50 protein-coding genes and 2 tRNA genes (2 of these 52 cut by a window edge) are annotated in these 57671 nt (G+C 67.9%); 29 read left to right on the top strand and 23 right to left on the bottom strand.

Annotated features, from left to right (window positions below):
• Positions 1-43, bottom strand: partial view of a guanitoxin biosynthesis heme-dependent pre-guanitoxin N-hydroxylase GntA gene (gntA, locus tag ACE5C1_RS03640; protein ID WP_374942701.1) — the beginning only. 644 nt of this gene lie to the left of the window's left edge; the window shows 43 of its 687 coding nt (coding positions 1-43); its start codon is at positions 41-43; its stop codon lies beyond the left edge, outside the window.
• Between the two features lie 139 nt (positions 44-182).
• On the opposite strand from gntA, the gene ACE5C1_RS03635 reads away from it, so the two are divergent.
• The 10 genes from ACE5C1_RS03635 (at position 183) to ACE5C1_RS03590 (ending at position 17387) form a co-directional block, all read left to right on the top strand.
• The gene (locus tag ACE5C1_RS03635) at positions 183-626 is read left to right on the top strand and encodes a MarR family winged helix-turn-helix transcriptional regulator (protein WP_374942700.1); all 444 of its coding nucleotides are present in this window, start codon (positions 183-185) and stop codon (positions 624-626) included.
• A 74-nt stretch (positions 627-700) separates the two neighbouring features.
• Positions 701-2755, top strand: a complete 2055-nt coding sequence (locus ACE5C1_RS03630) for a malate synthase G (RefSeq protein WP_374942699.1) — start codon at positions 701-703, stop codon at positions 2753-2755.
• Between the two features lie 174 nt (positions 2756-2929).
• Positions 2930-5014, top strand: a complete 2085-nt coding sequence (locus tag ACE5C1_RS03625; protein WP_374942727.1) for an autotransporter assembly complex family protein — start codon at positions 2930-2932, stop codon at positions 5012-5014.
• The gene (locus ACE5C1_RS03620) at positions 5014-9234 is read left to right on the top strand and encodes a translocation/assembly module TamB domain-containing protein (protein WP_374942698.1); all 4221 of its coding nucleotides are present in this window, start codon (positions 5014-5016) and stop codon (positions 9232-9234) included. Before ACE5C1_RS03625 ends, ACE5C1_RS03620 begins: the two co-directional genes overlap by 1 nt.
• A 70-nt stretch (positions 9235-9304) precedes the next feature.
• On the top strand, positions 9305-10768 hold the full coding sequence (locus ACE5C1_RS03615; protein ID WP_374942697.1) for a flavin-containing monooxygenase: 1464 nt from the start codon (positions 9305-9307) through the stop codon (positions 10766-10768).
• A gap of 52 nt (positions 10769-10820) precedes the next feature.
• On the top strand, positions 10821-11456 hold the full coding sequence (locus ACE5C1_RS03610; protein ID WP_374942696.1) for a CerR family C-terminal domain-containing protein: 636 nt from the start codon (positions 10821-10823) through the stop codon (positions 11454-11456).
• Positions 11453-12676 (top strand): HlyD family secretion protein, encoded by a 1224-nt coding sequence (locus ACE5C1_RS03605; RefSeq protein ID WP_374942695.1) that lies wholly within the window; start codon positions 11453-11455, stop codon positions 12674-12676. Before ACE5C1_RS03610 ends, ACE5C1_RS03605 begins: the two co-directional genes overlap by 4 nt.
• A gap of 2 nt (positions 12677-12678) precedes the next feature.
• Positions 12679-14289: a DHA2 family efflux MFS transporter permease subunit gene (locus tag ACE5C1_RS03600; protein WP_374942694.1), complete on the top strand. Its 1611-nt coding sequence runs from the start codon at positions 12679-12681 to the stop codon at positions 14287-14289.
• Between the two features lie 11 nt (positions 14290-14300).
• Entirely contained in the window at positions 14301-15785 is a 1485-nt protein-coding gene (locus tag ACE5C1_RS03595) for an efflux transporter outer membrane subunit (protein WP_374942693.1), read from the top strand.
• A gap of 297 nt (positions 15786-16082) precedes the next feature.
• Positions 16083-17387 carry an EAL domain-containing protein gene (locus tag ACE5C1_RS03590; RefSeq protein WP_374942692.1) on the top strand — a complete coding sequence of 435 codons (1305 nt, stop codon included), beginning with the start codon at positions 16083-16085 and terminating at the stop codon, positions 17385-17387.
• Between the two features lie 444 nt (positions 17388-17831).
• Here ACE5C1_RS03590 and ACE5C1_RS03585 read toward each other — a convergent pair whose 3' ends face one another.
• A complete protein-coding gene (locus tag ACE5C1_RS03585; protein WP_374942691.1) occupies positions 17832-18245 on the bottom strand; it encodes a hypothetical protein in 414 nt (137 codons plus the stop codon).
• 24 nt (positions 18246-18269) lie between these two features.
• On the opposite strand from ACE5C1_RS03585, the gene ACE5C1_RS03580 reads away from it, so the two are divergent.
• Positions 18270-19826 (top strand): sensor histidine kinase, encoded by a 1557-nt coding sequence (locus ACE5C1_RS03580; RefSeq protein ID WP_374942690.1) that lies wholly within the window; start codon positions 18270-18272, stop codon positions 19824-19826.
• 57 nt (positions 19827-19883) lie between these two features.
• Positions 19884-20276: a response regulator gene (locus tag ACE5C1_RS03575; protein ID WP_374942689.1), complete on the top strand. Its 393-nt coding sequence runs from the start codon at positions 19884-19886 to the stop codon at positions 20274-20276.
• Positions 20277-20279: 3 nt separating this feature from the next.
• On the opposite strand, the gene ACE5C1_RS03570 is transcribed toward ACE5C1_RS03575, so the two are convergent.
• The 7 genes from ACE5C1_RS03570 to ACE5C1_RS03540 form a co-directional block, all read right to left on the bottom strand.
• The gene (locus ACE5C1_RS03570; RefSeq protein WP_374942688.1) at positions 20280-22058 is read right to left on the bottom strand and encodes a glycogen debranching protein; all 1779 of its coding nucleotides are present in this window, start codon (positions 22056-22058) and stop codon (positions 20280-20282) included.
• Positions 22059-22186: 128 nt separating this feature from the next.
• The gene (locus ACE5C1_RS03565) at positions 22187-23800 is read right to left on the bottom strand and encodes an alpha-D-glucose phosphate-specific phosphoglucomutase (RefSeq protein ID WP_374942687.1); all 1614 of its coding nucleotides are present in this window, start codon (positions 23798-23800) and stop codon (positions 22187-22189) included.
• Entirely contained in the window at positions 23797-25245 is a 1449-nt protein-coding gene (gene glgA / locus ACE5C1_RS03560; RefSeq protein WP_374942686.1) for a glycogen synthase GlgA, read from the bottom strand. The genes ACE5C1_RS03565 and glgA overlap by 4 nt, the downstream gene beginning before the upstream one ends.
• A gap of 152 nt (positions 25246-25397) precedes the next feature.
• On the bottom strand, positions 25398-26654 hold the full coding sequence (gene glgC / locus ACE5C1_RS03555) for a glucose-1-phosphate adenylyltransferase (protein ID WP_374942685.1): 1257 nt from the start codon (positions 26652-26654) through the stop codon (positions 25398-25400).
• Between the two features lie 135 nt (positions 26655-26789).
• Positions 26790-28943, bottom strand: a complete 2154-nt coding sequence (gene glgB, locus ACE5C1_RS03550) for a 1,4-alpha-glucan branching protein GlgB (protein WP_374942684.1) — start codon at positions 28941-28943, stop codon at positions 26790-26792.
• Complete coding sequence (locus tag ACE5C1_RS03545) at positions 28940-31363, bottom strand: glycogen/starch/alpha-glucan phosphorylase (protein WP_374942683.1); 2424 nt, start codon at positions 31361-31363, stop codon at positions 28940-28942. Before ACE5C1_RS03545 ends, glgB begins: the two co-directional genes overlap by 4 nt.
• A 148-nt stretch (positions 31364-31511) precedes the next feature.
• Entirely contained in the window at positions 31512-32837 is a 1326-nt protein-coding gene (locus tag ACE5C1_RS03540; protein WP_374942682.1) for an Nramp family divalent metal transporter, read from the bottom strand.
• 101 nt (positions 32838-32938) lie between these two features.
• On the opposite strand from ACE5C1_RS03540, the gene ACE5C1_RS03535 reads away from it, so the two are divergent.
• Both ACE5C1_RS03535 and ACE5C1_RS03530 read left to right on the top strand, forming a co-directional pair.
• Positions 32939-33346: a DUF2147 domain-containing protein gene (locus tag ACE5C1_RS03535; RefSeq protein WP_374942681.1), complete on the top strand. Its 408-nt coding sequence runs from the start codon at positions 32939-32941 to the stop codon at positions 33344-33346.
• Positions 33347-33389: 43 nt separating this feature from the next.
• Positions 33390-34274, top strand: a complete 885-nt coding sequence (locus tag ACE5C1_RS03530) for a restriction endonuclease (RefSeq protein ID WP_374942680.1) — start codon at positions 33390-33392, stop codon at positions 34272-34274.
• Here ACE5C1_RS03530 and ACE5C1_RS03525 read toward each other — a convergent pair.
• Positions 34271-35023, bottom strand: a complete 753-nt coding sequence (locus ACE5C1_RS03525) for a TonB family protein (protein ID WP_374942679.1) — start codon at positions 35021-35023, stop codon at positions 34271-34273. The genes ACE5C1_RS03530 and ACE5C1_RS03525 overlap by 4 nt on opposite strands.
• A 39-nt stretch (positions 35024-35062) precedes the next feature.
• The gene (locus tag ACE5C1_RS03520) at positions 35063-35695 is read right to left on the bottom strand and encodes a DNA-3-methyladenine glycosylase family protein (protein WP_374942726.1); all 633 of its coding nucleotides are present in this window, start codon (positions 35693-35695) and stop codon (positions 35063-35065) included.
• Positions 35696-35767: 72 nt separating this feature from the next.
• Between ACE5C1_RS03520 and ACE5C1_RS03515 the strand changes: the two genes are divergently transcribed.
• Positions 35768-36085 (top strand): 2Fe-2S iron-sulfur cluster-binding protein, encoded by a 318-nt coding sequence (locus ACE5C1_RS03515; protein WP_374942678.1) that lies wholly within the window; start codon positions 35768-35770, stop codon positions 36083-36085.
• A gap of 442 nt (positions 36086-36527) precedes the next feature.
• Here ACE5C1_RS03515 and rlmB read toward each other — a convergent pair whose 3' ends face one another.
• The gene (gene rlmB / locus ACE5C1_RS03510) at positions 36528-37271 is read right to left on the bottom strand and encodes a 23S rRNA (guanosine(2251)-2'-O)-methyltransferase RlmB (protein ID WP_374942677.1); all 744 of its coding nucleotides are present in this window, start codon (positions 37269-37271) and stop codon (positions 36528-36530) included.
• 13 nt (positions 37272-37284) lie between these two features.
• Entirely contained in the window at positions 37285-38889 is a 1605-nt protein-coding gene (locus ACE5C1_RS03505; protein WP_374942676.1) for a M20/M25/M40 family metallo-hydrolase, read from the bottom strand.
• A 138-nt stretch (positions 38890-39027) separates the two neighbouring features.
• On the opposite strand from ACE5C1_RS03505, the gene ACE5C1_RS03500 reads away from it, so the two are divergent.
• Positions 39028-39113: transfer RNA gene (locus tag ACE5C1_RS03500), tRNA-Tyr, on the top strand.
• 39 nt (positions 39114-39152) lie between these two features.
• On the opposite strand, the gene ACE5C1_RS03495 is transcribed toward ACE5C1_RS03500, so the two are convergent.
• The 3 genes from ACE5C1_RS03495 to ACE5C1_RS03485 form a co-directional block, all read right to left on the bottom strand.
• Positions 39153-40169, bottom strand: a complete 1017-nt coding sequence (locus ACE5C1_RS03495; RefSeq protein WP_374942675.1) for an LLM class flavin-dependent oxidoreductase — start codon at positions 40167-40169, stop codon at positions 39153-39155.
• Entirely contained in the window at positions 40169-41074 is a 906-nt protein-coding gene (locus ACE5C1_RS03490) for a RimK family alpha-L-glutamate ligase (RefSeq protein ID WP_374942674.1), read from the bottom strand. Before ACE5C1_RS03490 ends, ACE5C1_RS03495 begins: the two co-directional genes overlap by 1 nt.
• Positions 41075-41199: 125 nt before the next feature.
• Positions 41200-41270: transfer RNA gene (locus tag ACE5C1_RS03485), tRNA-Gly, on the bottom strand.
• A gap of 94 nt (positions 41271-41364) precedes the next feature.
• Here ACE5C1_RS03485 and ACE5C1_RS03480 point away from each other — a divergent pair.
• The gene (locus ACE5C1_RS03480; RefSeq protein ID WP_374942673.1) at positions 41365-42633 is read left to right on the top strand and encodes a methyltransferase family protein; all 1269 of its coding nucleotides are present in this window, start codon (positions 41365-41367) and stop codon (positions 42631-42633) included.
• On the opposite strand, the gene ACE5C1_RS03475 is transcribed toward ACE5C1_RS03480, so the two are convergent.
• From ACE5C1_RS03475 to ACE5C1_RS03465, 3 genes are all read right to left on the bottom strand, one after another.
• Positions 42623-44008: a glutamate--cysteine ligase gene (locus ACE5C1_RS03475; protein WP_374942672.1), complete on the bottom strand. Its 1386-nt coding sequence runs from the start codon at positions 44006-44008 to the stop codon at positions 42623-42625. The genes ACE5C1_RS03480 and ACE5C1_RS03475 overlap by 11 nt on opposite strands.
• A gap of 226 nt (positions 44009-44234) precedes the next feature.
• Complete coding sequence (locus ACE5C1_RS03470; RefSeq protein WP_374942671.1) at positions 44235-44978, bottom strand: 16S rRNA (uracil(1498)-N(3))-methyltransferase; 744 nt, start codon at positions 44976-44978, stop codon at positions 44235-44237.
• Positions 44975-45136 (bottom strand): hypothetical protein, encoded by a 162-nt coding sequence (locus tag ACE5C1_RS03465; protein ID WP_374942670.1) that lies wholly within the window; start codon positions 45134-45136, stop codon positions 44975-44977. Before ACE5C1_RS03465 ends, ACE5C1_RS03470 begins: the two co-directional genes overlap by 4 nt.
• Positions 45137-45216: 80 nt before the next feature.
• On the opposite strand from ACE5C1_RS03465, the gene ubiA reads away from it, so the two are divergent.
• The 3 genes from ubiA to ACE5C1_RS03450 are packed head-to-tail and all read left to right on the top strand — an operon-like array spanning position 45217 to position 48319.
• The gene (ubiA, locus tag ACE5C1_RS03460) at positions 45217-46122 is read left to right on the top strand and encodes a 4-hydroxybenzoate octaprenyltransferase (RefSeq protein ID WP_374942669.1); all 906 of its coding nucleotides are present in this window, start codon (positions 45217-45219) and stop codon (positions 46120-46122) included.
• Positions 46123-46182: 60 nt separating this feature from the next.
• Positions 46183-47544, top strand: coding sequence for a TldD/PmbA family protein (locus tag ACE5C1_RS03455; RefSeq protein ID WP_374942668.1), 1362 nt, complete (start codon positions 46183-46185; stop codon positions 47542-47544).
• Positions 47537-48319 (top strand): 3'(2'),5'-bisphosphate nucleotidase CysQ, encoded by a 783-nt coding sequence (locus ACE5C1_RS03450; protein WP_374942667.1) that lies wholly within the window; start codon positions 47537-47539, stop codon positions 48317-48319. The genes ACE5C1_RS03455 and ACE5C1_RS03450 overlap by 8 nt, the downstream gene beginning before the upstream one ends.
• Before the next feature lie 188 nt (positions 48320-48507).
• Here the strand turns inward: ACE5C1_RS03450 and ACE5C1_RS03445 are convergent, their stop codons facing one another.
• From ACE5C1_RS03445 to ACE5C1_RS03435, 3 genes are all read right to left on the bottom strand, one after another.
• The gene (locus ACE5C1_RS03445) at positions 48508-48942 is read right to left on the bottom strand and encodes a PH domain-containing protein (protein ID WP_374942666.1); all 435 of its coding nucleotides are present in this window, start codon (positions 48940-48942) and stop codon (positions 48508-48510) included.
• Positions 48943-49035: 93 nt separating this feature from the next.
• Complete coding sequence (locus tag ACE5C1_RS03440) at positions 49036-49770, bottom strand: hypothetical protein (RefSeq protein ID WP_374942665.1); 735 nt, start codon at positions 49768-49770, stop codon at positions 49036-49038.
• Positions 49767-50993, bottom strand: coding sequence for a toxic anion resistance protein (locus tag ACE5C1_RS03435; RefSeq protein ID WP_374942664.1), 1227 nt, complete (start codon positions 50991-50993; stop codon positions 49767-49769). Before ACE5C1_RS03435 ends, ACE5C1_RS03440 begins: the two co-directional genes overlap by 4 nt.
• Positions 50994-51124: 131 nt before the next feature.
• On the opposite strand from ACE5C1_RS03435, the gene ACE5C1_RS03430 reads away from it, so the two are divergent.
• From ACE5C1_RS03430 to ACE5C1_RS03395, 8 genes are all read left to right on the top strand, one after another.
• Positions 51125-51400: an antitoxin gene (locus ACE5C1_RS03430; RefSeq protein WP_374942663.1), complete on the top strand. Its 276-nt coding sequence runs from the start codon at positions 51125-51127 to the stop codon at positions 51398-51400.
• On the top strand, positions 51382-51795 hold the full coding sequence (locus ACE5C1_RS03425) for a type II toxin-antitoxin system VapC family toxin (protein WP_374942662.1): 414 nt from the start codon (positions 51382-51384) through the stop codon (positions 51793-51795). Before ACE5C1_RS03430 ends, ACE5C1_RS03425 begins: the two co-directional genes overlap by 19 nt.
• A 77-nt stretch (positions 51796-51872) precedes the next feature.
• A complete protein-coding gene (gene typA / locus ACE5C1_RS03420) occupies positions 51873-53717 on the top strand; it encodes a translational GTPase TypA (protein WP_374942661.1) in 1845 nt (614 codons plus the stop codon).
• A 44-nt stretch (positions 53718-53761) separates the two neighbouring features.
• Positions 53762-54019: a type II toxin-antitoxin system Phd/YefM family antitoxin gene (locus tag ACE5C1_RS03415; protein WP_374942660.1), complete on the top strand. Its 258-nt coding sequence runs from the start codon at positions 53762-53764 to the stop codon at positions 54017-54019.
• Positions 54016-54402, top strand: a complete 387-nt coding sequence (locus ACE5C1_RS03410) for a type II toxin-antitoxin system VapC family toxin (protein ID WP_374942659.1) — start codon at positions 54016-54018, stop codon at positions 54400-54402. The genes ACE5C1_RS03415 and ACE5C1_RS03410 overlap by 4 nt, the downstream gene beginning before the upstream one ends.
• A 134-nt stretch (positions 54403-54536) precedes the next feature.
• On the top strand, positions 54537-54911 hold the full coding sequence (locus ACE5C1_RS03405) for a hypothetical protein (protein ID WP_374942658.1): 375 nt from the start codon (positions 54537-54539) through the stop codon (positions 54909-54911).
• A 79-nt stretch (positions 54912-54990) separates the two neighbouring features.
• Positions 54991-55287 (top strand): DUF3297 family protein, encoded by a 297-nt coding sequence (locus ACE5C1_RS03400; protein ID WP_374942657.1) that lies wholly within the window; start codon positions 54991-54993, stop codon positions 55285-55287.
• A gap of 47 nt (positions 55288-55334) precedes the next feature.
• Positions 55335-55658 carry a PilZ domain-containing protein gene (locus ACE5C1_RS03395; protein ID WP_374942656.1) on the top strand — a complete coding sequence of 108 codons (324 nt, stop codon included), beginning with the start codon at positions 55335-55337 and terminating at the stop codon, positions 55656-55658.
• Positions 55659-55668: 10 nt separating this feature from the next.
• Here the strand turns inward: ACE5C1_RS03395 and ACE5C1_RS03390 are convergent, their stop codons facing one another.
• Positions 55669-57516: an ABC-F family ATP-binding cassette domain-containing protein gene (locus ACE5C1_RS03390; RefSeq protein WP_374942655.1), complete on the bottom strand. Its 1848-nt coding sequence runs from the start codon at positions 57514-57516 to the stop codon at positions 55669-55671.
• A gap of 102 nt (positions 57517-57618) precedes the next feature.
• Between ACE5C1_RS03390 and ACE5C1_RS03385 the strand changes: the two genes are divergently transcribed.
• Positions 57619-57671, top strand: the beginning of a protein-coding gene (locus ACE5C1_RS03385) for a M1 family metallopeptidase (RefSeq protein WP_374942654.1). The gene runs 2584 nt beyond the window's last position; 53 of the gene's 2637 nt are visible here — the first part of the coding sequence; its start codon is at positions 57619-57621; its stop codon lies beyond the right edge, outside the window.

Here is a 57671-nt window from a genome sequence, read left to right as displayed (position 1 = left end):
TCGTCTGGAGTTCGGTCTGGGCGTCATGACGCCAGGGGAACATTGGCGTGATGGGGGGTGTGTGCGGTATCGTCATCGGCCAAGCGGTACGTTCGACTCGGGCCCTGCGTTCCCCGCGATCGTTGTAACCGGGATCAAGCGCCTGCTGGCGTCCCGGCGCGGTACGGGGCAGGATGCGCGCGATGACCCAGCTTTCGCTCGACGCCTTTCTGCCGTTCCGCCTGTCGGTGGTGTCCAACGTCGTGTCCGATGCCATCGCCTCGACCTACCAGGCGCTGTTCGGCCTGCGCATCCCCGAATGGCGTCTGGTCGCGGTGATCGCGGAGAGCGACGGGCTGTCGCAGCAGGCGCTGGGCGCCAGGACACGGATGGACAAGGTGACGGTCAGCCGCGCGGCGATCGCGCTGGCCGAACGCGGGCTGATCGAGCGGCGGGCGAACCCGGCGGACCAGCGGTCGCACCTGTTGTCGCTCACCCCGGACGGGCGCGCGCTGTACGAGCAGGTCGCGCCCAAGGCGCTGGAGATGGAGGCGCGCATCTTCGGCGGGATGGACGCCGGCGAACTGGCGCGGTTTCGTGAGGTGCTCGACCGGATCGATGCGGCGGCGGGGGGATTGGAGGGTTGATCCGCCGCGCCGCCATGGCCTAAGCCGACGCAGCCCTCCCCAGGCACCGTTCGATCACTGCTCAAGGAGGTTCCATGCATGACCGCGCCGGCCTGAAGGTCGCCCCCGAACTCGTTGATTTCCTTGAGAACCGCGTGCTCGTGCCGCTGGAGATCGACTCCGGTGCGTGGTGGGCGGGCGTGGCGAACATCTTCGCCCGGTTCGCGCCGGAGAACGCCGCACTGCTGGCGAAGCGCGAGGACCTGCAGGCGGCGATCGATGCGCGCTACCTCGCGGGGGATGCGGTGGACGAGGCATTTCTGCGCGAGATCGGCTATCTGGTGCCCGAGCCTGTGCCGTTCACGATCGGCACCGAGAACGTCGATGCGGAGATCGCAACGATGGCGGGGCCGCAGCTGGTGGTGCCGGTGCTCAACGCGCGCTTCGTCCTGAACGCGGCGAACGCGCGCTGGGGAAGCCTGTACGATGCGCTGTACGGCACCGATGCGCTGCCGGGGAAGGCTGCGCCGGGCGGGTATGACGACGCTCGAGGTGCGCAGGTGATCGCGCGGACGAAGGCGTTTCTCGACGAGGCGGTGCCGCTGGCGAGCGGCTCCTGGGCCGATGCGACCTGCGCGATCGAACTGGCGAACGCCGCACAGCTCGTCGGCCGCCAGGGAGAGTCGTTCCTCTTTGACCACAACGGCTTGCGCATCGAAGTGGTGATCGACCGCGAGCATCCGATCGGGCGCGCCGATCCGCTCGGCATCGCCGACGTGGTACTCGAGTCCGCGCTGACCGCGATCGTCGATCTGGAGGATTCGATCGCGGCGGTCGACGCCGAGGACAAGGTTGCGGCCTATGCCAATTGGCTGGGCTTGATGGATGGTTCCTTGGAAGACACCTTCGAAAAGGGCGGTAAGTCGCTGACAAGAAGGCTGAACCCCGACCGTCTCGTTGGCGACGTGACGCTGCCCGGCCGCAGCCTGCTCTTTGTGCGCAATGTCGGCCATCTGATGACGACGCCCGCGATCCTGCTGGCAGATGGCAGCGAGGCGCCAGAGGGTATCCTCGACGCGATCGTCACCTCGACGATCGCGCTGTTCGACCTGCGCGGGCTGGGCAAGATGCGCAACAGTCGCGCGGGATCGGTCTATATCGTCAAGCCCAAGATGCACGGGCCCGAGGAATGTGCCTTTGCCGACCGCCTGTTCGACGCGGTCGAGGATTTGCTCGGTCTCGCCCGGCACACGATCAAGATCGGGGTGATGGACGAGGAGCGGCGGACCTCGGCCAATCTCGCCGCGTGCATTGCGGCGGTGAAGGACCGGATCGTGTTCATCAACACCGGCTTCCTCGACCGTACCGGCGACGAGATGCACACCGCGATGCGCGCCGGGGCGATGACGCCGAAGGCCGAGATGAAGGCGAGCGGCTGGATCAAGGCGTATGAGGATCGCAACGTTCGCATAGGCTTGGCGTGCGGACTTGCGGGCAAGGCGCAGATCGGCAAGGGGATGTGGGCCGCGCCCGACCGGATGGCGGACATGATGGCGCAGAAGATCGCGCATCCGCTGTCGGGCGCGAATACCGCCTGGGTGCCGTCTCCCACTGCCGCGACGCTGCACGCGATGCATTACCACCAGGTCGACGTTTTTGCGCGGCAGCGGGAGATTGCTGACGAGGCGATCCCGACGCTGGCCGGGCTGCTGAGCGTGCCGGTCGCGGAAGGACGCAACTGGACGCCCGAGGAGGTCGCGCGCGAGCTCGACAACAATGCGCAGGGAATCCTCGGCTATGTCGTGCGCTGGATCGACCAGGGGGTGGGATGTTCCAAAGTGCCCGACATCGACGACGTCGGCCTGATGGAAGACCGCGCGACTTTGCGCATCTCGTCGCAGCACATGGCGAACTGGCTGCTCCACGGCGTCACCACCTCGGCCGAGATCGACGCGGCGTTCGCGCGGATGGCGGCGAAGGTGGATGCGCAGAATGCGGGCGATCCGGCCTACACGCCGCTGGTCGGCAACCAGGACCGCCACGCATACCGCGCCGCCCGTGCGCTGGTGTTCGAAGGCGTGGTGCAACCCAGCGGCTATACCGAGCCGCTGCTTCATGCGTTCCGCAGGCAGGCCAAGGCAAAGGCTTGACCCTAAACGGCATTGCAACCATTGTAGGGCATCTGCGTTGCGCGCGCAGGGGGTAGTTCGAGAACGAACGCTGCCCGTGTCGAAGGGGGTTTGGCGTTGAAGTTCGGACGAGCGCACGGTCGGCATTACTGGATCGCGCTGTCGCTCGTCGCCGCCGCTCCTGCGCTTGCCCAGATCGCGCAGCCCGGCACCGCGCCCGCCAAAGGGCCCGATGCCCCCAAGCCCGCCGAGACGCCAACGCCAGAGACCGACAGCAACGCCCCGATCGTTCCCGAGGCCGAGTTCGACGCCGCGCTGCCACCGCTGAGCGGCGACATCGATGCGCCGCTGGAGCCGATGACGCCGTCGGCGACGCCTGCGCCTGTGCCTGCCGCCACGCCCGCGCCGGCCGGCGAGGCGCTTGCGCCTGTCGGGCCGCTCGACCCGCAACTCGCGCAGCCGTTGGTGCCGTTGAGCGCTTTCGATACCGCACCGCTGGAGACGGTTGCCGACGTCGCCGATCGCGATGCGCCCGAGATCCGCTACGAGACGGTCGTCACCGGGCTGGACCAGGGGGATTTGAAGGGCCGATTCAAGGCGCTGTCGGCGTTGCAGGAGGGCGACGGCAAGGCCGCCAACGAGACGCAGGTGGCGGCGCGGGCGCGCGAGGACGAAGCGCTGGCGGTGCGCCTGCTGAAATCGCTCGGCTATTACGACGCGACCGCGGTGTCGAGTGTGGCGACGACGCCCGCCGGCTCGCCGCGGTCGGTCGGCAAGCTGATCGCGACCGTGACCGCATCCGCCGGGCGGCTCTACACATTGTCGTCGGTAACGGTGAAGGCCGACCCGACGGTGCCCGAGGGGCTCGTGCAGCGCGAATTGCCGCTGAGGGTCGGCGACCCGATCCAGGCGGACCGCATCCAGGGCGCCGAGGCGAACGTGTCGCTGCGGCTGCCGCAGCAGGGCTATCCCTTCGTCAAAGTCGGCGAGCGCGACATATTGCTGGAGGACCAGTCGCCGCAGGCGGTCGGCGCCTATACGCTGCCGGTCGACACCGGGCCGCGGTCTTCGTTCGGGCAACTGACCACAGAAGGCGATGCGGTCTTCGACCTCAAGCACCTGAACGTCTTTCCGCGCTTCAAGGGCGGCGATCTGTACGACAATCGCAAGACCGACGACCTGCGCGACGCGCTGGTGGCGACCAGCCTGTTCCGCACCGTGTCGGTCGAGCCGGTGCGGACCGGGCGGGCAGGACCCGACGGCACCGAGCAGGTCGACCTGCTGATCCGTCAGGCCAAGGGTCCGGCACGGACGCTGGCGGGGACCGCGGGCTATTCGACGGGGCAGGGCTTTACCGCGGAGGGGAGCTACACCCACCGCAACCTGTTCCCGCCCGAGGGCGCGCTGATCCTGAACGCAGTTGCGGGCACCCAGCAACAAGGCGCGGGCGCGAGCTTCCGCCGGCAGAATGCGGGCAAGCGCGACCGCACGGTGACCTTCACCGCTTCGGCGCTCCACCAAAAATACGACGCGTTCAGCGCCTTCACCGGCACGCTGTCGGGGCGGATCAGCTACGATTCGACGCCGATCTGGCAAAAGAAGTTCACCTATTCCTATGGCTTCGAACTCGTCGGCACCAACGAGAGTGCCTATGATTTCGGTCTTGGGCGGCGCGAGCGCGGCACGTACGGCATCGCGGCGCTGCCCGGGCAGGCGATGTTCGACCGGTCGGATTCGCTGCTCAACCCGACCAGGGGGTATCGCCTGAAGATCAACGTCAGTCCGGAGGCATCGGTGCGCGGCGCGGTGCGGCCGTATGCGCGCACGATGATCGAGGGCACCGTTTATTACCCCGCCGGGCAAAGCCTGGTCATCGCTGGGCGCGCACGGGCGGGTTCGATCTTCGGGATCGGGCGCGACGATCTGGCGCCGTCGCGGCGGTATTATGGCGGCGGCGGCGGGTCGGTGCGCGGCTACGGTTATCAGCGCCTGGGACCGTTCGATCCCAACGGCGATCCGGTCGGCGGGCGATCGCTCAACGAGTTCGCGCTGGAGGCGCGCTACCGCTTCGGCGACTATGGCATCGTGCCGTTCATCGACGCAGGCAACAGCTATGAGAGCACCTTCCCGACCGGCTCGGACCTGCGCTTCGGGGCGGGTATCGGCGGGCGTTTCTACACCAATTTCGGGCCTTTGCGGGTCGATCTTGCGACGCCGCTGAACAAGCGGCCGGGCGACGGCAAGATCGCGCTGTACATCTCGATCGGGCAGGCGTTCTGATGGCCGACGAACCCGATACCGTCGTGGCGCGCCGACCCGTTTGGCTGCGCATCCTGAAGTGGGTCGGTGTCGCGATCCTGGGGTTGGTCGCGCTCGCCGGCATCGTCCTGTTCGGGATCAACACCGATCCCGGGCGGCGCTTCGTCGCGGATCGGATCGGCGGCTATGTCACCGCGTCGGGGCTCAACATCCGGGTCGGGCGGATCGACGGATCGCTTTATGGCAAGATGGTGCTGAGCGACCTGCGGGTGTCGGATCCGAAGGGCGTGTTCCTGACGTCGCCACGGCTGGACGTCGATTGGCGGCCGTTCGCTTATGCCAAGAACCACATCGACGTGCGCGCGTTGTCCGCCGGGCTGGTGACGCTGGCGCGGCGGCCCGAGCTGAAGGCGACGCCGAGCGACCCGAATGCGCCGCTGCTGCCCGATCTCGATATCGACGTGAACCGGATCACCATTTCGCGGTTCGTCATCGGCGCGCCGGTGACCGGCCAGACGCACGTGCTGAGCATCGACGGGCAAGCGCATATCGCCGACCGGCGCGCGCAGCTGGTCGCCAACGCGCAGGCGCTGCGTTCGCCCGGCGTCGCGGGGGGCGACCGGCTGGTGCTGCGGCTCGACGCGGTGCCCGACGAGGACAAGCTGGACGTCAACGTCAAGTTGCAGGCGCCGGTCGGCGGCGTGGTCGCGACGATGGCCGGATTGAAGGCGCCGCTCGCCGTCTCGGTCGACGGGCGCGGCGGCTGGCAGTCATGGGCCGGGCGCGCGACCGCGACGCTGGGCGGCGGGCAGCTCGCCGACCTGGGCGTGACGTCGCGGAGCGGGCATATCGAGGTGCGCGGCGTGGCGCGGCCCGGGCTTTATCTGGAAGGGCCGGTCGAGCGGCTGACCGCGCCGCAGCTCGACGTGGCGATCGACACGACGCTGAACAACCGCCGCGCGGACACGCGGATGACGCTGCGTTCGGACGCGCTGTCGGTCGATGCGGGCGGGTTGCTCGATCTCGCCAACGGCCGCTTCGGCAATTTCGCGGTCGACGCCAAGCTGCTGACCCCGGGCGCGATCGCGCCCAATCTGCGCGGGCGCGACGTGACCGCGCGCGTCGTGCTCGACGGCGCGTTCGCGACGCCGACGGTGGATTACAAGGTCAAGGCGGCGACGCTCGGCTTCGGCGCGATGGCGGTCGAAGGGCTTTATGCCGAGGGGCTGGCGCGGGTGAACAGCGACCGCATCCTGGTGCCGGTCAACGCGCGCGCGAAACGGATCACCGGGCTCAACGCCGCGGTCGGCAGCCTAGCGAACAATGCGACGATCCAGGGCGACCTGGCGATCGCGATGCCGAGTATCGTGTCGGACAATCTGCATATCCGGTCCGACAACGTCGATGCGACCGCTATCCTGGCGGCGAACGTCACCACCGGGCGCTATGCGGGGGCGATCAAGGGACGGGTGAACAATTACCGACTGGAGAGCATCGGCATCGTCAACCTGACGACCGACGCGAACCTGGTGACGACGCCGAACGGTTTCGGCATCAAGGGCCGCGTGGTCGCGCAGACGCGGCAGATCTTCAACGACGGCTTGCGCACGTTTCTCGGCGGCAATGCGGTGGTGCGCGCCGATGTCGGCTACGATCCGGCGGGTATCGTGACTTTCTCCGGGCTGCGGATGAATGCGCCGCAATTCCGCGTCACGCGTGGTTCGGGGCGGTATGCGCTCGACAGCGGCGCGGTGCTGGTGGATGCGGACGCTTATTCGACGCAATACGGGCCGATCACGGCGCGGATCACCGGCAGTGCGACGGCACCGGTGGTCGTTGTGCGCGCGGCGCGTCCGGAAGTCGGTGTCGGGCTGGTCAACGTCCAGGCGCGGATCGTCGGGCGGAACGGCGCCTATCAGGTAAACGCGAGTGGCGGCACCAACTACGGGCCGTTCACCGCCGACGTGCTGGTGCGGCCCGGTGCGCAGCTCGCGATCGACGTGCGGCGCGTGGTGTTCGCAGGGATCGCGGCGACGGGTAAGCTGGTGCAGACGGCGGCTGGACCGTTCGCGGGCAATCTGCGCTTTGCGGGGCAGGGTCTGTCGGGCGACGTGCGACTGGCGAACCAGGGCGGGTTCCAGCGCGCCGACGTCGCGGCACGCGCGTTCAACGCCACCATTCCGGGCATGGTCGATTTCACCATTGGCCGCGCGATCGTCAACGCCAGCGTGGTGCTGACCGCGACGCCGCAGGTGGTGGCCGACGCGCAGGTCGCCGACGTGCGCTATGGCGCGGTGGTGCTTCAGGCTGCGCGCGCGAAGGTCAATTACGTCGGCGGGCGCGGCACGGCGCAGGCGCTGGCGACGGGATCGAGCGGCGTGCCCTTCCGGCTCGCGCTCAACGCCCGGCTGGCGCCGAACGATTATCTGGTCGCGCTCCAGGGAACCGCGAACAGCATCGCGTTCCGGACGGTCAATCCGGCGCGGATCAAGGGCGCGCGCGGCGGCTATCTGCTGTCGCCGACGCGGATCGACTTCGGCGATGGCAGCAACGGGGCGAGCGGCGGCTCGCTGCGGCTCGCCGGGCGTTACGGCCCCGGTATGGCGATCCAGTCGCGGCTCGACCGGCTCGACGTGTCCTTCCTCAACGCCTTGATGCCCAACCTCGGCATCCAGGGCAAAGCGACAGGAAGCCTCGACTTCGCACAGGCGACCAGCACTGCCTTCCCGACCGCCGAAGCGCGCCTAACCGTCAGTAATTTCCAGCGCATCGGGTTGGCGGCGGTATCGCAGCCGGTCGACGTTGCGTTCGCGGGAACGCTGAACACCGGTGGCGGACAGGCGCGTGCGCTGGTCAAGCGCGGCGCCAACGTTGTCGGCCGGATGGTCGCGACACTCAGCCCGAGCGGTAGCGGATCGTGGTCGACGCGGCTGATGGCCGGAACGCTTGGCGGCGGCATTCGCTATAACGGGCCGTCGGCGATGCTGTTCAGTTTCGCGGCGCTGCCGAACCAGCAACTGAGCGGGCCGATCGCACTGGCGGCGGACTTCTCGGGACAGCTGCGCAGCCCGCGCATCAACGGGCTGATCCGCGCCGATAACCTGACCTACGACAACGAGACCTATGGAACGCGGCTGTCACAGATGCGGCTGGCGGGGCGCTTCACCAACGACCGGCTGGAGATCACGACGCTCGACGCGCGCGCGGGTGACGGCACGGTCAAGGCGCAAGGGTCGATCGGGCTCGCCGCCGCGGCGGGTTTCCCGATCGATTTCCGCGCGACGCTCGACAATGCGCGGCTCGCCAAGAGCGACGCGATCGGCGCCACCGCGACGGGTACGGTCCACCTGACCAATGGTTTGCAGGGCGGGTTGATCGAGGGCGACCTGCGCATCCCCGAGGCGCGATATCAGATCATCCGCCAGGGGCAGGCCGAAGTCCCCGAGCTGACCGGGGTGCGCCGCCGCAGCCAAATCCGTATCGCCCGCTCGACCGATCGTCCGGCGCCTCCGACACCTGCGGGCAATTTCAAGCTCGATATCCGGGTGCGCGCCGAGAACCAGCTGTTCGTTTCCGGCATGGGGCTGGAATCCGAATGGAAGATGGACATGCGCGTCGGCGGCACCAGCACCGCGCCGGTCATCACCGGCGGGCTGGACTTGGTGCGCGGCACGTATAGTTTTTCGGGCAAGCGCTTCGAGGTGACGCGCGGCACGATCCGCTTCCGCGGCGGCGCGCTGACCGATCCGGATATCAACATCCAGGCCTCGACGACGGTCAACGGCATCACCGCGGTGATCGCGGTCACCGGCACCGGGCAGCGGCCGCAGATCAGCTTCACCTCCACCCCCGTGCTGCCGCAGGACGAGGTGCTGAGCCGCCTGCTGTTCGGGAGCAGCCCGGCGAACCTGTCGGCGACCGAGGCGATCCAGCTGGCGTCCGCGCTCAACTCGCTGCGCGGATCGGGCGGGGGCGGGCTCAACCCGCTCGGCAAGCTGCGATCGGCGACCGGGTTCGACCGGTTGCGCATCCTGGGTGCGGACGACGCGACCGGGCGGGGCACCAGCCTGGCGGCGGGCAAGTATCTGACCGACAACATCTATGTCGAGATCGTCACCGACGCGCGCGGCTATACCGCGACCCAGCTCGAGATCGCGCTGACCAAGGCGCTCAGCGTTTTGTCGTCGACGGGATCGTTCGGCGGATCCAATGCGGGCCTGCGCTATTCGCGGGATTATTGAGGACAGGCGCGTGGGCGTGCGATAGATCGCGATCTGCGGCCGACCCGGACGTCGGCGGAAGGAAACGCGGGTGGAGCATTTCGACGTGGTCGTGGTCGGCGCCGGCATTTCGGGCGTCAGCGCAGGCTATCACCTCCAAACGCGCTCGCCCGACCGGACCTATGTGATCCTGGAGGGCCGCGCGGCGATGGGCGGCACGTGGGACCTGTTCCGCTATCCCGGCATCCGTTCCGATTCCGACATGCACACGCTGGGGTTCGCGTTCCACCCGTGGACGCAGGATGCGTCGATCGCGGGCGGCGACGCGATCCGCGGCTATATCGAGGAGACCGCGCGGGCGTACGGCATCGACCGCCACATCCGTTATCGCCACCGCATCCGCGCCGCCGCCTGGTCGACCGAGGATGCGCGGTGGACGGTAGAGGGCGATGGGCCGGACGGTCCGGTCGCCTTCACCTGCAATTTCCTGAATCTGTGCTCGGGATATTACGATTACGCCAAGGCGCATGCGCCCGAGTTCCCCGGCGCCGGCGATTTCCAGGGTGAGATCGTCCATCCACAATTCTGGCCTGTCGATCTCGATTACGCCGGCAAACGCGTGGTCGTGATCGGCAGCGGAGCGACCGCGGTGACGCTGGTACCGGAAATGGCGAAGACCGCGGGGCACGTGACGATGCTCCAGCGCTCCCCCACCTATGTCGTGTCGCGCCCGGGGAGCGATCCGGTGGCGAGATGGCTGCACGCCAGGCTGCCGACGCGCGCCGCTTATGGGATCACGCGGTGGAAGAACGTGCTGATGGGCATGGTCTTCTTCCGGATGGCGCGCCGCAAGCCCGCCAAGATGAAGGAGCGGATCGTCGGCATGGTGCGCGAGCATCTGGGACCCGACTATGACGTCGCGACGCATTTCACCCCGCGCTACAATCCGTGGGACCAGCGGATGTGCCTGGTGCCCGACGCCGACCTGTTCGAGGCGATCAAGGCCGGGCGCGCTTCGGTCGAGACCGATACCATCGATACGTTTGTCGCGAACGGCATCCGGCTGGCGTCGGGCAAGACGTTGCCTGCCGACCTCGTCGTCACGGCGACGGGCCTGGAACTTCAACTGGCCAGCGGCATCGCGTTCACGCTGGATGGGGTGCCGCTCGATCTGGCAACGCGGCTGCATTACAAGGGGATGATGTACGACGGCGTGCCGAACCTGGCGACGACCTTCGGCTACACCAACGCCTCGTGGACGCTCAAAGCCGACCTGATCGCGATGTACGTCTCTCGGCTGCTCAACACGATGCGCAAGCGCGGGTTGCGGCAGGCGACGCCGTTCAACGACGATCCCGGTGTAGCCGAGGAGCCGTTTCTCGATTTCACTTCGGGCTACGTCCAGCGCGCTTTGGGACGGTTGCCCAAGCAAGGCTCCAAGAAGCCATGGAAGCTCAACCAGAATTATGCGCTCGACATCATGGCGCTGAAGTTCGGGTCGGTGGACGACGCCATGCGCTTCTCCGATCCTGCACGCGAGCGTGCGGCCGCATAGATCACGTCATCTAGGGTTGCGATGTTCGTTCGACCGAACTAACGACGCTGCCGTGACCCCCTCCCGCCTTCTCGACATCGCGATTCGCGAATTCGGTGCCAAGGGGCTGGAAGGCGCGTCCACACGCGGGATTGCGGCTGCCGCCGGGACCGCGATGTCGGCGATCACCTATCATTATGGCGGCAAGGAGGGCCTGTATCTCGCCGCCGCCGATCGCATCGCCGCGCTGATCGCGGAGCGGATGCGCGATGGGTTGGCGATCGAGGCAGTGATCGACGAGGGGGATACCGGCGGCGCACGCGATGGTGTCGTGCGGGTACTCATGCAGTTGGCCGATACGATGGCGAGTGTCGAGAGCGAGGAATGGGCGCCCTTCATCGTGCGCGAGCAGATGCATCCGACGGTCGCGTTCGAGCGTCTTCACGCCGGTGCCATGGGAACGATGCTGGCGACGCTCGCGCGACTGGTCGGCATCGCAACCGGGGCGCGAAGCCGAATCGCCTGTATTGCGGCGATCACGCTGGTCGGGCAGACGACCGCGCTGCGCGCCTCTCGGGCGATGTTCCTGCGTCTGCTCGAGACCGACACACTGACGGATGACGATCTGGATGCAGTAAAGGCACGGATCGCCGCCAATACCCACGCCATTCTCGACCGGCTGATCGCCGAACGACAGGACCTGCCATGAGTGACAGCCAAGACGACCGCAAGGATGCCGGCCACGAAGACCATGCGCACCAGCCCGACGAGCAGAACGACGGCGCGCGCGCCGGTAAGGACGGCGGTGGCGATGCCGAGGGTGGGCAAGACAAAGACGGCGACGCCAAGGACGGGGACGACAAGGATGGCGACGAGGACAAGGGCAAGCCCTCGATCTTTCGTAAGCCGATCTTCTGGATCGTCGTCGTCGCGGTCGCGGCAGTGCTCGCGATCGCCGGAGTGTTCTACTGGCTCCACGCACGTCAGTTCGTGTCGACCGACGATGCCTTCGTCGACGCGCACATCGTCCGTATCGCGCCGCAGGTCTCGGGCACGTTGATGCAGGTGGCCGACGTCGACAACCGCCATGTCGAGGCGGGGCGGCTGTTGGCGGTGATCACCGCCTCGGGCCGCGATGCGCAGGTCGCCGAGGCGCAGGCCAACGTTGCGCAGGCGACCGCGCAACTCGCGCAATCGCGTGCGCAGGTCGGCACCGCGGTCCAGCAGCAGCAGGCCGCCGAGGCGCAGGCCAAAGTGCCGCTGGCTGCTGCGATCAAGGCGCAGCAGGATCTGGCGCGATACGAGGCCTTGCTGCGGCTCGACCGTACCGCGGTTGCGGGCCAGCAGCTCGATCAGGCGCGCGCCAATGCCCGGCAGACCGCAGCCGATGCCGCCGCGGCGCGAGAGCAGATCGATACCGCACGTGCGCAGGTGACGGTGGCGCGGCGCCAGGTCGGCGCATCGCAGGCAGTGATCGGTGCACGCCGCGCCCAGGTGGCGCAAGCCAACGTCGCGGTCGGCGATCTGCGGCTGACGGCGCCGGTCGCGGGTCAGGTGGTCAATCGGCAGGTCAACGTCGGTTCCTACGTGGCGCCGGGCACGCAGCTGATGGCGATCGTGCCCGACCGGATGTGGGTAACCGCCAACTTCAAGGAAACCCAGCTCCAGCTGATGAAGATCGGCCAATCGGTGGAGATCAGGGTCGATGCGTATCCGGACGTGAAGTTCCACGGGCGCGTCGACTCCATTCAGCGCGGCGCGGGTCAGGCCTTTGCGCTGCTGCCGCCGCAGAATGCGACGGGCAATTACGTCAAGGTCGTCCAGCGCGTGCCGGTGCGGATCGAGTTCGATGCGAAGAACGGGCCTGACCCACGGCGGTATCCGATCGGGCCGGGCATGTCGGTGGTGCCGACGGTCAAGGTGCGCTGAGCGTGGCCAAGGGGGCCAAGGCGCAGGACGGCTGGGACCCGTCGCGATCGGCGGCAGGGCCGTACAGTCCGTGGCTGATCGTCGGGATCATCTCGGTGCCGACGTTCATGGAGGTGCTCGACACCTCGATCGCCAACGTCAGCCTCGATCATATCGCCGGCGGTCTTTCGATCACGACCGATCAAGCGACGTGGGTGCTGACCAGCTACCTGGTCGCCAACGCGATTATCATCCCGATGTCGGGTTGGCTGTCCGATGCGATCGGGCGAAAGCGTTACTTCCTCTTCTCCATCGCGCTGTTCACCTTGGCGTCGTTCCTGTGCGGCATCGCGCCCAATCTGACGACGCTGGTGATCGCGCGCGTCCTGCAGGGAGTCGGCGGCGGCGGGCTGGCACCGGTCGAGCAGTCGATCCTGGCGGACACGTTCCCGCCCAAGCAGCGGGGGATGGCGTTCGCCGCCTTTGCGATCGTGGTCGTCGTCGGGCCGGTGCTCGGGCCGACGCTGGGCGGGCTCATCACCGAACATGCCAGCTGGCATTGGATATTCCTGATCAACGTGCCGATCGGTATCCTCGCCTTTTTCCTCGCCGAAATCTTCGTCGACGAGCCGGAGCAGGTCCGCAAGGACCGCGCCTCCAAGCTGAAAGGTGGGCTTAAAATCGATTATTGGGGGGTGATCTTCATCGTCCTCGGGCTCGGTTTCCTGGAACTCACCTTCGACCGTGGCGAGCGCGAGGACTGGTTCTCGAGTCCCTTCATCGTCGGCGCGGCGACGATCTCGGCGGTGTCGCTTGTCGCGCTGGTGATCCGCGAAGTGATGGCGAAGGACCCGATCGTCGACCTGAAGCTGCTCGGCAACCGCAATTTCGCGATCACCATTTCGCTCATGGCGCTGACCGGCATGATCCTGTTCGGCACCACCCAGCTGATCCCGCAGATGTTGCAGCAGGTGCTCGGCTACAGTGCGCTCGACGCCGGACTGGCGATGACCGCCGGCGGTATAGGGACGCTGGTCGCGGTGCCGTTCGCGGGTTGGTTGTCGGGCAAGGCCGACGTCCGTTTCCTGCTGTTCCCCGCGCTGATCTCGCAGGCCGCGGCCCTGTGGTACATGACCGGCTTCACCGCAGACATCAGCTTCGCCGATGCCGCGACCGCGCGGCTGTTCCAGTCGGTGGCGTTGCCGTTCCTGTTCGTGCCGATCAACGCGGTGGCCTATGTCGGGCTGAAGCAGACGCAGACCGCACAGGCGTCGAGCCTGCTCAACGTGTTCCGCAATCTGGGCGGCACCATCGGCATCTCGGCGGCGCAGACGCTGCTGGCATCGCACCGCCAGACCGAGCAATCGGTGCTGGTCGACGGGCTGTCGGGACTGAACCCGAACTACAACGACTGGCTCGCCCAAGCCGGTGCGGCGTTCGCGGGAACCGGCGACCCGACGACGACGTCGCTGGCGGTGCTCTATAGCCAGGTGCAGCGGCAGGCGACGATGCTGGGCTTTCTGGATGTGTTCCGGAATCTGATGGTGGTGGTGCTGGTGTGTGCGCCACTGGTGCTGCTCCTGAAGGTGAAAAAGGGCGGCGGCGGGGCGCCCGGCGGAGGAATGGCACATTGACGAAACGTTGGATGACGGCCGCTGCGACACTGGCGCTGGCAGGCTGCACGGTCGGCCCGAACTATCGTCCGCCCGAAATGGCGGTGCCGCCGAACTATGCCGGCGCGCAGGCGAATGCCGACGCCGTCGATCCGGCGACATGGTGGCGCGCGTTCGGCGACCCCGTACTCGACGGGCTGGTCGCGCGCGCGCTCGTCGGCAACCCGGACATGGCGACCGCGGCCTCACGCGTTCGCCAGGCGCGATTGCAGGAGATCGCGGCGCGGGCCGCCGGGCTGCCGAGCGTGAATGCGAGCGCCCAGACGACGCATGTCGAGTTCAGCAAGAACGCCGGACTTTCCTCGCTCGCACGCGCTTTCGGCGGCGGCGGGGGTGGCAGTGGCGGGGGCGGTACTGGCGGGAGCGGATCGGCAGGCGGGATCGCGCTGCCCGGCAGCGGGATCACGACCTTCGCCGTCGGCTTCGACGCGAGTTGGGAGATCGACCTGTTCGGCGGTGTGCGGCGCGGACGCGAGGCGGCGGCGGCACGGACGCAGGCCGCCGAATGGACGCGGCGCGACGCGGCGGTGACACTCGCGGCAGAAGTGGCGCAGGCATATTTCGCGCTGCGGCTCGATCAGGCGCAGGACGTGATCGTGTCCAGCGAGATCGCGCGCCAGCGGCGGGCGCTGGAAATCGCGGGCAATGTCGCGGCGGTCGGGCTGGTGCCCGCGGTGGACGTGACCCGCCAGCGCGCGCAGCTGACCTCCACCGAAGCGCGGCTCGAGCCGGTTCGCGCCGATGCGCAGGTGCGCATCCACGCGCTTGGGCTGCTGATCGGCGATGTGCCCGAGACGCTGGCCGCCGAACTCGCGGCACCGGCGACCGCGACCGCGGTTCCGCTCGTTCCCGCGGGCTTGCCGTCGGAGCTGCTGCGGCGGCGCCCGGACGTGCGCGCCGCCGAGCGGCAGCTTGCGGCGGCGAACGCCGACATCGGCGTGGCGATCGCCGATCTGTACCCGCGTTTCTCGCTGACCGGCATGGCGCAGCTCATCTCGACAAGCCTGGCATCGCTGATCGAGCGCGACAGCCTGCAACTGACCGGGACTGGCGCATTCAACGTGCCGATCGTCGATTTCGGCCGGCGACGCGCAACGGTCGAGACGCGGCGAGAGGACCGTGAGCAGGCCTATATCGCCTATCGCGTCGCCGTGCTCGGATCGCTCCGCGATGTCGAGGATGCCTTGGCGCAGATCGACGCCGAGCGCCGTCGCAACGCCGCGCTGGTGCGCGCGGTGGCGGATGCCGAGGCCAGCGCGAAGGCGATCGAGGCGCAATATCGCACCGGTTTCATCGCGCAGGACAGTTTGCTGAACGCGGAAGTGCAGGGGCTGACCGCGCGTGAACAGGCGGCGCAAAGCGACGCTCAGCTGCGGCAAATGACCGCGACGTTGTTCAAGGCGATGGGGGGCGGCTGGTCCGCCGAAATGCCGCTACCCGAGCGGCCGGAGCGATAGAATGGCGCGATGGCGCTGGATTGATGTCGACCCGTGAGACTGGAGAGGCGTTGAAGGCAACCTCGCCCACCCGTCACGAGCCGACGGTCGTCACTTTACCAAGGCTTGATGGTGCCTTCGCTGATCAGCGCCAGGATGAACTTCAACATGGTCTTCTCCCTCGTTGGCGACCCCTTCGGGGACGCATCGCGATTCGTAAGGGATAACGCCGCGTTAAACAATCGCGTGAACGCCTGATTAAGAAAATAGGTGCGCGGCTTAAGCCAATCTTCAGACCCGCGGCTTAGGCGTGGCTGCATGAGAGACACCCCGTCGCCGCCGCTGGTGCCCGACGATCCCCGTTTGCCGATGGGGAGCGAAGGCAGCGGCGCGGACTGGTGCCTGATGGCAGTCGCAGCGATCGACAATTACGCCATCCTGCGGCGTCATCTGGGCCGTGCATCCGGTTCCGGCGCGATCGACGCGGTTGCGGAGCGGATCGCAGCGGCGGTGCCCGATGTTGCGCTCTCTGTGGTCGGGCGAGATCGGATAGAATTCACCTTTCGACGGCAAGCGCACGACGCGCTCGATGGAATGCTCGCGCGGGTCGACGCTGCGTGCCAGAAGCCGTTCGATCTCGATGGCGAAGAGCACCGCATCGAGTTGCTGCTCGGCGCCAGCATGGCAAAGGGTGCCGAGTGCGACGAGCTGCGATTGATCGAAGACGCAGAACACGCGCTCGACGATGCCCGGACCGAGCGACGCCCGGTCGTCCGCGTGCTGGCGAATGCGCCATCGATGGACCGTATCGCGCTGAAACGCGACTTGGCGGGCGCGATTGCGGACGGCGCGCTGTTCCTCCAGTACCAGCCAAAAATTCACTTACGGCGGCAGGAAGTGGTTGGCGTGGAGGCGCTGGTCCGGTGGCGGCATGCGACGCGAGGGCTGATCATGCCAGGAGACTTCATTCCGATTGCGGAGGAGTCGCGCGACATCGTCGCGCTGACGCTGTGGACGCTCCGACAGGTGATCGCGGACCAGCGCGCATTGAAATCGCTCGGTTACGACCAGATCGTCTTCATCAATGTTGCCGGCGCGCTGCTTGGCGACATCCGCTTCGTGCGTGCCGTGCGCGAGATCGTGCCGGCGAGCGGCGCCCAGCTCGGCTTCGAGATTACCGAGACGTCGGTCATCCGAGACCCCGATAGTGCCATCGCCAATCTCAAGATCTTTGCCGACCTGGGGATTGTCGTCGCGATCGACGATTATGGTGCGGGCCTGTCGAGTCTTGCCTATCTCAAGCAGCTTCCCGCGCGCGAGCTGAAGATCGACAAGCTGTTCGTGACCCAATTGACCAGCTCGAACCGGGATCCGCTGATCGTCCGCTCGACGATCGACCTGGCGCACGCGCTCGACATGGAAGTCGTTGCCGAAGGAGTCGAGACACCGGCGGCAATGGCGCTGCTGTCGGTGATGGGCTGCGACATGGCGCAGGGCTTCTATATCAGCCGCCCCATCGGCTTCGATGCGCTCGTCCCGTTCCTGCGCGAATATCGCCCGGCTGCGGCGCAAGAGGGGCAACCCGCGTTCGCGCGGCTTGCCGGTGGATGGGCGCGAAGCTGAGCGATGTCGATCCGAAAGGTCGCGCATCGTCTGGCACTTATCGGCCTGCTCGCCTGGTCGATTCCGACGCTGGCGCAATCGCCCCGCGCAACCGTCGACGAGACGATCGCTAAAGCGCGTGCCGCCATGATGATCGATCCGCGCTTGGCACAGTTGCGTGCACATGAAGCAGAGGCGCAGATCGATCGCGTAGAAGACCCTGTGACGCGCGGCGTCCTGCGCGCAACCGCGCTGTGGCTCGAAGGCGAGGCGGCCTATCGTCTGAAAAATCTCAACGTTGCTACTCCCAAGATCAAAGACGCGTTGACGCTTGCCCGTCGCTACGCTCCCGCATCGAAGCTCGAAGCCGACGTGCTGTTATCGAGCGGCGGCATGCATGGCGAAACCGGTGAGGTTGTTACCGCACTCCGCGAACTACAGCGGGCACACAGCATCTTCGTGCGCTTAAATGACGCCCGCAACCGCGCTATTGCGCTTATTTGTATTTCCACACTGTATGGTGACGCCAAAGACCATGGAAACGCGCTGAAGTACCTCGATCAAGCACTGGCTGCGTTCGACGGCGATCCTGCGTTGATTGTTTCGATCCAGAACAATCGAGCGATAACGCTCCGCAACATGAGGCGGTATCTCGATGCGGAAAGCGGCTTCCGCGCCGCTCTGCAAACGGCGGAGGGCATGCAGAGCCGCGTTCTGGAAGTTCAGATCTTGCGAAACATTGCGCGTTCTCAGCTCCTGCGTGGCGATCTCGACGGCGCCGATCGGACCATCGGGCGAGCCCGGTCGCTCGGTCGTTTCTCCGACAGCTTCGATCAAAAGGTCATCGAAGGTATCGCGGCGCAGGCGGCACTTCAGCATGGAAAAATACCTGCGGCGGGCGCCTTGATCGAGAGCGTCTTTGCCGGCATCGACCCGGCAACCACGCCGCTGCCGTTTCGCGATATGCACGAGACAGCGTACAAGGTCTTCAGCAAGCTGGGTCGGAACGACGAGGCCTTGCCGCATCTCCTCGCACTGAAGCGCCTCGACGACCAGACGACCCGCCTCGCCACCACCACGGGTGCGGCGCTGATGGCGGCGCGGTTCGACTTCGCCAATCAGGAACTGCGCATCGCGCGACTGAAAGCCGACGACCTGGGGCGCCGCATCGCCGCCGAACGCGAGAAGGCAGCGAGCCAGCGCTACATCTTTCTCGGCAGCGCTGCGGCGACGGCGATCGTCATCGCCGCGCTGCTGATGGGGCTGATCGTCGTCCGGCGCAGCCGCAACACGGTGCGCGGTGCCAACGCCGATCTCGGTCAGGCGAACGCCGCACTCGGCAAGGCACTGGCCGCGAAGACCGAATTCCTGGCGACGACCAGCCACGAGATCCGCACGCCGCTGAACGGCATCCTGGGCATGACCCAGGTGATGCTGGCCGATCCGACGCTTCCCGCGGCGACCCGCGATCGGCTGTCGGTGGTCCACGGCGCGGGTACGACGATGCGCGTTCTGGTCGACGATATCCTCGATGTCGCCAAGATGGAGACCGGCAATCTGACGCTGGAAACGGCGCCGTTCGACCTGTCGGCGACGATTCTCGATGCGACCCGGCTGTGGGAAGCCCAAGCCGCTGCGAAAGGCGTCGCGTTCGTCCGCACGCTCGACGATTGCCCGCGCATGGTGTCGGGCGATGCCGCGCGGGTGCGTCAGATCGTGTTCAATCTGTTGTCCAACGCGCTGAAATTCACCCCCGGCGGCGAGATCGGCATCGGCGCGCACGCGCTCGACGACGGTCGCCTCGCCATCGCGATCCGCGATTCAGGAATCGGCATCGCAGCGGACAAGCTGGAAGCGATCTTCGAATCGTTCCGCCAGGCGGATGCGGGCACGACACGCCAATTCGGCGGCACCGGTTTGGGATTGGCGATCTGTCGCCAGCTTGCGCGTGCGATGGGCGGCGAGGTCGGCGTCACGAGCGTCGTCGGACAGGGTTCGGTGTTTACCGTCACGTTGCCGCTGGCGCGCATCGATGCCGATGTTCACGACGCCGCTCCGATCGACGCGGACGGCCCCGCACTGCTGATCGTCGATCGCAATCCGATCGCCCGCAGCCTGTTCCGCACGCTGTTCGCGCCCCATGCCGATCGTGTGATCTTTGCCGCCGACTCAGCGCAGGCGGTTGCCGAGATCCGCGAGGGATCGGTCGTGCGCGTATTGATCGACGACTCGACCGTACGCGCCGATGGCGATTGTGAGGCGGCGTTGCGCGCGATTGCCGACGCCGCCTGCGGTCGCGCGGCGGTTACCCTGCTGTGGCCGACGACCAATGAGGACGAGCGCGCGGGCCTGTACGCGACCGGAATCGATCGTATCGTGACGCGGCCGGTGAGCGGGCCGTCACTCGTCGCATCCTTGTTCCGGGAAGGTAACGATCGGCTTGTCAGGCGGGCGGCATGAGACGATACGTGTCGAAATGAACGTATCTTTCGTTCCTGTCGGAGGCTCGACCTCCCGATGAAGGTCCTGTTCATCGAGGACGACCGGATGAACCGGCGCGTCGTCAAGGACATGCTGGGCGTGGCGGGCGCGGAGATGGTCGAGGCCGAGAGCGCCGAATCGGGGCTGGCGATGCTCGACTCGCAGGATTTCGACATGCTGCTGGTCGATCTGCGGATGCCGGGCATGGACGGGATCACCGCGATCGAGCACATCCGCGCGCGCACCGACGCCAAGTCGAGGATGCCGATCATCGTCGTGACCGCGGACGCAGGCGTCGACCTGCGTGAGCAATGCCTGGCGGCGGGCGCGGACGATGTGCTGTTCAAGCCGGTAGCGATGGACGCACTGTTCGACGCGATGGGCCGCATCCTGGCGCGCGATGCGAGCGCGGGAGGAACGATCCCGTAGCGATTACCGGCGGCTCTCCAGGATGCGCGCGCGCGCCAGGGTCACACGGGCGGCGGGCCGGTCGAAGCGGAGGATCAAGGTCGCGTCGCCATCGGGCACGCGAAGCTCGAAGCCTTGCGCTCGGCTCCACCGCGTGGCGTCGAGCGGATGGCCGTCGAGATCGCGCCAGTCGCTCGCGCCGAGGAAGGCGGGATTCGCGAAGCCTGCGCTTGCCCGGAATGCAGCAAGCGCGGCGACGAAATCCTCGAGCGCCGTGTCGCGGCTCTCCCAATCGAGCCAGGTGGTCGCATTGTCCTGCGCATAGGCGTTGTTGTTGCCGTCTTGGGTGCGACCGAATTCGTCGCCGGCGGTGAGCATGATCGTGCCCTTGGATGCGAACAGCGTGGCGAGAAGCGCGCGCGCGTCGCTGTCGCGGCGGCCGTGGACCGCGGGATCGTCGGTGGGGCCTTCGACGCCGCCGTTCCATGCGACCTCGCCCGCGTGGCCATCGCGATTGCCTTCGCCATTGGCCATGTTTTGGCGGTCGGAGTAGGCGACGGTGTCGGCGAGGGTGAAGCCGTCGTGCGCCGCGACGAAGTTGACGCTGCGGCTGCGCGCGCCGGAGAAGACGTCGGACGAGCCGGCGATGCGGGTGGCGAGAGCGCCTGCGTCGCCGTCGCCGCGCCAGAAGCGGCGGACGTCGTCTCTGTAGCGGTCGTTCCATTCCAGCCAGTCGTCGGGAAACTGGCCGAGGCGATAGCCGTCGGGGCCGATGTCCCAGGGCTCGGCGATCATGACCCGGCTGCCAAGCACGGGATCGCTTCGGATCGCGGCGAAGATCGGCGCGTGCGGATCGAAGGCGGGGCTGCGCGCCATGACGGGGGCGAGATCGAAGCGGAAGCCGTCGATGCCGAGGTGCGCGAAATGGCGCAGCGTGGCGAGGGTGAGGTCGCGGACGTGGGGAAGCGCGAAGTCGAAGGTGTTGCCCGTGCCGGTGTCGTTGACGAGCACGCCCTGCGCGTCGCGCGCGTACCAGCCGTGCGGGTCGAGGCCGCGCAAGGAGAGGGTGGGGCCGTCGACGTCGCTCTCGCCGCTATGGTTGAACACGAGGTCGAGGATCGTGCCGATGCCCGCCGCCCGAAGCGTGGCGACGGTGTCGCGGAGCTCGGCGAGGCCGCCGGGGCACAGGCCGGGGTCGAGCGCCATCGGCACGACGGGGTTGTAGCCCCAGGCGTTGGTCAGCCCGAGCGGGGGCAGATGGCGTTCGTCGATCCAGGCGACGATCGGCATCAACTCGACCGCGGCGACGCGAAGGCGTTGGAGGCGGGCGATGACTGCCGGGTGCGCGAGCGCGGCGACGGTGCCGCGGAGTGGTTCGGGCACTTGCGGGTGGCGCATCGTGAAGCCGCGGACGTTGAGCTCGTAGATCAGGCCGCCCGGAGTGAAGAGCGGGGGCAGCGGCGGGGTCGCGACAACGGGCGCGGGCACGACCGCTTTGGGCACCAGCGCTGCGGTGTCCTCTCCCGGTTGGCGGAGGCGCGGGTCGTAGGCGAAGCGGCGGTCGAGTTCGACGGCATACGGGTCGACGAGGAGCTTGGCGGGATCGTGGGATGTGCGGTAGCCGTAGCGGGTGCCGGGAGTGACGCCGGGGGCGTCGAGGGTGAAGGCTTCGCCGGTGCGGCGCATGGGGAGGCGGGTTTCTTGGCCGGCGTCGAAGAGGCAGAGCCAGGCTTCGGTGGCCGAGGAGCGGACGGTGAAGCGGGTGCCGGAAGCGTGGGCGTGGGCGCCCCATTCCTCTCCCACGGGGGGAGGGGGACCATGCGAAGCATGGTGGAGGGGGCTGGCCGCGGGCGATGCGCTTGGGTCGAGGCCCCCTCCGCCACCGACTGCGTCGGCGGTCCCCCTCCCCCTGTGGGGAAGGATTTGCTCGCTCACGTCATGACATCCGGAGCTTCGCGGCCGGTATGACGGACAACATCCGCAATGGCGTCGGCCGCTGCTGCGATGTCGGCGAGCATTTCGGTCGTGTCGCGGTCGAGGTCATCGTCGGAGTAGCGCTCCAGATAGACGCGCAACGTCGCGCCGCTGGTCCCGGTGCCCGACAGGCGGAAGACGACGCGGCTGCCGCCTTCGAACAACACGCGAACGCCCTGGTGGCGGCTGACCGAGGCGTCGGTCGGGTCTTCGTAGGCGAAGTCGTCCGCTGCTTCGATGGCGAGATCGCCGAAGCGCTTGCCAGGCAGCGCCGCGAGCTTGTCGCGGAGTTCGGCCATCAAGGCGTCGGCGCGGGCGCTGTCGACGCCTTCGTAGTCGTGGCGGGCGTAATAGTTGCGGCCGTAGGTTGCCCAATGATCGCGGGCGATCTGGTCCACCGACTTGCCGGTCGCAGCGAGAATGTTGAGCCAGAGGAGAACCGCCCAGAGCCCGTCCTTCTCGCGGACGTGGTCGGAGCCGGTGCCTGCGCTTTCCTCGCCGCAGATCGTCGCCATGCCGGCGTCGAGGAGGTTGCCGAAGAACTTCCAGCCGGTTGGGGTCTCGTAGGCCGGGATGCCGAGCGCCTGCGCGACGCGGTCGGCGGCGGCGCTTGTGGGCATCGAACGGGCGATACCCTTAAGGCCGGCGGCGTAGCCGGGGGCGAGGTGTGCGTTGGCGGCGAGCATCGCCAGGCTGTCGGAAGGCGTGATGAAGCGGTGTCGCCCGATGATGAGGTTGCGATCGCCGTCGCCGTCCGACGCCGCGCCGAAATCGGGCGCGTCGGGCGCCATCATGGTCTCGTAGAGGTCGTGCGCATGGACGAGGTTGGGGTCGGGATGGTGGCCGCCGAAGTCGGGCAAGGGCGTGCCGTTGCGCACCGTGCCCTTGGCAAAGCCGAGGCGGTTCTCGAGGATTTCGGTAGCGTAGGGGCCGGTGACTGCGCTCATCGCGTCGAACGCCATCGTCAAGTCGGCGGCGCGGATGGCATCGAAATCGAACAAAGTCTCCATCAGCGCGGCGTAATCCGCGACCGGGTCGATCACCTCGACCGTCATGCCGCCGATGTCGAGCGTTGCGAACGTATCGAGATCGATGTCGGCGGCGTCGACGGTCAGCCAGCGGTCGATGGACAGCGTGCGCGCGTGGATCGCATCGGTCACTCGCTCGGGCGCGGGGCCGCCGTTGGCGATGTTGTATTTTATGCCGAAGTCTTCGTCGGGGCCGCCGGGATTGTGGCTGGCCGAGAGGATGAGGCCGCCGATCGCGCCACGCTTGCGGATCAGGTGGCTGGCGGCGGGGGTGGAGAGGATGCCGCCTTGCCCGACGACGACGCGTGCGAAGCCGTTGGCGCTGGCCATGCGGATCGCGATCTGGATGACTTCGCGATTGAGGAAGCGGCCGTCGCCGCCGATCACCAGCGTCGCGCCATCTTTGCCGTCGACGACGTCGAAGATCGACTGGACGAAGTTCTCGGCGTAGTTGGGCTGCTGGAAGACGCGGACCTTCTTGCGCAGGCCCGACGTGCCGGGCTTCTGGTCGGTGTACGGCGTCGTGGGGACGGTGCGGATCATGCGGCGATCAGGCTCCTGTAGAGGTCGGCGTAGCGGCGGCCGCTCCGGCCCCACGAGAAGTCGGCACGCATGCCGTTTCGTTGCAGCGTCGTCCAGACGTCGGGACGCGCGTACAGCGCGGCGGTGCGACGGATGGCGCGGGTGAGCGCGTCGTAGCTTACGCCGTCGAACACGATACCGGTCGCGACCCCTGCGGCGAGCGCGGCGTCGTTGGCGTCGATGACGGTATCGGCCAGCCCGCCGGTGCGCGCGACGACGGGGACGCAGCCGTAGGCCAGACCGTAGAGCTGGGTGAGGCCGCACGGCTCGAACCGCGACGGGATCAGGATCGCGTCCGCCCCGCCCTGGAGCAGGTGACTGAGCGGCTCGTCGTAGCCGATGCGGACGCCGATGCGGCCGGGATGGCGGGCGGCGGCTTGCAGGAACGCGCTCTCCAGCGCGGCGTCGCCCGAACCGAGCAGCGCGAGGCGACCGCCCGCGGCGACGAGATCGTCGAGGCTCCAGGCGAGGACGTCCATCCCCTTCTGCCAGGTGAGGCGGCTGACGACAGTAAAGATCGGGCCGTCCCCGGCGTCGAGCGCGAAGGCCTGCTCGACTGCGCGCTTGCTGGCGCGGCGGCGGGTGAGGGTGCGTGCGGTGAAGGGTTGCGCCAGATGCGGGTCGCGCGCGGGGCTCCACACCGCGGGATCGATGCCGTTGACGATGCCCGACACCCGGGCGCTCCGGGCGGCGATCAGGCCTTCGAGGCCCATGCCGAATTCGGGGCGGAGGATTTCCTCGGCATAGGTCGGGCTGACGGTGGTGATCGCATCGGCGGCTTCGAGCCCGGCCTTGAGGAACCCGACGCCGCCGTAATATTCGACGCCGTCGAGCGCGAAGGCGGCGCGGGGGAGGTCGAGTTCGGCGAAGACGCTCGCGTCGAAGCGGCCTTGGAAGGCGATGTTGTGGACGGTCACGACGGTCTTGGCGCGCGTGGCGCCGACGGCGTCGGGCGCGTAGCGGAGGTAGGCGGGGGCCATCGCGGCTTGCCAGTCGTGGGCGTGGAGGATGTCGAACGTGTAGTCTTCGACCGCGCCTGAAGCGAGATCGGCGGCGGCGCGAGCCAGCGCGGCGAAGCGGCGCCAATTGTCGGGCCAGTCGATCCCGGTGGGGTCGCCGTACAGGCCGCCGTCGCGGGCGTAGAGCGCGGGGGCGTCGAGGATGAGGAAGTCGAGCCCGGCGACTTCGGCTTTCAGGAGGCGCGCTTCGCCGCCGAGGAGTTTGGGCCAGCGATGGACGGGTTTGGCGTGTCCGGCGGCTTTGAGGACCGCGGGGTAGCCGGGGAGGAGGGTTGTCGTGGCGACGCCGTGGGGGGCGAGCGCGGCGGGGAGGGCGCCGACGACGTCTGCCAGGCCGCCGGTTTTTACGAGGGGGTAGGCTTCGGAAGCGGTGGAGAGGAGGTGCATCTCCTATACCTCCCCGGAACGGGGAGGGGGACCGCTCGCGAAGCGAGTGGTGGAGGGGCAGTCACGGGCGGGATGGCTTGGGGCTGCTCTTCCACCATCGGCTGCGCCGATGGTCCCCCTCCCCGTGTCGGGGAGGTATAGGTGTCGCCCACTCACAACCGGTCCACCATCGGCTGGGTGATGAGGCACACCCCCTTGTCGGTGCGCCGGAAACGCGTCGCGTCGAGCACCGGGTCATCGCCGACCACCAGCCCGTCGGGGATCACCACGCCGCGGTCGATCACCACTTTGCGCAACCGTGCACCGCGGCCGATATGGCAGTGGGGCAGGACCACCGCTTCGTCGAGCATGGCAAAGCTGTGCGAACGGGTGCCGGTCGACAGCAGGCTGCGGTAGATCGACGAGCCCGAGACGATGCAGTCGCCCGCGACCAGGCTGGCGACCGCCGATCCGCGGCGGCCGTCGATGTCGTGGACGAACTTGGCGGGAGGCGTGATCTCCGCATAGGTCCAGAGCGGCCAGCTGCGGTCGTAGAGGTCGAGTTCGGGGACGACGTCGGTCAGGTCGATGTTGGCTTCCCAATAGGCGTCCACCGTCCCGACGTCGCGCCAGTAAGCGCCGGGCTCCTCCGCGGAGCGCACGCAGGATGCGCCGAAGCGGTGCGCCACCGCCTTGCCGTGCTTGACGAGGTAGGGGATCAAATCCTTGCCGAAATCGCGGTCCGAGCCGGGGGTGTCGACGTCGCGGCGCAGCTCGTCGATCAGCAATTTGGTGTGGAAGACGTAGATGCCGAGCGACGCCAGCGCCACGTCGGGGTTGCCGGGGATCGACGGCGGATCGGCGGGCTTCTCGACGAAATCGACGATGCGGTCGTCCGCATCGACGTGCATGACGCCGAAGCCGGACGCCTCGATACGCGGCACCTCCATGCACGCGACGGTCACGTCGGCTCCGCTCGCGCAATGCTGCTGGAGCATGATCTCGTAGTCCATCTTGTAGATGTGGTCCCCAGCCAGGATGACCATGAACTCGGGCGCATAGCTCTCGATGATGTCGATGTTCTGATAAACCGCGTCGGCGGTGCCTTCGTACCATTGGTGCTCGGACACGCGCTGCGAGGCGGGGAGGATGTCGAAGCTCTCGTTGCGCTCGGGGCGCAGGAAGTTCCAGCCGCGTTGGAGGTGGCGGATCAGGCTGTGCGCCTTGTACTGGGTCGCGACGCCGATGCGGCGGATGCCCGAGTTGAGCGCGTTGGAGAGCGCGAAGTCGATGATCCGGCTCTTGCCGCCGAAATACACCGCGGGCTTGGCGCGGGTGTCGGTCATCTCGTGGAGGCGGCTGCCGCGGCCGCCGGCGAGCACATAGGCCATCGCGTCGCGTGCGAGCGGTTGGCCGCGTTTGTGGTCCATCCTCGTCCTCCTGTCTCTTCTCGTTCTTTCGTCACCCCGGGCTTGACCAGGGGTCCCGCTTCTTCTTGCCCCACAGAAGAAGAAGCGGGACCCCGGCTCAAGGCCGGGGTGACGGTGAGCTTCGGTGCGGCGGTGTCATTCCTCATATTCCAGCATCACCGTCGCCAACGGCGGCAGTGTCACCCACGCCGCGCCGTCCTTCGCGTCAACCCCGCCGAGGTTGCCCAGCCCCGACCCGCGGTATTCGTGCGCGTCGGAGTTCAGGATTTCGGTCCAGCGCCCGTCGCGGGGCAGCGGCACGCGGTAGGGGGCGCGGGCGACCGGGGTCATGTTGCAGATGACCGCGATCGGCGCTTCGCCGGGAGCCTTGCGCAGCCAGGCGAAGACCGAATTGGCGCGGTCGTCGACGATCAGCCATTCGAAGCCTTCGGGCTCGCAATCGCGGGCGTGGAGTGCGGGCTTGCTCGCGTAGAGACGGTTGAGGTCGCGGACGAGGGTACGGACGCCCTCGTGCGGGGTCGACGCGCGCAAATCCCAGTCGAGGGCGCGTTCCTCCGACCATTCGCGGCGCTGCGCGAATTCCTGCCCCATGAACAGCAGTTTCTTGCCGGGATAGCCCCACATCATCGCGTAATAGGCGCGCAGGTTGGCGAATTCCTGCCAGTCGTCGCCCGCCATCTTGGTGAGCAGCGAGCCCTTGCCGTGGACGACCTCGTCGTGGCTCAGCGGCAGGACGAAATTCTCGGACCAGGCGTAGGACAGGCCGAAGGTGATTTCGTCGTGGTGATGGCGGCGGTGGACGGGCTCGCGCGCCATGTATTGGAGCGTGTCGTGCATGAAGCCCATGTTCCATTTGAACCCGAAGCCTAGGCCTCCTTCGTGCGCCGGGCGCGAGACGCCGGGCCAGGAGGTGGATTCCTCGGCGACGGTGAAGACGCCGGGGTGCTCGGCGTAGACCGCCGTGTTCATCGCGCGGAGGAATTCGACCGCTTCCCAATTCTCGCGGCCGCCGTCGGCGTTGGGCAGCCACTCGCCGGGCAGGCGGCTGTAATCGCGGTAGAGCATCGAGGCGACCGCATCGACGCGGATGCCGTCGACATGGAAGCGCTCGGCCCAGAACAGCGCGTTGTTGACCAGGAACGACGCCACCTCGCGCCGCCCGAAATTGTAGATCGCGGTGTTCCAATCGGGGTGGAAGCCGAGGCGCGGGTCTTCGTGTTCGTACAGCGCGGTGCCGTCGAAACGCGCGAGGCCGTAGGCATCGTAGGGAAAGTGCGCCGGGACCCAGTCGATCAGCACGCCGATCCCCGCCCGGTGCGCGCCGTCGACGAAGCGCGCGAAGCCATCGGTGTCGCCGAAGCGGGCCGAAGGGGCATACAGCCCGGTGGTCTGATAGCCCCAGCTCGGGTCGTAGGGGTGCTCGCTGACCGGCAGGAATTCGATGTGGGTGAAGCCCAGGTCGACGACATAGGGGATCAGCCGGTCGGCGAGCGCGTCCCAGGTCAGGAACCAGCCGTTCGCGTCGCGGTCCCAGGAGCCGGCGTGGACCTCGTAGATGCTGACCGGCACGCGACGCGGGTCGACGCCGGCCCAATGCGCGCGGTGATCGGCATCGCCCCAGACGCGGACCGGGGGCGCGGTGGTGATCGAGGCGGTGGCGGGGCGAAGCTCGCTGGCGAAGGCGAAGGGGTCGGCTTTGAGCGGCTGGAGCACGCCGTCGGGGCCGTGGATCGCGAACTTGTATCTGCGGTGCTCGGCGATGTCGGGGACGAAGATTTCCCACACGCCGGTGTCGGCGCGGTGGCGCATGATGTGGCGGCGGTCGTCCCAGTCGTTGAAGTCGCCGACCACCGCGACGCGGCGCGCGTTGGGTGCCCATACGGCGAAGTGGATTCCGGTCGCGCCCTGATGCGCGATAAGGTGCGCGCCCATCTTGTCGTGGAGGCGGAAATGGTTGCCCTGCGCCATCAGCATGTCGTCGACGGGGCCGAGGACGGGGCCGAAGGTGTAGGCGTCGCTCACCCACCATTCCGCGCCGTGACCTCCCGCCTTGTAGCGCAGCGGCTGGGGTGGCGCGGCGATCGGTCCTTCGAACAGGCCGCTGTCGTCGACCCGCGCCAGCGTGCCGAGCGATGCGCCGTCGAGTGCATGCGCCTCGGCCGTCTCCGCGCCGGGGATCCAGACCCTCGCGAATGATCCTTCTTCGGCGGGAAACATGCCGAGCAATGAGAAGGGATCGTCGTGGCGCCCTTCCAGCAGGGCTTCGATCGCGCCACGCGGTGGGGTCATAGGACGCCCCAGATGTCGCGGGCGTATTCGGAGATGGTGCGATCGGACGAGAACCAGCCCATCTTCGCGACGTTGCGGATGGCGGTCGCGTTCCAACCGCGGCGGTCGTGCCAGCGTGCGTCGACATCGCGCTGAGCGGCGGCATAGGCGTCGAAATCGGCGGCGACCATGAACCAGTCGTGCTCGTACAGCCCGTCCATCAGTCCGGCGTAGCGGCCCGGGTCGTCGGGGGAGAAGACGCCGCTGCGGATCGCCTCGACCGCCTGGAACAATTCGGGGGACCCCTCAATCACTTCGCGTGGCGTGTAGCCGTTGGCGCGCTTGGCGGCGACCTCGTCGGCGGTCATGCCGAAGATGACGATGTTCTCACGCCCGACATGGTCGCGGATCTCGACGTTGGCACCGTCGAGCGTGCCGATCGTCAGCGCACCGTTAAGCGCGAACTTCATGTTGCCGGTGCCCGACGCCTCCATCCCCGCGGTGCTGATCTGTTCGGACAGATCGGCGGCGGGAACGATGCGTTCGGCGAGGCTGACGTTGTAATTGGGGACGAACGCGACCTTGAGCAGCGGCCCGACCGACGGATCGGCGTTGACGCGGCGCGCGACGTCGTTGGCGAGCTTTATGATGAGCTTGGCGTTGTGGTAGCTCCCCGCCGCTTTCCCCGCGAACAGCTTCACCCGCGGCGTCCATTCGCGTTCGGGATGGCGGCGGATCTGGTCGTAAAGCGCCACTGTCTCGATGATGTTGAGCAGCTGACGCTTGTATTCGTGGATGCGCTTGATCTGGACGTCGAACAGCGCGTCCGGGTCGATCCGCAGGCCCATGACCTCGCGAAGATGCTGGGCCAGTGCCACCTTGTTCGCGCGCTTGACTGCCGCGAAGCGCTCCCCGAAGCCGTTGTCTTCGGCCAGCGGGAGCAGGTCTTCGAGTCGGTCGGTGTCGTCGAGGAACGCGGGGCCGATCGCGTCGCGGACCAGCCGGGTCAGGCCGGGGTTGCACTCCTGCAGCCAGCGGCGCGGGGTGATGCCGTTGGTCTTGTTGTTGATCCGTGCCGGGAATTGGCGGTGGAGGTCGGCGAAGACGGTCTGCTTCATCAGGTCGGTGTGCAGCGCGGCAACGCCGTTGACGCTGTGCGACCCGACGAACGCCAGATTGGCCATCCGCACGCGGCGCTCGCCGCCCTCGTCGATCAGGCTGATTGCGGCGATCGCGCGGTCGTCGGTGCCTGCCTTGCGCGCCTCGCGGAGCAGGCGCGCGTTGATCTGGTAGACCAGTTGCATGTGGCGCGGGAGCAGGCGTTCGAACAGGGGGAGGGGCCAGCTCTCCAGCGCCTCGGGCAGCAGCGTGTGGTTGGTGTAGCCGAAGGTGGCTTGCGTGATCGCCCACGCTTCGTCGAAGCCAAGGTCGTGGTGATCAATCAGCAACCGCATCAACTCGGCGACCGACACCGCGGGGTGGGTGTCGTTGAGCTGGATCGCGGCCTTGTCCGGCAAGGTGCGGATGTCGCCGAAATACTGAAGGTGGCGCCGCACGATGTCCTGGATCGAGGCCGACGAGAAGAAATACTCCTGCCGCAGCCGCAGCTCCTGGCCTGCGGGGTTCGAATCTGCAGGGTAGAGGACGCGGACCAGCGTCTCGGCCTTCAGCTGTCCGGCGAGCGCGCCCGAATAGTCGCCCGCGTTGAACGCATCGAGCTTGATCGGATCGAACGCGCGCGCGGTCCACAGGCGCAGGGTGTTGACGCGCTTGCCGCGCCAGCCGACGACGGGGGTGTCGACCGCGACCGCCTCGACCGCCTCCGCAGGTTTCCAGTGGACCGCGCCGTCCTCGGTGCCGATCACCTCGCCGCCGAAGCCGATGAAATACGCGCTCTCGCGGCGTTCGAACTCCCAGGGATTGCCGTGGGCGAGCCAGGTCTCGGGCAGCTCGATTTGCCAGCCATCGTCGATCCGCTGGCGGAACATGCCGTTCACGTAGCGGATGCCGTAGCCGTAGGCGGGGAGGTCGAGGCTGGCGAGGCTCTCCATGAAACAGGCCGCGAGCCGTCCCAGGCCGCCGTTGCCGAGCGCGGCATCGGGCTCGATCTCCTCGATCTCCGCGAGGTCGACGCCGAGCGAAGCGAGCGCGGCGGAAACCTCGGGGGTGCGGCCGAGATTGGCGATCGCGTCGCGAAGCAGGCGGCCGATGAGAAATTCGAGGCTGAGGTAATAGACCCGCTTGGCCCCGGCGGCGTGCGCGGCCTTGGTCGAGGCCATCCAGCGGTCGATGATGTCGTCGCGCATCGTCAGGATCGTCGCAGCGAGCCAGTCGTGCGGGCGCGCGGCGGCGGCGTCCTTGCCGATGCGGTGGGCGAGGGTGTCGAGGATGGCATCCGCCAGCGCATTAGGCCTGGCGGCGAGTTGGGCTTGGGCGGTCACGTGGGTTCCGGGTTGTTCAAGCGTGATGGTAGCGCGTGCGCGGGGGATGTCACGCGGGGATAAGTATCTGTCCTGGCCGTTCGTGCTGAGCGAAGTCGAAGCACTTGGGGAAGCGTGCCCTTCGACTTCGCTCAGGGCGAACGGACGGTCAGAGCATGCCCCAGAGCAGCGTCGCGTTCAGCGTCATGATGATGCCCGCGATGCCCCACGCGACCGCCTTCACCCACGCCGGGCTCGCGAAGCGCCCCATGACCGCGGGGTCGCCGGTGAAGCGGACCAGCGGCACCACCGCAAAGGGGAGTTGCAGGCTCAGCACCACCTGGCTGAGCACCAGCAGCCGCATCGCGCCGCCGTCGCCCGCCATGCCGACGACGACCACCGCGGGCACGATCGCCAACAGGCGGGTGACCATGCGGCGCAGCCAGACGGGGAGTTTGAGGTCGAGGAAGCCCTCCATCACGATCTGGCCGGCGAGCGTGCCGGTGACTGTCGAATTCTGTCCGGAGGCGAGCAGGGCGATGCCGAAGGCGATGCTTGCGGCACCCATCCCCAGCATGGGGGCGAGCAGCGTATAGGCCTGGTCGATATCGGCGACGTCGGTACGCCCGGCGACATGGAAGGTAGCAGCCGCGAGGATCAGGATCGCGGCGTTGATGAAGAAGGCTAGGCCCAACGCGACGGTGCCGTCGATCGTTGCCATCTTGATCGCGTTGCGCTTGCCCGCGTCGTCCTGGCGGAAGCGGCGGGTCTGGACGATGGAGGAATGGAGATAGAGGTTGTGCGGCATCACGGTCGCACCGAGGATGCCGATCGCGATGTAGAGTTTCGCCGGGTCGGTGACGATGCCGGGCGTCGGGATCAGTCCGCGCGCGACGCCGCCCCAATCGGGACTCGCCAGCGCCAGCTCGAACGCGAAGCAGCCGGCAATGATGACGAGCAGCGCGACGATGAATGCCTCGAGCTTGCGGAATCCGTAGCGCTGGAGCGCGAGGATCAGGAACACGTCGAGCGCGGTGATGCAGACGCCCCAGACCAGCGGCACCCCGAAGAGCAGCTTGAGCGCGATGGCGGTGCCGAGCACCTCGGCCAGATCGCATGCGACGATCGCGATCTCGCACAGCACCCACAAGGCAAACGAGACGGGACGCGAATAGTGCGCGCGACAGGCCTGCGCGAGGTCCAGCCCGCCGGCAATGCCGAGCCGCGCCGACAATGCCTGGAGGACGATCGCCATCAGGTTCGACAGCAGGATGACCGACAACAACGTGTAGCCGAACGCCGAACCGCCGGCGATGTCGGTCGCCCAATTGCCCGGGTCCATGTAGCCGACCGCGACCAGATAGCCGGGCCCGACGAACGCGAACAGGCGGCGCAGGAATGAGCCGGCGTCGGGCACCGCGACGGAGCGGTGGCTGTCGGCCAGCGAACGGCCGATCGTGGGGGAAGTCAGGGGAGCGTCGAACGGCGGCGTCATCGGGCGCGGTCTTGCCGGATCGCAGGCGCACCGGCAAGCATGCGTCACGCCGGGTTCATCAACCTGTGTCAGTACTGCCGCGCCGTCAGCCGGAGACCCACATGCGATATCTGCCCCTGCTTGCCCTGCTCATGCTCCCCGGCGCAGCGGACGCGGCGATGCCGATCACCGGGCGCTGGCTGACCGAGGACGGCAAGGCGGTGATCGCCATTGCGCCGTGTGGAGGACAGCTGTGCGGCCGCGTCGAACGGGTGCTGAAGGCGCCACCGGGCGCGACCGGGCGCGATTCGAACAACCCCGATGCGGCGCTGCGGTCCCGGCCGATGGTGGGCGTGCCGATCCTGTCGGCCTTCGCCGATGCGGGCGCCGACTGGCGCGGGCGGATCTACAACCCCGAGGACGGCAAGAGCTATAAGTCGATCGTCAGCCGCGAGCGCGACGGGTCGCTGAAGGTGAAGGGATGCATCAGCTTTTTCTGCAAGACGCAGCGGTGGACGCGAGCGGGATAGGCGCAAAGGTTGCCATGCCAGCGCGTGGACGTCAGACAACGGCATGGCCATCACCGATCTTCGCAAGGATGATTTCTACCTAGCGATCCTGCGGCTGCTCGATACACTCGGCGGATCGGCGGCGATCGAGGAGCGGCTCGTCGCCGAGTTCGCCTTCAGCGACGCGGACCTCGCCGCCACGTACGAGAAGAGCGGTTGGCTGATCGTACCCGACAAGCTGAGCTGGTCGCGCAGCTATCTGAAGCTCGCGGGTCTTCTCGCCAATGAGCGCCGCGGCGTGTGGGTGCTGACCGATTCAGGGCGCGAGGCGCTGGCGGGCGGCGAAGCCATGATCCGGCCGCTCGTCGCCGAAGCGATCCGCGCCTATAACCTCCGGCGCAAGGAAGCGTCGATTGCGGCACAGGCGGAGCCCGATCCGCTGCCGGCGCTGCCGACCGCAGCACAGGAGGAAGCGGGGGATACCGGCGACTGGCGCGATGCATTGCTTGCGGCGCTGCGCACGATGGACCCGACCGGGTTCGAGCGATTGTGCCAGCGGCTGCTGCGGGAGAGCGGTTTCGTGAAGGTCGAGGTCACGGGCAAGTCGGGTGACGGCGGTATCGACGGCGTCGGGGTGCTGCGAATGAACCTTATCTCGTTTCAGGTGCTGTTCCAGTGCAAACGGTATGCGGGCTCCGTCTCGTCGCCGACGGTGCGGGACTTCCGTGGTGCGATGCAAGGCCGGGCCGACGAGGGGCTGATCATCACCACCGGCAGCTTCACAGCGGATGCCCGGCGGGAGGCGACCCGCGACGGCGCGCCCGCGATCGACCTGGTCGACGGGGAATTGTTGTGCGAACTGCTCAAGGACAAGGGTTTGGGCGTCAGCGTGCGCGAAATCCTGACCGAGGAGGTCGCGATCGACGGCGCGTTCTTCGCGTCGATCTAGCGGACGGACGATGGGTCGGCCGGCACATGATCCAGCACCCATTCGTTGTCCCGGACGACGTACCCCAGCACCGGCCGGCCGCGTGCATCGCGCCAGGGATCGTAGCGGAAGCGCTGTTCGATCAGGCGACACGTGGTCTCGTCGAGGTCCAGATTGCCGCTGGATTTCGTAATGACGCAGTGGCTCGCGCGGCCGTCCAGCTCGATCAGGTAGCGGACGGACACATTGCCGCTGGCGCCCGCCTCCGCCGCGGCGCGGGGGTAGTCGGAATCCTTGATCCGGCCCCTTTTCCAGCGCGGCGGGGTGTCGAAGCCGTCTCCATCCCCGTCGCCCGACCCGCCGCTGCCCGTGCCGTTGCCGACGCCGCCGCTGCCGGTGCCCGGGCCGGGCCGGTCGGACGCGCCTTGCGACGCCTGGGCGCCGGTGCCTGCGACGGGCGCGGCGATCACCGGCGAGGCGACGGGTGGGGGGACGATCGGCGGCGGCGCGACGATCTCGGTGGCTTGCGAACGCAGGTTGCGCGGGGAGGCTGCGCCTTCGCGGCGGTGGCTGCGGCGGCGCTCGGGGATCGTGCGCGGCGGCGGCGGGGCGGGTGGGGCGACGGTGAACAGCGCCAGCCCGCGGTCGAGCGCGGCGGGCAGGTGGAACGACAGGCCCATGACCAGCGCATAGATCAGCAGCGCCTGCACCGCGCCCGCACCGAGCGCGGCGGCGATGCGGTTGCGCGTGTCGGAGCGGGCGAATGCCATGCTTTCGCTTAAAGCACGCCGGGCATGAACCGCGGGTGGCTAGACCGGCGCGGCGTCGGCGGCGGCGGCGCCGTAATGGTGCCAGGTGAAGATCGCGAGCGCGCCGCGGTGGGGGCGCCAGGCCTCCGCCAGGGCGCGGGTGAGCTTTTCCGATGGCCGTGCGTCGTGGCAGAGGATGCGGCCGAGCTCGATCTGCACCGCGAGGTCGCCCGCGGGCCAGATGTCGGCGCGGCCCTCGGCGAAGAGCAGGTAGATTTCCGCGGACCAGCGGCCGATGCCCTTGACGCGGGTCAGCTGGGCGATGGCTTCCTCGTCGTCTGCGGGCAGGTGGTCGAGGTCGAGGCGTCCGCTGGTGACTTCCTCGGCCAGGCTCTTGGCGTAGCTCGATTTCTGACGCGAGAAGCCGCAAGCGCGCAGGGCCTCGTCGCTGGCGGCGGCGACCGCGTGCGGATCGGTCGCGTCGCCGACCAGCGCCTCGAGCTTGCGCCAGACCGCGTCCGCCGCGTTCACGCTTACCTGCTGGCCGACGATCGTTCGCAGCAGGGTCTGGTAGCCGCGCTCGCGGATGCGCGGGGCGGGGTAGCCCGCATGCGCCAGCGCCGCGGCGAAGGCGGGCTCGGCGGCGGCGAGCGCATCCAGAGAGGTGCGCAATTGCTCGGCGGTCAGGCCCATGATTTCTCGGCCCATGCTTGATCCGCGACGTTACGCGCGGCATGGGCGCGGGGAACCTGGAAGGATTGAGGCATGCCGACACTTATCGTCACGACGCGCGAAGGGGAAGAACGCGAGATCGACGGCGAGGCAGGGCTGTCGGTGATGGAGGTCATCCGCGATGCCGGGATCGACGAGTTGCTGGCGCTGTGCGGTGGCTGCTGCTCGTGCGCGACGTGCCATGTCCATGTCGATCCGGCTTTCGTGGCGCTGCTGCCGGCGATGAGCCCGGACGAGGACGACCTTCTCGATTCGACCGCGGACCGGGACGCGACCTCGCGACTGTCGTGCCAGGTGCCGTTCACGGATGCGCTCGACGGGCTGCGGGTGCGGATCGCGGCGGAGGATTGAGGCGAAGCGCAGGCGCGGTCATGCCCGCGCCGATGCGCGTCAGCGCAGCGCAAGCCCGGACGACGGGTCGGCTCGCCGAACCCGATCGACGGCGGCTTTGCCGACGCCCCCCCCTGCCCATTGAAAGGTCACTCGAAAGTCACATCCTACAGGGTGTCGGTCAGCGCGAGTTGGCGGGCGTTGACACAGGTTGACGCGTAAACGCGGCGGCCATCAGCGATGAGAAAAAGCTGAATCGGCACAGCGGTCGAGTCGCTGACGATCATGACACATGATGCGGTTTGTAGGACAGAAGCGATGCGACCGCTTGCGCACATGGCCGGCCGCATTTCTACGACGCCTCTGAAAGCCGATGCGCTGTGGAGTGTGAAGAAGAAGCGGTACCCGGATCAAGTCCGGGGTGACGACCATGGGCTCCAAACGCGCGAACGCCGTCGTAAAGCTACCGCGCTGCGACCGCATACAGCGCGATCGCCGCGGCATTGGAGACGTTGAGGCTTTCGACCTTGTCCGAGATCGGCAGCCGGGCGAGCTGATCGCAGTGCGTTTCGGTGTTCTGGCGCATGCCTTCGCCCTCGGCACCCAGCACGATGGCGATGCGTTGCTGTCCGATTACCTGCGCGAAGGTCTGTTCCGCGTGGCCGGTCAGGCCGACCCGCCAGAAGCCCGCCTCGGCGATCTCCTCCAGCGCGCGCGCCAGGTTGACGACGCGGACCCAGGGGACGGTCTCCAGTGCGCCCGAAGCGGCGCGCGCGACCGTGCCCGACTCGGGCGGCGCATGGCGGTCCTGCGTCACGATGCCGAGCGCGTCGAAGGCGGCCGCCGAGCGCAGGATCGCGCCGACGTTGTGCGGGTCGGTCACCTGGTCGAGGACGATCAACGGTCGCGTATCGTCGCGGCCGGCGTGGAGCAGGTCGGCCAGCCACATCTCGTCCAGCGGATCGACCTCCGCCACCAAGCCCTGATGCGGCGCATCGGCGGGGACGAGGCGGCCGAGGTCGGTCACTTCGGCGAAGGTCACCGACAGGGTCGGGGGCAGATCGAGCCCGGCCAGCGCCTCTCGCGTACCCCACAATTTGCGCACGGTACGTGAGTCGTTGGCCAGCGCGGCGGTGACCGCGTGGCGGCCCCAGAAGCGCGGGCGGTTGCCGACGCCGGTGCTCGGGCGGTGTCCCTTGCGTGCCATCAGTCCCGCTCCCTCAATCCTCATCCGCCGAATAGGCCAGCGGATCGGTGACGACCGGTCTGGTCGGCAGCGGCCCGCGCGGCAGCGGCTTGTCGGCGTTGGCGGCGCGCAGCAGCACGCCCGCGAGCACGATCGACCCCTGGCGCATGTCGTCGGCGCGCAGGTGATCGTAGGTGTCGATCGAGGTGTGATGGATGCGGCTGTCGTAGTCGAGCGGGTCCTGGATGAACTGGAAGGCGGGCAGGCCGATCGACTGGAGGAATACGTGGTCGGTGCCCGTCGTCCGGCTCGCGACGACGCTGGAGGCGCCCATCGCGTCGAAGGGGGCGAGCCAGTCGCGGAAGATCGGCACGACCGCGGCGTTCCCTTCCGCATACAGGCCGCGCAGCTTGCCCGAGCCGTTGTCGATGTTGAAATAGGCCACCAGCTGCGAATAGCCGGGCTTGGGGGCGATGGGCCAGCGGTTGGGCCAGCCGTAATAGGCGCGGTCGCCGTTCAGCTTCGGCGCGGCCGGGTCGCCGCGGGTGGCGAGGTGCTGGTCGATATAGGCCAGACTGCCGAGCAGGCCCTGCTCCTCGCCCGCCCAGAGCGCGAAGCGGATCGTGCGTTTGGGGCGGACGCCGGTGGCGGCGAGGATGCGCGCGGCCTCCATCACCAGGGCCGAGCCCGCGGCTTTGGCGGCGGCGCCGTCGCCCGCGACCCAACTGTCGAGGTGCGCGCCGGCCATGACGTAGCCGGCTTTCGGGTCGGTGCCAGGAATGTCGGCGACGATGTTGTAGGCGTTGATGTCGCTGTCGTCGAAGCGGACGTCGCTGGCGATCTCAAGCGTGGGCGCGGGGCCGATCCTGGCCAGGCGCGCAAGGCGACGGTAGTCCTCGGCGGCGATCTCGACGCCGGGAACCTGCGGGTCGTCGCGCTTTTCGAACAGATAGCCTTCGCCGTGGACCAGCTTGCCGTCGCCGCGCGAGCGGGTGGCATAGGCGACCGCGCCTTCGGCCTTCAGGAACGCGTCGAGCGCCTTGGGGAAGCCGACTCGCCTGAGGCGCCGCGCTTGTGCCTCGGGGTCGTTGCGCGGTTGGTCGAAGGTGTCGAGCTTGGCGATGTCGGCGTCCGAGAGGCGCTGGAACGGCGCTTCGCCGGGCTCGTCGCCGGTGCCGGGGAGCGAGATCATGACGATCTTGCCTTTCAATTGCCCGCGCCACTTGTCGAAATCGCGCTCGCGGCGGATCGGCGCGACGATGACGGGGGCGCTGACCTGTGCGGCCGGGGTCCAGGCGATCGGAATCGCGGTGAGCTGGATCGCGCGGGGGGTGACCATGCGGACGCTGGAGCGCTCGATGGACCAGCCGCGACCGAAGGGAAAGCCCTCCTTGTGGACGTTCCTGAGGCCCCATTCGGCGAATTTGGCGGCGGTGAACGCCTCGGCGCGGCGCATCGCGGGGGAATTGGTCATCCGTGGGCCGATGACGTCGGTCAGCTGCTGAACGGTCGACATCACCTGGCTGTGATTGGTGCCCTCGTCGACGATGCGTGCGGTCTGCGCGTCGCGGTCCTGCGCGGCCAAGCTCGTGGGGGCGGGCGTCGTTAGCATGGCAGCGGCGAGGAGTAGGCGGCGCATCGGCAATCCCGTTTTGGTGATGCGGCCTGCTAGGCGTTGCGGGCCCCGGTCCGCAACCCCCCGAGCTGTGCCTCGACCTGCGCCGTTGACAGGGGGTCCGGCGTTCGGCATTGGGCCCGCCTGCTAACGCAAGCCCCTGGACAGGTGGCCGAGTGGTTAAAGGCAGCAGACTGTAAATCTGCCCGTGCAAGCGTACGATGGTTCGAATCCATCCCTGTCCACCACCTTGCGGCTTTTGCGGCTTCGGCCCGGACGTCCGGGTGTCAGGCGGTCCCCATGACCTGGACCGCGAAGCGTTCCATTTCCTCTGCCTGCGGGCTCATCTGCAGCAGCAGCAGGTCGAGCCCGGCGGCTTCATATTCCGCCACGCGCTCCTTGAGCTGCTCGGGCGTGCCGACCAGATTGGGGCGAAGGCCACGATTGGATACCGAATATTCCTGCACTTTCAGTTCGCGTTCGAGCTGCGTGCCCGAGAGCCACTGGTCGAAATTGGCGTAGCCCGCCGGGAGTTCGGCGACGGTGGTGATGCGGTCGAGCTCGCGCTTCGCCTCGGCCTCGCTGTCGCGGACGATCGCGTAGGCGGCCATGCCATATTGCATCGGCGCCCCGCCTGCCGCGTCACGACGCGCGGCCATGTCGGCGATCTTGGGGGCGATCGCGGCGGCAGGGTCGCCGTGCATGACATAGGCGTCGCAGTGCGCGGCGATCATCGCCTTGGCCTTCTCGCTCTCGCCGCCCGCGTAGACGGTCGGCCGCTTGGCGGGCTTGGGCGCGCAGATCGCGGCGTCGGTGGTGTAGAACTGACCTGCGAAGGTGAAGCGCTCCTCGGTCCACAGGCCGTCGACGACCGCGAGCCATTCCTCGGTGCGCGCATAGCGATGGTCGTGCTGGTCGAATTGCAGGCCGTATTGCTGCGCTTCGTCGGCCCACCAGGACGAGACGACGTTGAGCGCCAGGCGGCCCCCGGAGATGCGGTCGATGTTCGCCGCCGCCTTGGCGAACAGCGCGGGGTGGTGGAAATTGGGGCGGACCGCGACCATCAGCTCGACACGATCGGTGACGGCGGCGAGCGCGGCGGCGGTGGACCATGCGTCGAGCGCGGGTTGCTCGATGCCCTTGATGTCGTTGAGGTTGAGCTCGGCGATCAGCGTCAGGTCGTAGCCCCAGCGCTCGGCGTTCTGGGTCAGCCGCCTGGTATAGTCCCAGCTCGCCTCCATCCCCTCGTCGGCAACGTTGCGCAGCCATCCGCCGAACACCGGCGTCCAATATCCGTAACGCATCAAAGCCTCTCGATCCGCTCGAGCAGGTAATCCACGAGCCGCTCGTGCGGGTCCCAGCCGAGCACGTCGATCGGCCTGGCGACGAAGTTCGACAGCGCGTTGATGTCGTAGAAGCGCGGCGTGCCGTCGCGATCGTCGATCATCACCTCGACCCCGCCGACGTCGAGATCGACCGCGCGGGCAATCCGCTCGGCGGCGTCGCGCAAGGTCGCGCCCGGACCAACGGCCTGCATGCGGATCGCGGGCGCGCCGGGCGCGGCACAGGCGTCCGCCGGGCACAGGTCGAACGCGCCGCCGCCCGCGACATCGAGTGCGTAGAGGAAGCGACGGTCGAGCGTCTCGATGCGGGTGATCGTGCCGTCTCGCGCGGGCACGAAGTCCTGGACCAGCAGCACGCCGTCGATGCTTCGCGGCAGTGCGCCCTCCGCGATGACGGCGCGCAGCTCGGCGAGGCTGTCGAAGCGGACGATCCCGGCGCCCGATCCGCCGATATTCGCCTTGACCACCAGCGGAAAGCCGATCGCCTGCGCCGCGTCCGGCACGTCCGCGGCGCGGTGAACGACGCGGGTGCGCGGCACCGCCAGACCGAGCCCGGCGATCAGCGAGAGCTGGCGCGCCTTGGACGAATCGATCGCCAGAACCTCGGGCCCGTTGACGATCGCTGCGCCGCCGCGCCGCCAGTGATCGAGCAATGCGATCGAATGGAAGATCGGGTGCTCGCCGCTGCGCAGGAAGCTCGACATCGCGATGCGGTTGAACACCACGCGTGCGGGAGGTGGCGAGCCGGCCGGGTCCCAGGCGCCTTCGGGGCGGATCGCGCAGTAATCGACGCCGCGCCGGTCGAGTGCTGCGAACAGCGGCGCGAACCATTCGGGGTGTTCGTAGAGAATGGCGAGATCGGTCATGGGTGCGCCTTCATGCGTGCGAATACCGAGGGCCGATGCGCTGCGGCAAAGCCGCGTCGACCGTAGCTGCGCTACGCCGGCCGGCCTTGCGCGTCCCGCGCCGCAGGCGCATGCACGCTGCGGCGAGCGGGTGAAGGGAATCGAACCCTCGTCGTAAGCTTGGAAGGCTTCTGCTCTACCATTGAGCTACACCCGCGTGGCGCCCGATGCCGGTGCCACAAGCGGGCGGGGGCGGTCAACCGCCAGATGGTTTACGCGATGCTTACCATCGCGCGGCTAGGCCGCTTGCAATGTATCACGATCCCGAATTCGTCCGTGCCGCGCGCACCGATTCGCGACCGCGCTCGGCGGTGAGCCACGGGGTGGGGCTGGCGGGGCTGGCGGGGGTCGCGGTGTGGATCGCGGTGGCGCGGGTCTGGGGGCTCGATGGGCGTTATGCGGCGTTGGTCGACGTCGCGGCGTGCGGCGTGCCGATGATCCTGTGGTCGCTTGCCGTCGACAAGGTGCATCGCTCGGCCTCGACGGGGATAGACTGGGCCGCGGTGCGCCCATGGCGCGAGACGCGGGGTATCAGCCTGACCAAGCTGGCGGGGCTGTGGGCGACATGGGGCGCGATCGCGCTGATCTATGCGACCGGGCGGTTCTATTGGCAGGGCAATTTCGCCTTTGCGATGTGGTGCCTGGGGTGGGCGGCGCCGGCGCTGTTCGTCGTGTCGGTGCCATATGTGCTGTGGTTCGACCGGCGGCTGATCGAGCCGCGCGACGGCGCCTGGCATCTGGGCCTGTGGTTGACCGGACAGCCGGGGAGCGAGGCCGCAGCGATCCATGCCCACCTGCGCGCCTGGGGGGTGAAGGCGTTCTTTCTGGCGTTCATGCTGGCGATCGTGCCCGCCGGGTTCGGCAGCCTCATCCGATGGGAAGGGTCCTGGCGCGATCCGGTGGCGCTGGCGGGCGGGCTGACGACGCTGATGTTCGTGGTCGACGTGGCGTTCGCGACGGTCGGTTACTGCCTGACCTTTCGGCCGCTCGATGCGCATATCCGATCGGCGACGCCGTTTGCGGCCGGCTGGGCAGCGGCGCTGATCTGCTATCCGCCGTTCATCCTGATGGAGGCGGGCGGGCCGCTCGACTATCATCCCGGTACCGCGGACTGGACGCACTGGTTCGGGGGGCACCCGCTGCTGCTCGCGGCGACGGGGGCGATGCTGGTCGGGCTGACCGCGGTCTATGCCTGGGCGACCGTCGCGTTCGGCATGCGATTCTCGAACCTGACCAACCGCGGTATCCTGACGCACGGGCCCTATGCCTGGTCGCGGCATCCGGCGTATCTGGCCAAAAACCTGTTCTGGTGGGTGTCGACGATTCCGATCCTGACGACCGGCAGCGTGGTGGATGCCGCGCGCGCAACGCTGATCCTGGCGGCGGTATCCGGCGTCTACTGGTGGCGGGCGAAGACCGAGGAGCGGCATTTGTCGCTCGACCCGGGCTATATCGTCTACAGCGAATGGATGGACCGCAACGCGCCCGTTCCGCGGTTCTTCGCGTGGCTCAGAAGCTGAGCTCGCCGTAGACCTTCGACACGTCGCCACCCCAGGCACCGTGATAATGCTCGAGCAGCACTTCGGCGGGGACCTTGCCGCCGCGGACGATCTCGTGGAGAGGATCGAGGAAGCCGGTCTCGTTATCGCCCGAGCGGTTGGTGCGTGCGCGCGCCGCCAGGCCGGCGTGGGCGATGTCGAGCACTTGCCCCGCGATGTCGCGCAACTTGCCGCCGCCGGGAAGGGGGGCGTCGAGTGCGAGCTTGGGCACCGCATCGCGCAGCGCCTGGCGTTCGTCGAGCGTCCAATCCTTGACCAGGTCCCACGCGGCATCGAGTGCGCCCTGGTCGTAGAGCAGGCCGACCCACAAGGCGGGCAGCGCGCAGATGCGGCTCCACGGGCCGCCATCGGCGCCGCGCATCTCGAGGAAGGTCTTCAGCCGCACTTCGGGGAAAGCGGTGGAAAGGTGGTCGGTCCAGTCCTCGATCGTCGGGCGCTCGCCGGGAAGGATCGAGAGATCGCCTGTCAGGAAATCGCGGAAGCTCAGGCCCGCGGCGTCGAGGTAGCGGCCCTCGCGGTAGACGAAGTACATCGGCACATCGAGTGCGTACTCCATGTAGCGTTCGTAGCCGAAGCCGTCCTCGAACACGAAGGGCAGCATGCCGGTGCGGTGGGGATCGGTGTCGGACCAGATGTGGCTGCGATAGGAGAGCATGCCGTTGGGCTTGCCCTCCAGGAACGGCGAATTGGCGAACAGCGCGGTGGCGAGCGGCTGGAGCGCGAGGCCGACGCGGAACTTCTGGACCATGTCGGCTTCGGAGGCATAGTCGAGATTGACCTGGATCGTGCAGGTGCGCAGCATCATGTCGAGGCCCATCGTGCCGACGCGGGGCATGTGGCGGCGCATGATGTCGTAGCGGCCCTTGGGCATCACCGGAAGGACCGCGCGGGTCTTGTCGGGCCACATGCCGAGGCCGAGAAAGCCGAGCCCGAGCTTCGCGCCCGCGGCCTTGACCTGCTCGAGATGGCGGCCGGTCTCGGCGCAGGTCTGGTGGAGATTCTCGAGCGGCGCGCCCGACAGCTCGAACTGGCCCGCGGGCTCCAGGCTGACCGACCCGTCGGCGCCCGACAGCGCGATCACATTCGTGCCGTGCGGGCCGGTTTCCTCGACCGGTTTCCAGCCATGTTCGGTCAGCGCCATCAGCAGGTCGCGGATACCGCCGGGCTGGTCGTAAGAGGGCGCGGCGTGATCGGCGGTGCGATAAACGAACTTCTCGTGCTCGGTACCGATCCGCCAGGCGTCCTTCGGCTTCTCGCCACCCGCGAAGCTGGCGATGAGCTGGTCGCGCGACTCGATGGTCTTGGCGTTGCTGTTGGAAACCGTCTTGGTCGTCATGCGCGGCGCCTTACGCGGGGATGAACGGGCACGCCATAGGGTTGCGCCGCCGGACGGACGGTGAGGCCAATGCAGGTGTCGGGCTGCCCCGGGTTGCGCGCGGAAAGTGAGGCTAAGGTGAGGCCAACGCGATACGTTCGCGGGCGTCGTACGGGTGGTCGGGCTGCGATGTCAAAGAGCGGATGGCCGGCTTTAGACCGGCGAATCGCTGTAGGACAGCCCGGACTTATCGCCAGTCGCCGAGCGTCGCCATCCACACCGACACCGCGGCGGCGGCGGCGGTGTCGGCGCGCAGGATGCGGGGGCCGAGGCCGATGCCGATCGCCTGCGCGCAGGCCCGGATGGCGTCGCGCTCGTCGGCGTCGAAGCCGCCTTCGGGGCCGATCAGGATCGCGGCGGGGCCGGGATGGGCCCGCATCGCGTCCGCCGCGGGCAGGCCGCCGGTCTCGTCGGCGAAGAACAGCGTGCGCCCGGATGGCCAGTTGCGAAGCAGGGCGGGGAGCTTCACCGCGTCGGCAACCTCGGGCAGCGCGGTGCGACCGCATTGTTCGGCGGCTTCGATCATGTGCGCGCGCAGGCGATCGGTGTTGGGCTTGTCGACCACGGTGCGGCGGGTGACGACGGGGACCATCCGGGCGACGCCGAGCTCGCACGCCTTTTCGGCCATCCAGTCGACCCGGCCCTTCTTGAGCGGCGCGGCGCAAAGCCACAGGTCGGGGACGATCTCGCGCACGCGCAGTCGTTCGGTCACGTCGAGCTGCAGATCGCGCTTGCCGACCGAGGTGGCGACCGCGAGCCATTCGCCGGTCAGGTCGTCGAACAGCTTGACCGGATCGCCCGGCTTCGTGCGCATGACGGTGGCGAGATAGTGCGCAGCGCCGCCCTCGAGGCGCAGCGGCCCCGCGGCGAGGGGGCTGGCGACGTAGAGCCGCGGGGTCGATTGCGGCGGCCAGGCGGGGGTGGCGATCACTGGCGTTTGCGCTTCCATAATGCGCGGCCGAGCAGCCACAATCCGCCGAGCACCGCCGCGCCAGCGATCGCGGCGAGCGAGATGACTCCGGCGACGCGCGCGATCGCCCAGAACAGCGCCTCGACAAAGCGGCCGATCGCGACCGACAGGCCGATCATGAGAGGGGAATGCGTGCCACGATCCGCCGATAGCGCGGGCAGGCTTGCGCGCCTATGCCCACGTTCGTAGGCGCAGGGGTATGGCCGCAGAGATCGTTCCCGACAGCCAGCATCGCGGGCTGGTCGCGCGTCTGCCGCCGGGCTTGCGCGGGCTGGCGATGCTGGCGCGGTTCGACCGGCCGATCGGCTGGTGGCTGCTGTTCTGGCCCGGCGCCTGGGGGGTGGCGCTGGCGGGCGGTGCGGTCTCGCACAGGCAGCTGATCGGGTGGTTGCTCGTCGGCAGCATCGCGATGCGCGGGGCGGGGTGCGTCTACAACGACATCGTCGACCGCGACCTCGATGCGCAGGTGGCGCGCACCGCGGCGCGGCCGATCCCGAGCGGGCTGGTGTCGGTGCGGGTCGCCTGGGGGTGGCTGGTGGCACTGTGCCTCGTCGGGCTGATGGTGCTGGTCCAGTTGACACCGTTTGCTGCAAGCGTGGCGGTGGCGAGTCTGGCGCCGGTGGCGGCCTATCCGTTCATGAAGCGGGTCACCTGGTGGCCGCAGGCGTGGCTCGGCATCGTCTTCTCCTGGGGCGCGCTGGTCGGGTGGAGCGAGGTGGCGGGCGGGTTCTCCGCGGGCACCGCGCTGCTCTATGCGGGGGCGATCGCCTGGGTGGTCGGGTACGACACGATCTATGCGCTGCAGGACCGCGAGGACGACGCGCTGATCGGGGTGCGGTCGTCGGCGCTCAGGATGGGGCGGCATGTGCGGGCGGGGGTGGCGCTCTGTTACGCGCTGGCGCTGATCTTGTGGGCGGCGGCGGTGTGGCAGGTGCGCGGCGATCCGCTGGCCTTGGCCGCGCTGCTGCCGGTGGCGGCGCATTTCGCGTGGCAGGTGGCCTCGCTCGACCGGGCGGGAACGCGGGCGCTGACCCTGTTTCGGTCGAATCGGTTCGCGGGGCTACTGGTGTTTCTCGCGTGCGTGGTGGTGGGGACGGTGGTTTAGCGCTCCGGGGTCAGGGAGGGTTTGGTTGCACCCCGCCGCGCCGCCGCTTAAGTCGCGGTCATGCTGACTCCAGACCAAGCCAAAGACCGCGCTCACGATATCGTTGCCCGCGCCAAAGCCGCGGGTGCCGATGCCGCCGATGCGGTGTTCGCCGCGGATGCCGCGCTCGACGTGTCGGTGCGGCTCGGCAAGCTGGAGGATGTCGGCCGGTCCGAAAGCGCCGAACTGGGCCTGCGGGTGTTCGTTGGGGCGCGCTCGGCCAGCGTGTCCACCTCCGACCTGTCGTCCGCGGCGCTCGACACGCTGGTCGAGCGTGCGGTGGCGATGGCGCGCGAGGCGCCGGAGGATCGCTGGGCCGGGCTCGCGCCCGAAGCACGGCTGATGCGTGGCGCGGCGCCGTTGCTCGACATCGACGATCTTGCAAGCAACGGGCGGGATGAGGCGAGCCCCGAATCGCTGCGCGATGCCGCGCTGGCGGCGGAGGATGCGGCGCGCGGCGTCCCCGGCGTGACCAACAGCGAGGGGGGCGGCGCCAGCGCGTCGCGGATGGTGTGGGCGCTGGCGACCAGCCACGGCTTTGCAGCGGCCTATGCCGCCACCGGCTACGGCATATCGGCCAGCGTGCTCGGCGGCGAGGGCGCTGGGATGCAGCGCGACTATGCGCATCATTCGACGCGGCTGCGTCGGCATCTGGAGGCGCCCGAGGATATCGGCCGGCGCGCGGGCGAGCGTGCGGTTGCGCGGCTTAACCCAGGGCGGGTGGCAAGCGGGGCGATGCCGGTGGTGTTCGATCCGCGCGTCGGCGCGTCGCTGATCGGCCATCTGGTCGGGGCGATCTCGGGTCAGGCGATCACGCGGCGGACGAGCTTCCTCCTGGAGGCGCTGGGGACGCCGGTGTTCGCGCCCGGCATCACGATCCGCGACGATCCGCACCGGCCGCACGGGCTGCGCTCGCGGCCGTTCGACGGCGAGGGGCTGCCGGTGTCGCCGACGGCACTTGTCGAGGACGGGGTGCTGGAGACATGGCTGCTCGATTCGGCCTCTGCGCGCCAGCTCGCGCTGGAGCCGACCGGCCATGCCGCGCGCGGGGTCGGCGGCGCGCCGGGGGTGTCGACGAGCAACCTGTACCTGGAGGCGGGCGACGTGCCCGTCGCGACGCTGATCGGCGATATCGCGGACGGCGTGTACGTCACCGAGCTGATCGGGCAGGGGGTCAACGGCGTCACCGGCGACTACAGCCGCGGCGCGTCGGGGTTCCGGATCGAGGGCGGGGCCGTTGCCGGGCCGGTCGCGGAGTTCACGATTGCGGGGAACCTGCGCGACATGTACCGCGCGCTGGTGCCCGCCAACGACCTGGAGTTCCGCTACGGCGTCAACGTGCCGACGCTGCGGATCGATGGCATGACCGTTGCGAGTGGCTGAGGCGGGCCTTGCCGAGGCGGTCGCCGCGGTCGTGCGGGAGGCCGGGGCGCTGGCGATGGACCGGTGGCGGACCGACTTCCGGCGCTGGGACAAGGCGCCCGGGGATCCGGTGAGCGAGGTCGATCTGGCGATCGATGCGATGCTGCGCGCGCGACTGTCGGCGTTGCTGCCGGATGCGGGGTGGCTGTCGGAGGAGACCGTCGACGAGCCGGCGCGGCTGGCGTGCGCTCGCGTGTGGGTGGTCGACCCGATCGACGGCACGCGCGACTATATCCGCGGGCGCGACGGATGGTGCGTGTCGGTGGCGCTGGTCGAGGACGGGCAGCCGGTGATCGGGGTGCTCGATGCGCCGGCGCGCGGCGAGGTCTGGATGGCGACCGCGGGCGGCGGCGCCACTCGAAACGGCGTGGTCTTGCGGGCGTCGTCGCGCGGCGCCCTTGCGGGCGCACGCGTGCCGACCAACGCGCTGCCCAAGGCGGACCGGGACTTCGCGACCGTGGCCAAGCCCAATTCGATCGCGCTGCGCATCGCGATGGTGGCGGCGGACGAGGTGGACCTAGTGGCGACCCTGCGCTGGGGCAACGAATGGGACATTGCCGCCGCCGCACTGATCGCGAGCGAGGCGCACGCGCGGGTGAGTGATGCGCTGGGCGCACCGCTCGCGTTCAACAAGGCGGACCCGCACGAGTTCGGCGTGCTGGTCAGCGCACCGGCAATTCATGCCGCGGCGGTGGCGCGGCTGGCGAAGCGGGCGCGGGCGGCGACGGGGGGCTGACGCGACGCCGGCGGGAGCGGAACCGAGGTCGGGCGCGGCTCGGGTCGAGTGTCCACCGGAACAAGCGCGGCCTCGACGCTCGAGGCCGTTGCCCAGCGGCGGAGGGCATCGGTGTTACGGACCGAAAACGTCGCACATCAGCGCGTGCGCGATCGGTGATGCCCGCCACCACGTGCCCTCGAACGGTGCTATGCGTGCAACGTGCGTCCAACTTCATGTTTGAAAAATTCGGGTTGAGCAATGAAGGGAACGGGAATTTGGCCGACGCCGGTTCCGCGCACGAGAATCGAGTCGTAGCCAAAGATACGGCCGATGATGCCTTGCCTGTAACTGACGCCCTCTACCTTCGTGAGCGATACGTCTATGGCGTTGCGGCGGATGATACCCGATTTGGCGATGACCCGCTTGTTGGTCACTGCCAGCTCCGTCGTCTGCCACACGAGAAAACGGAAAACGGCCCAGACAACGCCGATGAAAAAGAACACACCTCCGGCTTTGCCCGCCAGAAGTCCCAGCAGGATCACCAGGCCAGGTGCGATGAACATTGCCCAATGCGGCTTTGCTTCCGCAACAATCGCTTCGTTCGGCAACAATGAACTCTCGACGTACTTTCCCACAATCATGTTTCCCTGAATTAATTTATACTTTCAGCAACGTTCTTGTTGTTGGATGAAGCAACGGGCGCTCCTTCGTCTTTTCCGCCGCGCCTGAGGGGGCTACGCCTCGTCCTTGTACTTCATCTCCAGGAAGCGTCCGCGGGTCGACAGCGCGTCGAGGTCGGTCTGTGCCAGGCGCTGGGTCATGTCGCCGATCTCCTGCTCGATCAGCTTGAGGCCGTCGACCAGTTCGGCATCGGGCGTGCGGCCGTTGCGCGGGGTGGTGCGCAGCGTTGGCGGCACGCGCGCATAGTCGTTGACGAAGGCGGGGAGCTGTTCGCCGATCAGGCGGCGAACCTCGAAGGCGGGTTCGCTGGCGTTGTGGAGCGCGGCGAGTTGCGGCGAGAGCGCCTCCAGCCGCACGCCGATACGGTCGATCATCGTCCGGGCGGGCGCGGGAAGGGCGGGGCGTTGCGCCTCCAGCCAGCGTTCGGTGCGCGCGGGCAGGACCTTGATGTCGGCCTCGCGCAGCTTGGCCTCGGTCGGCGGCTTGGCGACGGGGGCGAGTGCGATGGCGAGGGTGACCGCGACCATCATCAGCAGCACCGCAAGCGCGCCGAAGATGCCGAGCGGGAAGAGCGTCGCGCCGACGATCGCGGCGGCGAGCAGCAGGACCGCGTTGGCGGCGGCGATCAGCGCGACGCGGCGGCCGATCGTCGTGGCGCCCCGCCTGATCCGCCGCGAGTGGCCGCGGATCGCCCCGCGCGCGCTGTCGCGGTAGTCGGCGGAAATGCGCGCCATCGATGCGCGCGCGCGCTCGATCTGCTCGTCCACTTCGGAGGAGATGGGGCTCACAGCGACTCCAGCTTGAACTGTGCGGACGGTCCGGTCAGCGCCGACGAGCCCCCCGTCTGCCCTTGGGCCTGCCCCTCGGCGCGCGCGATATAGCCGCGCGATTTCTCGACCTCGTTCGATAGCGTGCCGACCGTCGTCTTCATCGAATCGAGCGCCTTCAGCTTGAACGTGTCGATCACGTCCATGGTGTCGTAGACGTTCTGGAACGCACGCTGGAGCACCTCGATCGGGATCGTCGCGGACGCCGCCTGTTCGTGGATACGCGCGGTGTTGTCGCGCAGCAGCTTGCCGGTCGAATCGATGATGTTGGCGGTCGTGGTGTTCAGCTGGGTGATCTGTTCGAGCACCAGCTTCTGGTTGGTCAGCGCCTGCGCCACCGTCACCGCGGTGCGCAGCGCCGAGACGGTGGTGGTCGATGCGCGGTCGACGCCCTTCACCAGCTCGACGTTGTTCTTCTTGACCAGGTCGAGCGCGAGATAGCCCTGCACCGTCACCGCCATCTGGGTCAGCAGGTCCTGCGTGCGCTGGCGGGTGTAGAACAATGCGGTCTCGCGCAGCGCCTTCGCCTTGGCCGGGTCGGTGTGGTCGAGGTCGTTGGCGGTATCCTCGAGCTTGGCGTCCATCACCTTGGACAGATGGATCATCTGTTCGAGCCGCCCCATCGCCGCCCACAGGTTCGCGCGCTCGGTATCGATCGCGGCATTGTCCATCAGCAGCTCGTCCTTGCCGCCCGCCAGGCTCTTCAGGATCGCGCTGATGTGGGTCTGCGAGGATTTGTAGCCGTCGAAATAGTCGCGCATCTTGGAGCCGAACGGGATGATGCCGAACAGCTTCTTGGGCGCGGACAGATTGCCGCGCTTGCCCGGATCGAGGTCCTCGATGATCCGGCGGAGCTGCGCCAGGTCGCTGCCTACCCCTGAGTCCTTGTCCATCGCGCGCACCGGGCGGTCGAGGAAGCGGTTGGACTGGCCCGCGGCCTCGCGGATTTCCTTGGCGCCCATTGCGGTGAGCGCATCGACGCGCTTGCCGAACTCGGGGCTGTTGACGTCCTGCGCGACCAGATCGGTGACGAAGCTGTCGACCCGCTCCTCCAGCTTCGACCTGGTGCCGGGGTCGACGGGGACGAGCCCGGCGGATTTCTCCGCTTGCACGACGGGCACGGGGTCGGGCGGCGTCAGTACCAGCGTGGGCTCGGCGGTGATCGTCTCTGTGGTCGTCGCCATGCTCGCTACCCCTTCATGTCCCTGCCCAAGATGACGGGCTTGCACGCATCGTTCAAGTGTATCACCGCCATAATACGCTTGCGACAGTAGCTCAAGGGTATATATCGTTGGTAGCTACCAGGAGAACGGCGATGAACGAGATGCGCCCCATTCGCGACCACGCCAAGCTGTTCTGGACGGGGCGCAGCCAGGCGGTTCGGTTGCCGAAGGAGTTCCGGTTCGAGGGCAAGGAGGTACTCATCCACCGCGAGGGCGACCGAGTGATCTTGGAACCTGCACTTGACGAAGATGACGACGGAGCTTGGGTCGAACGGCTCGCCGGTTCGATGGACGACGAAACCGCAAGAATCATTCTGGAGGAGCGCCCCGGGCCTGAAACGCTGCCTGAATGGGCGCATCTGCGGTGATCCGGTATCTGGTCGATACCAATACGGTCATTCACTGGATCAATCATTCTCAAGCTGCCCTGGTGCGGCGGATGGTCGCTCAGCACCGGCTTATCGGCTTGTCCTCGATCGTCGCGCACGAGCTGTTTTTCGGCGCCTTCAACGGCACGCGGCAGCGGGCAACACTGGAAGCCATTGCTGCTATTCGCTTTCCGCGGCTGGACTTCGACGACGTGGATGCCCGTGTCGCCGGTGAAGTCCGCGCTGTTCTGAAGCGCATCGGTACGCCGATCGGTCCCTACGATATTCTGCTCGCCGGTCAGGCGATGGCGCGCGACTTGACGCTCGTCACCAACAATGTCCGCGAGTTCCAGCGTGTGGACGGGCTGCGGCTGGAGGATTGGACGACCGCCTGACCTCCCCCACTTCCCGCGGCGCAGCATTTGCGCTAAGGCTTCGGGCAATCCCTTCTCGCACAATCGAAAGCATTCCCATGAGCCTCCGCAATGTGGCCATCATCGCGCACGTCGATCACGGCAAGACCACGCTGGTCGACCAGCTGTTCCGCCAGTCGGGCACGTTCCGCGACAACCAGCGCATCGAAGAGCGCGCGATGGATTCCAACGACCTCGAGAAGGAGCGCGGGATCACCATTCTCGCCAAGCCGACCTCGGTCGACTGGACGCCGCCGGGGGCGAGCGAGAGCATCCGCATCAACATCGTCGACACGCCGGGCCATGCCGATTTCGGCGGAGAGGTGGAGCGTATCCTGTCGATGGTCGACGGCGTCGTCCTGCTGGTCGATTCGTCCGAAGGCGCGATGCCGCAGACCAAGTTCGTCACCGGCAAGGCGCTGGCGCTGGGCCTCAAGCCGATCGTGGTCGTCAACAAGGTCGACCGCAACGATGCGCGCATCCAGGAAGTGCTCGACGAGGTGTTCGACCTGTTCGTGTCGCTCGACGCGAACGACGAGCAGCTCGACTTTCCCGTGCTCTACGCCTCGGGCCGCAACGGCTATGCCTCGATCGACATGGATGCGCGCGAAGGCACGCTGATCCCGATGTTCGAGACGATCGTCGCACATGTCCCGCCGCCGGCGGTGGAAGTGGAGGACGTGCCGTTCACCTTCCTGGTGACGCTGCTCGACCGCGACCCGTTCCTCGGCCGCATCCTGACGGGTCGCGTCAATTCGGGGACGATCAAGATCAACCAGCCGATCCACGCCCTGGGCGACGACGGCACGGTCGTCGAGACCGGGCGTGCGTCGAAGATCCTGTCGTTTCACGGGCTCGACCGTGTGCCCGTCGAGGAGGCCAAGGCCGGCGACATCATCAGCCTAGCCGGGCTTTCGGTCGCTACCGTCGCCAACACCATCGCCGACATCACGGTGACCGAGGCGCTGCATGCGCAGCCGATCGATCCGCCGACCCTGTCGATGCGCTTCGCGGTGAACGACTCACCGATGGCGGGGCGTGAGGGCACCAAGGTGACCAGCCGCATGATCCGCGACCGCCTGTTCCGCGAAGCCGAGTCCAACGTAGCGGTGAAGGTGACCGAGGCCGCCGACCGCGACAGCTACGAAGTCGCTGGCCGTGGCGAGCTCCAGCTGGGCGTGCTGATCGAGACGATGCGCCGCGAGGGCTTCGAGCTGGGCATCAGCCGCCCGCGGGTGCTGTTCGGCGAGGACGAGAACGGCAAGAAGACCGAGCCGTACGAGACCGTCATCATCGACGTCGACGACGAACATTCGGGCACGGTTGTCGAGAAGATGAACCTGCGCAAGGCGGAGATGACCGACATGCGCCCATCGACGGGCGGCAAGACGCGCATCACTTTCTCCGCGCCCAGCCGCGGCATGATCGGCTATCACGGCGAGTTCCTGTCGGACACGCGCGGCACCGGGATCATGAACCGGTTGTTCGAGAAGTATGGCCCTCACAAGGGCAATATCGAGGGCCGCAAAAACGGCGTGCTGATCTCCAACGGCTCGGGCGAGGCCAATTCCTATGCGCTGGGGCCGCTCGAGGAGCGCGGCATCCTGTTCGTGGGGCACGGCGAGACGCTGTACGAGGGGATGATCGTCGGCGAGAACGCCAAGCCCGACGACCTCGAGGTCAACCCGATGAAGACCAAGGCGCTGACCAACTTCCGCGCCAGCGGCGGCAAGGACGACCAGGTCCGCCTGACGCCGCCCAAGCGCGCGACGTTGGAGCAGGCGATCGCCTATATCGACGACGACGAGATGGTCGAGGTGACGCCCAAGTCGATCCGGCTGCGCAAGCGCTTCCTGGATGCGAACGAGCGCAAGAAGGCGAGCCGGGCGAAGATCGCGGCGTAAGTCGCTCGCTTGCGCTTAGTCATCGGCTTGACTAAGTTCGGCCGATGACCAGCGTGAGCGTGCACGAGGCCAAAACCCATCTCTCCCGCCTGATCGAGCGCGTGCTCGCGGGCGAGGAGGTGACGGTGACACGCAACAAGGAACCGGTGATCCGGCTGGTCCGCGCCGCCCCGCCGCCCGCGCCACGCCGGTCGCGTATCGGGACCATGGCAGGTCGCTTGGGTAGCGACTGCGACGCCATATTGGAGCCGTGGGCGGACGAGGACCTCGAACTCGATCGTTGGGAGAAGAAGGACCTTTGAGAGTCCTTCTCGACACTCACGCGCTCTTCTGGATGTTGCGGAACGACCGGCGCCTGTCGAAACGCGCAGCCGAGGCGATCGACGACCCCGGCAACGAAATTCTGGTCAGTGCCGTTTCCGGCTACGAGATCTGCTTCAAACATCGGCTGGGCAAGCTGCCGGACGCTGCCGCGCTCGCCGCGGCGTTCGAGCAGGAGATTGCGGCTGCCGACTGCACCCCTCTGCCCGTGACGCTCGCCCATGCCATTGCCGCGGGCAAGCTCGATCCTTCGCATCGCGATCCGTTCGACCGTTTGCTCATGGCGCAGGCGCTGGTCGACGGGGTGCCGCTGGTGTCGAACGAGGTGCTGTTCGATGCGTTCGGGGTCGAGCGCATCTGGTGACGGCGGGCTCGATGAACGTCCGCTAACTACCTCATTCCGCAGCCGTTCAGTACGAATCGCCTAATCGCTGCAACACGGTCGCGGCGTCGTGCGTTGATACCGCGCGGACCGGGCGTGTATTCAGGAGGTTCGAGATGAACGGTTTGATCAAGAAGGCGGGCCTTGGACTGGCCCTCGCGGCGACCGCGCTGACCGCGGCGGCGCCTGCGGACGCGCAGCGCTATCGCGGATATCGCGGCCACCGCGGCGGTGGCGACGTGGCGGCGGGTGCGCTGCTGGGCGGGATCGTCGGGCTCGGGCTGGGCGCAGCGATCGCGTCCAACGATCGCGGACGCTATTACGACCGTGGTTACGCCTATGACCGTGGTTATTATCAGGCGCCGCCGCGGGTAATCTATCGCGAGCGCTATTACGCGCCGGCGCCGGTTTACCGCGGCTATTACGACCGTGGCTATGACGATCGCGGTTATTATCCGGCGCCGCGCTACCGGGGTTATTACGGCTATTGAGGCAATGCAGCGGCGCGGTCCTTGGGGGCCGCGCCGTTTTGCTATGGATAGCGTGAAGGCTTCGCGGTAGGGCGCGGCGATGAGCGATACTCCCCCCGCCGATACCCCGCCGGACCGCCTGTCGATCAACGCCGACAGTCCCCATTTCGACCAGTCGCTGCTCGAACGCGGCATCGGCATCCGCTTCAAGGGTGCCGAGCGCCGCGACGTCGAGGAATATTCGATCTCCGAAGGCTGGATCCGCGTGGCGCTCGGCAAGAAGGTCGACCGGCGTGGACGTCCGCTGACGTTGAAGCTCTCGGGCCCGGTCGAGGCCTGGTTCGAGCGGCCAGCCGCTGGATCTGGCGAGGACGCGCAAACGCCAACGGCGGATTAACCAGCCGCGACAAACCCACTTTCATGCTCGGCGGCTATCGGCGGAGCATGGAAAATCCCCCATCCTATCCGCAGTGGCTGGCCCGCGAAGAGCGCAAGGCGGAGCGTCACGAACTAGCGCTCAGCGGCACCGCGACCGACTCGAGAACGGTCCAGCAACCCGTCGAGATGGTCGACTTGTCGCCGCTCGGTTGCCGGCTGCGGGTGGTCGAGCCGATGCGGGTGGGCAGCTACATCACGCTGGCGAGTGGGTCGGCACCGCGGCTGGAGGGCTGGGTGGCGTGGTCGCGGCCGTTTGAATGCGGGGTCGATTTCGCGCAGCCGGTACCCGGCATCGTGGTCGAGCAGATCGCGGCGCGCGCGGCGCCCTGACGCGAGTCGGTCAGGCTGTCTCCAGCGCCTCGCTCGCTTCCAGCCACCGGGCTTCGCTCGCCTCGAGCTTCGCCTGCACCTCGGCACGGCGCTTGTTGAGGTCGCCCATCGACAGCTTGGCGAAACGCGGCTCCGCGCCCGCGGGGTCGAACATCGCGCGGTCGACCGCGCCGCGCTCCTTGGTCAACCGGGCGGTCTCCTCCTCCAGCTCGCGAACGGTCTTGCGCAGCGCCAGGTCGCGCTCGCGCTGTGCGGCTTCGGCCTTCTTGTCCTTCTTGGCCTTGGCGACCGGCTTTGGATCGCCTTTCAGGACGAAGTCGATATAGTCGTCGAGCGTCCCGTCGAACTCGCGCGCGGTGCCGTCGTCGACCAGCACCAGCCGGTCGGCGGTGAGCTCCAGCATGTGGCGGTCGTGGCTGACAAGCACGACCGCCCCCGAATAATCGTTGAGCGCCTGGACCAGCGCCTCGCGCGCATCGACGTCGAGGTGGTTGGTCGGTTCGTCGAGGATCAGCAGGTGCGGCGCCTCGCGGGTGATCAGCGCCAGCGCCAGGCGCGCGCGCTCGCCGCCCGAAAGACGACCGACCTTGGTCGTCGCCTTGTCGCCCGAGAAGCCGAACCGTCCGAGCTGCCCGCGCACCGCCGCAGGCGCGGAGCCGCGCATGATCCGAGTCATGTGTTCGAGCGGGGTATCGTCGGTGTCGAGTTCTTCCACCTGATATTGGGTGAAATAGCCGACCTTCATCTTGCCAGTCGCGTTCATCTCGCCGTCCATGGGCGCCAATTGCGCGGCGAGCAGGCGGGCGAGGGTGGTCTTCCCGTTGCCGTTGCGCCCAAGCAGCGCGATCCTGTCGTCGGGGTCGAGGCGCAGGTTCAGCCGCTTGAGGATCGGCACGTCCGCATAGCCGACGCTGGCCATATCGAGCGTGATGAGCGGCGGGCGCAACTCGTCGGGATTGGGAAAGCCGAACGACAGCGTCGGATCGTTCGCCATCTCGGCGATCGGCTGCATCTTGGCGAGCATCTTCTGGCGGCTCTGCGCCTGCTTGGCGGTCGACGCGCGCGCGGAGTTGCGTGCGACGTAATCCTGCAATTTGGCGCGCTGCGCGTCCTGGCTGGCCTTGGCGGCAGCGAGCTGCGCCATCCGTTCGGCGCGCTGCCGCTCGAATGCATCATAGCCGCCGGGATACAGCGTGATCTTGCCGCCTTGCAGGTGCAGGATGTGATCGACGACGTTGTTGAGGAAATCGCGCTCGTGGCTGACGACGACGATCGTCGCCTTGTAGCCCTTGAGGAAATCCTCCAGCCACATAACCGCTTCGAGATCGAGGTGGTTCGACGGCTCGTCGAGCAGCAGCAGGTCGGGCTGCGAGAACAGCAGCGCGGCGAGCGCGACTCGCATCTTCCACCCACCCGAGAAGCTGTCGAGCGGCTGGCTCTGCATCTGCTCGTCGAAGCCCAGCCCCAGCAGGATCTGCGCGGCACGCGCGGGCGCGGTATAAGCGTCGATCGCGATCAGCCGTTCGTAGATGTCACCGAGCTTGTGCGCGTCCTCTTCGGTCTCGCTCGCGTGCATCAACTCGGCACGCTCGACGTCGGCGGCGAGCACGGTGTCGAACGGGGTGGCGACGCCGTGCGGGGCTTCCTGCGCGATGTAGCCGATCTTCGCGCCGCGTGGCATGTCGGCGCTGCCACCGTCGGGCTCCAGCAGTCCGGCGATCACGCGAACCATCGTCGACTTGCCCGCGCCGTTGCGCCCGATCAGCCCGACGCGGCTGCCGGGCGGCAGCGTGGCGGTAGCGCCGTCGAGGATCGTGCGCCCGCCAAGACGCACGGTGATGCCGTTGAGGTTGAGCATGGCGGAGCCGTTAGCAGATGCAGCATGGATTTGCGAGGGGGCGTACGGTTGTGAGTGCGCGGGCATCGGGTTAAGCCTTTGCCACACCACAAGGGATCACCGATGCGCGCCATTCTGTCTGCCGCCTGCCTATCGCTGCTGTCGACCACTGCAAT

The organism is Sphingomonas sp. (assembly GCF_964263785.1).
Classification (GTDB): Bacteria; Pseudomonadota; Alphaproteobacteria; order Sphingomonadales; family Sphingomonadaceae; genus Sphingomonas.
This window is presented reverse-complemented; position numbering and strand designations above follow the sequence as displayed.

Coding starts and splice junctions, on each gene's coding strand:
- glgB (WP_374942684.1), bottom strand. CDS start 28,943: ATGACCCCACCGCGTGGCGCGATCGAAGCCCTGCTGGAAGGGCGCCAC.
- ACE5C1_RS03525 (WP_374942679.1), bottom strand. CDS start 35,023: ATGGCATTCGCCCGCTCCGACACGCGCAACCGCATCGCCGCCGCGCTC.
- ACE5C1_RS03395 (WP_374942656.1), top strand. CDS start 55,335: ATGGAAAATCCCCCATCCTATCCGCAGTGGCTGGCCCGCGAAGAGCGC.
- ACE5C1_RS03455 (WP_374942668.1), top strand. CDS start 46,183: ATGCTGACTCCAGACCAAGCCAAAGACCGCGCTCACGATATCGTTGCC.
- typA (WP_374942661.1), top strand. CDS start 51,873: ATGAGCCTCCGCAATGTGGCCATCATCGCGCACGTCGATCACGGCAAG.
- glgC (WP_374942685.1), bottom strand. CDS start 26,654: ATGGACCACAAACGCGGCCAACCGCTCGCACGCGACGCGATGGCCTAT.
- ACE5C1_RS03495 (WP_374942675.1), bottom strand. CDS start 40,169: ATGCGTTACGGATATTGGACGCCGGTGTTCGGCGGATGGCTGCGCAAC.
- rlmB (WP_374942677.1), bottom strand. CDS start 37,271: ATGGCACGCAAGGGACACCGCCCGAGCACCGGCGTCGGCAACCGCCCG.
- ACE5C1_RS03540 (WP_374942682.1), bottom strand. CDS start 32,837: ATGACGCCGCCGTTCGACGCTCCCCTGACTTCCCCCACGATCGGCCGT.
- ACE5C1_RS03530 (WP_374942680.1), top strand. CDS start 33,390: ATGGCCATCACCGATCTTCGCAAGGATGATTTCTACCTAGCGATCCTG.
- ACE5C1_RS03475 (WP_374942672.1), bottom strand. CDS start 44,008: ATGACGACCAAGACGGTTTCCAACAGCAACGCCAAGACCATCGAGTCG.
- ACE5C1_RS03430 (WP_374942663.1), top strand. CDS start 51,125: ATGAACGAGATGCGCCCCATTCGCGACCACGCCAAGCTGTTCTGGACG.
- ACE5C1_RS03590 (WP_374942692.1), top strand. CDS start 16,083: ATGAGAGACACCCCGTCGCCGCCGCTGGTGCCCGACGATCCCCGTTTG.
- ACE5C1_RS03630 (WP_374942699.1), top strand. CDS start 701: ATGCATGACCGCGCCGGCCTGAAGGTCGCCCCCGAACTCGTTGATTTC.
- ACE5C1_RS03425 (WP_374942662.1), top strand. CDS start 51,382: ATGGGCGCATCTGCGGTGATCCGGTATCTGGTCGATACCAATACGGTC.
- ACE5C1_RS03480 (WP_374942673.1), top strand. CDS start 41,365: ATGTATCACGATCCCGAATTCGTCCGTGCCGCGCGCACCGATTCGCGA.
- ACE5C1_RS03565 (WP_374942687.1), bottom strand. CDS start 23,800: ATGATCCGCACCGTCCCCACGACGCCGTACACCGACCAGAAGCCCGGC.
- ACE5C1_RS03445 (WP_374942666.1), bottom strand. CDS start 48,942: ATGATTGTGGGAAAGTACGTCGAGAGTTCATTGTTGCCGAACGAAGCG.
- ACE5C1_RS03575 (WP_374942689.1), top strand. CDS start 19,884: ATGAAGGTCCTGTTCATCGAGGACGACCGGATGAACCGGCGCGTCGTC.
- ACE5C1_RS03635 (WP_374942700.1), top strand. CDS start 183: ATGACCCAGCTTTCGCTCGACGCCTTTCTGCCGTTCCGCCTGTCGGTG.
- ubiA (WP_374942669.1), top strand. CDS start 45,217: ATGGCCGCAGAGATCGTTCCCGACAGCCAGCATCGCGGGCTGGTCGCG.
- ACE5C1_RS03435 (WP_374942664.1), bottom strand. CDS start 50,993: ATGGCGACGACCACAGAGACGATCACCGCCGAGCCCACGCTGGTACTG.
- ACE5C1_RS03390 (WP_374942655.1), bottom strand. CDS start 57,516: ATGCTCAACCTCAACGGCATCACCGTGCGTCTTGGCGGGCGCACGATC.
- ACE5C1_RS03585 (WP_374942691.1), bottom strand. CDS start 18,245: ATGCTGAAGTGCCGCCTGCGCCGCGATACCTTCGATGACCTTTTGATC.
- ACE5C1_RS03605 (WP_374942695.1), top strand. CDS start 11,453: ATGAGTGACAGCCAAGACGACCGCAAGGATGCCGGCCACGAAGACCAT.
- glgA (WP_374942686.1), bottom strand. CDS start 25,245: ATGCACCTCCTCTCCACCGCTTCCGAAGCCTACCCCCTCGTAAAAACC.
- ACE5C1_RS03465 (WP_374942670.1), bottom strand. CDS start 45,136: ATGATCGGCCTGTCGGTCGCGATCGGCCGCTTTGTCGAGGCGCTGTTC.
- ACE5C1_RS03400 (WP_374942657.1), top strand. CDS start 54,991: ATGAGCGATACTCCCCCCGCCGATACCCCGCCGGACCGCCTGTCGATC.
- ACE5C1_RS03535 (WP_374942681.1), top strand. CDS start 32,939: ATGCGATATCTGCCCCTGCTTGCCCTGCTCATGCTCCCCGGCGCAGCG.
- ACE5C1_RS03595 (WP_374942693.1), top strand. CDS start 14,301: ATGACGGCCGCTGCGACACTGGCGCTGGCAGGCTGCACGGTCGGCCCG.
- ACE5C1_RS03415 (WP_374942660.1), top strand. CDS start 53,762: ATGACCAGCGTGAGCGTGCACGAGGCCAAAACCCATCTCTCCCGCCTG.
- ACE5C1_RS03620 (WP_374942698.1), top strand. CDS start 5,014: ATGGCCGACGAACCCGATACCGTCGTGGCGCGCCGACCCGTTTGGCTG.
- ACE5C1_RS03515 (WP_374942678.1), top strand. CDS start 35,768: ATGCCGACACTTATCGTCACGACGCGCGAAGGGGAAGAACGCGAGATC.
- ACE5C1_RS03490 (WP_374942674.1), bottom strand. CDS start 41,074: ATGACCGATCTCGCCATTCTCTACGAACACCCCGAATGGTTCGCGCCG.
- ACE5C1_RS03505 (WP_374942676.1), bottom strand. CDS start 38,889: ATGCGCCGCCTACTCCTCGCCGCTGCCATGCTAACGACGCCCGCCCCC.
- ACE5C1_RS03520 (WP_374942726.1), bottom strand. CDS start 35,695: ATGGGCCTGACCGCCGAGCAATTGCGCACCTCTCTGGATGCGCTCGCC.
- ACE5C1_RS03405 (WP_374942658.1), top strand. CDS start 54,537: ATGAACGGTTTGATCAAGAAGGCGGGCCTTGGACTGGCCCTCGCGGCG.